This is a genomic window from Nocardioides sp. (assembly GCF_964229035.1).
GTDB lineage: Bacteria > Actinomycetota > Actinomycetes > Propionibacteriales > Nocardioidaceae > Nocardioides.
In genome coordinates, this window is record NZ_CAXRAZ010000065.1 from 1 (window position 1) to 54,125 (window position 54,125).

The 54,125-nt window shown below is 73.2% G+C and carries 60 protein-coding genes and 4 tRNA genes (1 of these 64 running past the window's edge); 39 read left to right on the forward strand and 25 right to left on the reverse strand.

Annotation, left to right across the window (positions count from 1 at the left end; all coding sequences use genetic code 11):
- Positions 1–42 precede the first annotated feature (42 nt).
- The gene (locus tag ACERUN_RS18495) at positions 43–1,341 is read right to left on the reverse strand and encodes an MFS transporter (protein WP_370291583.1); all 1,299 of its coding nucleotides are present in this window, start codon (positions 1,339–1,341) and stop codon (positions 43–45) included.
- A 51-nt stretch (positions 1,342–1,392) separates the two neighbouring features.
- On the reverse strand, positions 1,393–1,851 hold the full coding sequence (locus ACERUN_RS18500) for a MarR family winged helix-turn-helix transcriptional regulator (RefSeq protein WP_370291584.1): 459 nt from the start codon (positions 1,849–1,851) through the stop codon (positions 1,393–1,395).
- Positions 1,852–1,916: 65 nt separating this feature from the next.
- Here ACERUN_RS18500 and ACERUN_RS18505 point away from each other — a divergent pair, with 65 nt between their 5' ends.
- From ACERUN_RS18505 to ACERUN_RS18515, 3 genes are all read left to right on the forward strand, one after another.
- On the forward strand, positions 1,917–2,483 hold the full coding sequence (locus tag ACERUN_RS18505) for a DUF1697 domain-containing protein (RefSeq protein ID WP_370291585.1): 567 nt from the start codon (positions 1,917–1,919) through the stop codon (positions 2,481–2,483).
- Between the two features lie 74 nt (positions 2,484–2,557).
- A complete protein-coding gene (clpS, locus tag ACERUN_RS18510) occupies positions 2,558–2,848 on the forward strand; it encodes an ATP-dependent Clp protease adapter ClpS (protein ID WP_370291687.1) in 291 nt (96 codons plus the stop codon).
- A gap of 50 nt (positions 2,849–2,898) precedes the next feature.
- On the forward strand, positions 2,899–3,486 hold the full coding sequence (locus ACERUN_RS18515) for a DUF2017 domain-containing protein (protein WP_370291586.1): 588 nt from the start codon (positions 2,899–2,901) through the stop codon (positions 3,484–3,486).
- A 21-nt stretch (positions 3,487–3,507) separates the two neighbouring features.
- Here ACERUN_RS18515 and ACERUN_RS18520 read toward each other — a convergent pair whose 3' ends face one another.
- From ACERUN_RS18520 to ACERUN_RS18535, 4 genes are read right to left on the reverse strand one after another with little or no spacing between them, the layout of a single operon-like run.
- The gene (locus ACERUN_RS18520; RefSeq protein WP_370291587.1) at positions 3,508–3,936 is read right to left on the reverse strand and encodes a universal stress protein; all 429 of its coding nucleotides are present in this window, start codon (positions 3,934–3,936) and stop codon (positions 3,508–3,510) included.
- Complete coding sequence (locus tag ACERUN_RS18525) at positions 3,933–5,540, reverse strand: tripartite tricarboxylate transporter permease (RefSeq protein ID WP_370291588.1); 1,608 nt, start codon at positions 5,538–5,540, stop codon at positions 3,933–3,935. The genes ACERUN_RS18520 and ACERUN_RS18525 overlap by 4 nt, the downstream gene beginning before the upstream one ends.
- On the reverse strand, positions 5,540–6,073 hold the full coding sequence (locus ACERUN_RS18530; RefSeq protein ID WP_370291589.1) for a tripartite tricarboxylate transporter TctB family protein: 534 nt from the start codon (positions 6,071–6,073) through the stop codon (positions 5,540–5,542). The genes ACERUN_RS18525 and ACERUN_RS18530 overlap by 1 nt, the downstream gene beginning before the upstream one ends.
- A complete protein-coding gene (locus ACERUN_RS18535) occupies positions 6,070–7,074 on the reverse strand; it encodes a Bug family tripartite tricarboxylate transporter substrate binding protein (RefSeq protein ID WP_370291590.1) in 1,005 nt (334 codons plus the stop codon). The genes ACERUN_RS18530 and ACERUN_RS18535 overlap by 4 nt, the downstream gene beginning before the upstream one ends.
- A gap of 117 nt (positions 7,075–7,191) precedes the next feature.
- Here ACERUN_RS18535 and ACERUN_RS18540 point away from each other — a divergent pair, with 117 nt between their 5' ends.
- The 5 genes from ACERUN_RS18540 (at position 7,192) to ACERUN_RS18560 (ending at position 11,473) form a co-directional block, all read left to right on the forward strand.
- Positions 7,192–8,898, forward strand: coding sequence for an ATP-binding protein (locus ACERUN_RS18540; protein ID WP_370291591.1), 1,707 nt, complete (start codon positions 7,192–7,194; stop codon positions 8,896–8,898).
- Positions 8,895–9,620 carry a response regulator gene (locus ACERUN_RS18545; protein WP_370291592.1) on the forward strand — a complete coding sequence of 242 codons (726 nt, stop codon included), beginning with the start codon at positions 8,895–8,897 and terminating at the stop codon, positions 9,618–9,620. The genes ACERUN_RS18540 and ACERUN_RS18545 overlap by 4 nt, the downstream gene beginning before the upstream one ends.
- A 97-nt stretch (positions 9,621–9,717) precedes the next feature.
- Positions 9,718–10,185: a Mov34/MPN/PAD-1 family protein gene (locus tag ACERUN_RS18550; RefSeq protein WP_370291593.1), complete on the forward strand. Its 468-nt coding sequence runs from the start codon at positions 9,718–9,720 to the stop codon at positions 10,183–10,185.
- A 1-nt stretch (position 10,186) separates the two neighbouring features.
- Positions 10,187–10,465, forward strand: coding sequence for a MoaD/ThiS family protein (locus tag ACERUN_RS18555; protein ID WP_370291594.1), 279 nt, complete (start codon positions 10,187–10,189; stop codon positions 10,463–10,465).
- A 39-nt stretch (positions 10,466–10,504) separates the two neighbouring features.
- Positions 10,505–11,473 carry a PLP-dependent cysteine synthase family protein gene (locus ACERUN_RS18560; protein WP_370291596.1) on the forward strand — a complete coding sequence of 323 codons (969 nt, stop codon included), beginning with the start codon at positions 10,505–10,507 and terminating at the stop codon, positions 11,471–11,473.
- Positions 11,474–11,498: 25 nt separating this feature from the next.
- On the opposite strand, the gene ACERUN_RS18565 is transcribed toward ACERUN_RS18560, so the two are convergent.
- Complete coding sequence (locus ACERUN_RS18565; RefSeq protein ID WP_370291597.1) at positions 11,499–12,608, reverse strand: alkaline phosphatase family protein; 1,110 nt, start codon at positions 12,606–12,608, stop codon at positions 11,499–11,501.
- Positions 12,609–12,835: 227 nt separating this feature from the next.
- On the opposite strand from ACERUN_RS18565, the gene ACERUN_RS18570 reads away from it, so the two are divergent.
- Positions 12,836–13,651, forward strand: coding sequence for an MBL fold metallo-hydrolase (locus ACERUN_RS18570; RefSeq protein ID WP_370291598.1), 816 nt, complete (start codon positions 12,836–12,838; stop codon positions 13,649–13,651).
- A 45-nt stretch (positions 13,652–13,696) separates the two neighbouring features.
- On the opposite strand, the gene ACERUN_RS18575 is transcribed toward ACERUN_RS18570, so the two are convergent.
- Entirely contained in the window at positions 13,697–14,359 is a 663-nt protein-coding gene (locus ACERUN_RS18575) for a response regulator (RefSeq protein ID WP_370291599.1), read from the reverse strand.
- Positions 14,356–15,576, reverse strand: coding sequence for a sensor histidine kinase (locus ACERUN_RS18580; RefSeq protein ID WP_370291600.1), 1,221 nt, complete (start codon positions 15,574–15,576; stop codon positions 14,356–14,358). The genes ACERUN_RS18575 and ACERUN_RS18580 overlap by 4 nt, the downstream gene beginning before the upstream one ends.
- Before the next feature lie 130 nt (positions 15,577–15,706).
- Between ACERUN_RS18580 and ACERUN_RS18585 the strand changes: the two genes are divergently transcribed.
- From ACERUN_RS18585 to rdgB, 5 genes are all read left to right on the forward strand, one after another.
- A complete protein-coding gene (locus tag ACERUN_RS18585) occupies positions 15,707–16,651 on the forward strand; it encodes an ABC transporter ATP-binding protein (RefSeq protein WP_370291601.1) in 945 nt (314 codons plus the stop codon).
- Positions 16,648–17,448, forward strand: coding sequence for an ABC transporter permease (locus tag ACERUN_RS18590; protein WP_370291602.1), 801 nt, complete (start codon positions 16,648–16,650; stop codon positions 17,446–17,448). Before ACERUN_RS18585 ends, ACERUN_RS18590 begins: the two co-directional genes overlap by 4 nt.
- 106 nt (positions 17,449–17,554) lie before the next feature.
- Positions 17,555–18,301, forward strand: coding sequence for an SGNH/GDSL hydrolase family protein (locus ACERUN_RS18595; protein WP_370291603.1), 747 nt, complete (start codon positions 17,555–17,557; stop codon positions 18,299–18,301).
- A gap of 11 nt (positions 18,302–18,312) precedes the next feature.
- Positions 18,313–19,026: a ribonuclease PH gene (rph, locus tag ACERUN_RS18600; protein ID WP_370291604.1), complete on the forward strand. Its 714-nt coding sequence runs from the start codon at positions 18,313–18,315 to the stop codon at positions 19,024–19,026.
- A complete protein-coding gene (gene rdgB, locus ACERUN_RS18605; protein ID WP_370291605.1) occupies positions 19,019–19,642 on the forward strand; it encodes an RdgB/HAM1 family non-canonical purine NTP pyrophosphatase in 624 nt (207 codons plus the stop codon). The genes rph and rdgB overlap by 8 nt, the downstream gene beginning before the upstream one ends.
- A 33-nt stretch (positions 19,643–19,675) precedes the next feature.
- Here rdgB and ACERUN_RS18610 read toward each other — a convergent pair.
- The 3 genes from ACERUN_RS18610 to bcp all read right to left on the reverse strand — a co-directional run bounded on the left by ACERUN_RS18610 (position 19,676) and on the right by bcp (position 21,211).
- Positions 19,676–19,757, reverse strand: a tRNA-Leu gene (locus tag ACERUN_RS18610).
- A 70-nt stretch (positions 19,758–19,827) separates the two neighbouring features.
- Positions 19,828–20,424: a hypothetical protein gene (locus ACERUN_RS18615; RefSeq protein WP_372740704.1), complete on the reverse strand. Its 597-nt coding sequence runs from the start codon at positions 20,422–20,424 to the stop codon at positions 19,828–19,830.
- 301 nt (positions 20,425–20,725) lie between these two features.
- Positions 20,726–21,211: a thioredoxin-dependent thiol peroxidase gene (gene bcp, locus ACERUN_RS18620; protein WP_370291607.1), complete on the reverse strand. Its 486-nt coding sequence runs from the start codon at positions 21,209–21,211 to the stop codon at positions 20,726–20,728.
- A 131-nt stretch (positions 21,212–21,342) separates the two neighbouring features.
- Here bcp and ACERUN_RS18625 point away from each other — a divergent pair, with 131 nt between their 5' ends.
- From ACERUN_RS18625 to ACERUN_RS18665, 9 genes are all read left to right on the forward strand, one after another.
- Entirely contained in the window at positions 21,343–22,053 is a 711-nt protein-coding gene (locus ACERUN_RS18625) for an energy-coupling factor ABC transporter permease (RefSeq protein WP_370291608.1), read from the forward strand.
- Complete coding sequence (locus ACERUN_RS18630; protein ID WP_370291609.1) at positions 22,050–22,430, forward strand: PDGLE domain-containing protein; 381 nt, start codon at positions 22,050–22,052, stop codon at positions 22,428–22,430. The genes ACERUN_RS18625 and ACERUN_RS18630 overlap by 4 nt, the downstream gene beginning before the upstream one ends.
- 13 nt (positions 22,431–22,443) lie before the next feature.
- On the forward strand, positions 22,444–23,169 hold the full coding sequence (cbiQ, locus tag ACERUN_RS18635; RefSeq protein ID WP_370291610.1) for a cobalt ECF transporter T component CbiQ: 726 nt from the start codon (positions 22,444–22,446) through the stop codon (positions 23,167–23,169).
- Positions 23,166–23,936 carry an energy-coupling factor ABC transporter ATP-binding protein gene (locus tag ACERUN_RS18640; RefSeq protein WP_370291611.1) on the forward strand — a complete coding sequence of 257 codons (771 nt, stop codon included), beginning with the start codon at positions 23,166–23,168 and terminating at the stop codon, positions 23,934–23,936. The genes cbiQ and ACERUN_RS18640 overlap by 4 nt, the downstream gene beginning before the upstream one ends.
- Positions 23,933–24,184, forward strand: a complete 252-nt coding sequence (locus ACERUN_RS18645) for a DUF3618 domain-containing protein (protein ID WP_370291612.1) — start codon at positions 23,933–23,935, stop codon at positions 24,182–24,184. Before ACERUN_RS18640 ends, ACERUN_RS18645 begins: the two co-directional genes overlap by 4 nt.
- A 50-nt stretch (positions 24,185–24,234) precedes the next feature.
- Positions 24,235–24,534, forward strand: coding sequence for a co-chaperone GroES (locus ACERUN_RS18650; protein ID WP_370291688.1), 300 nt, complete (start codon positions 24,235–24,237; stop codon positions 24,532–24,534).
- 116 nt (positions 24,535–24,650) lie between these two features.
- Positions 24,651–25,637, forward strand: a complete 987-nt coding sequence (locus ACERUN_RS18655) for a WYL domain-containing protein (protein ID WP_370291613.1) — start codon at positions 24,651–24,653, stop codon at positions 25,635–25,637.
- Positions 25,634–26,647, forward strand: coding sequence for a WYL domain-containing protein (locus ACERUN_RS18660; RefSeq protein WP_370291614.1), 1,014 nt, complete (start codon positions 25,634–25,636; stop codon positions 26,645–26,647). Before ACERUN_RS18655 ends, ACERUN_RS18660 begins: the two co-directional genes overlap by 4 nt.
- A 112-nt stretch (positions 26,648–26,759) precedes the next feature.
- Positions 26,760–26,921, forward strand: coding sequence for a hypothetical protein (locus tag ACERUN_RS18665; RefSeq protein WP_370291615.1), 162 nt, complete (start codon positions 26,760–26,762; stop codon positions 26,919–26,921).
- Between the two features lie 17 nt (positions 26,922–26,938).
- Here the strand turns inward: ACERUN_RS18665 and ACERUN_RS18670 are convergent, their stop codons facing one another.
- Entirely contained in the window at positions 26,939–27,640 is a 702-nt protein-coding gene (locus tag ACERUN_RS18670; protein WP_370291616.1) for a GAF and ANTAR domain-containing protein, read from the reverse strand.
- 159 nt (positions 27,641–27,799) lie between these two features.
- Between ACERUN_RS18670 and ACERUN_RS18675 the strand changes: the two genes are divergently transcribed.
- The gene (locus ACERUN_RS18675) at positions 27,800–28,156 is read left to right on the forward strand and encodes a hypothetical protein (RefSeq protein WP_370291689.1); all 357 of its coding nucleotides are present in this window, start codon (positions 27,800–27,802) and stop codon (positions 28,154–28,156) included.
- A gap of 74 nt (positions 28,157–28,230) precedes the next feature.
- Here ACERUN_RS18675 and ACERUN_RS18680 read toward each other — a convergent pair.
- From ACERUN_RS18680 to ACERUN_RS18690, 3 genes are all read right to left on the reverse strand, one after another.
- Positions 28,231–28,303 (reverse strand) — tRNA-Lys (locus ACERUN_RS18680).
- A 61-nt stretch (positions 28,304–28,364) separates the two neighbouring features.
- Complete coding sequence (locus ACERUN_RS18685) at positions 28,365–29,921, reverse strand: phytoene desaturase family protein (protein WP_370291617.1); 1,557 nt, start codon at positions 29,919–29,921, stop codon at positions 28,365–28,367.
- 55 nt (positions 29,922–29,976) lie between these two features.
- Positions 29,977–30,825, reverse strand: a complete 849-nt coding sequence (locus ACERUN_RS18690) for a universal stress protein (protein ID WP_370291618.1) — start codon at positions 30,823–30,825, stop codon at positions 29,977–29,979.
- A gap of 173 nt (positions 30,826–30,998) precedes the next feature.
- Between ACERUN_RS18690 and ACERUN_RS18695 the strand changes: the two genes are divergently transcribed.
- Positions 30,999–31,952 (forward strand): pirin family protein, encoded by a 954-nt coding sequence (locus ACERUN_RS18695; protein ID WP_370291619.1) that lies wholly within the window; start codon positions 30,999–31,001, stop codon positions 31,950–31,952.
- Positions 31,953–32,024: 72 nt separating this feature from the next.
- Here ACERUN_RS18695 and ACERUN_RS18700 read toward each other — a convergent pair.
- A tRNA-His gene (locus tag ACERUN_RS18700) sits at positions 32,025–32,100 on the reverse strand.
- 84 nt (positions 32,101–32,184) lie between these two features.
- A complete protein-coding gene (gene orn, locus ACERUN_RS18705; RefSeq protein WP_370291620.1) occupies positions 32,185–32,799 on the reverse strand; it encodes an oligoribonuclease in 615 nt (204 codons plus the stop codon).
- Positions 32,800–32,937: 138 nt separating this feature from the next.
- Here orn and ACERUN_RS18710 point away from each other — a divergent pair, with 138 nt between their 5' ends.
- The 5 genes from ACERUN_RS18710 to ACERUN_RS18730 all read left to right on the forward strand — a co-directional run bounded on the left by ACERUN_RS18710 (position 32,938) and on the right by ACERUN_RS18730 (position 37,042).
- A complete protein-coding gene (locus tag ACERUN_RS18710) occupies positions 32,938–33,480 on the forward strand; it encodes a MauE/DoxX family redox-associated membrane protein (RefSeq protein ID WP_370291621.1) in 543 nt (180 codons plus the stop codon).
- The gene (locus ACERUN_RS18715) at positions 33,480–34,214 is read left to right on the forward strand and encodes a thioredoxin domain-containing protein (RefSeq protein WP_370291622.1); all 735 of its coding nucleotides are present in this window, start codon (positions 33,480–33,482) and stop codon (positions 34,212–34,214) included. The genes ACERUN_RS18710 and ACERUN_RS18715 overlap by 1 nt, the downstream gene beginning before the upstream one ends.
- Positions 34,215–34,255: 41 nt before the next feature.
- A complete protein-coding gene (locus ACERUN_RS18720; protein WP_370291623.1) occupies positions 34,256–35,317 on the forward strand; it encodes an adenosine deaminase in 1,062 nt (353 codons plus the stop codon).
- Positions 35,318–35,328: 11 nt separating this feature from the next.
- Complete coding sequence (locus ACERUN_RS18725) at positions 35,329–36,495, forward strand: acyl-CoA dehydrogenase family protein (RefSeq protein WP_370291624.1); 1,167 nt, start codon at positions 35,329–35,331, stop codon at positions 36,493–36,495.
- 64 nt (positions 36,496–36,559) lie between these two features.
- Entirely contained in the window at positions 36,560–37,042 is a 483-nt protein-coding gene (locus ACERUN_RS18730; protein ID WP_370291625.1) for a hypothetical protein, read from the forward strand.
- Between the two features lie 23 nt (positions 37,043–37,065).
- Here ACERUN_RS18730 and ACERUN_RS18735 read toward each other — a convergent pair whose 3' ends face one another.
- The 4 genes from ACERUN_RS18735 to ACERUN_RS18750 form a co-directional block, all read right to left on the reverse strand.
- Entirely contained in the window at positions 37,066–37,761 is a 696-nt protein-coding gene (locus tag ACERUN_RS18735) for a hypothetical protein (RefSeq protein WP_370291626.1), read from the reverse strand.
- Between the two features lie 56 nt (positions 37,762–37,817).
- The gene (locus tag ACERUN_RS18740; protein ID WP_370291627.1) at positions 37,818–38,519 is read right to left on the reverse strand and encodes an alpha/beta hydrolase; all 702 of its coding nucleotides are present in this window, start codon (positions 38,517–38,519) and stop codon (positions 37,818–37,820) included.
- Between the two features lie 26 nt (positions 38,520–38,545).
- Positions 38,546–38,622, reverse strand: a tRNA-Arg gene (locus tag ACERUN_RS18745).
- A 34-nt stretch (positions 38,623–38,656) separates the two neighbouring features.
- Positions 38,657–40,018, reverse strand: a complete 1,362-nt coding sequence (locus tag ACERUN_RS18750) for an NAD-dependent malic enzyme (protein ID WP_370291690.1) — start codon at positions 40,016–40,018, stop codon at positions 38,657–38,659.
- Between the two features lie 172 nt (positions 40,019–40,190).
- Between ACERUN_RS18750 and ACERUN_RS18755 the strand changes: the two genes are divergently transcribed.
- Genes ACERUN_RS18755 through ACERUN_RS18765 form a run of 3 tightly spaced genes read left to right on the forward strand, consistent with a single transcriptional unit; the run spans position 40,191 to position 43,052 of the window.
- The gene (locus ACERUN_RS18755) at positions 40,191–41,279 is read left to right on the forward strand and encodes a TIGR03857 family LLM class F420-dependent oxidoreductase (RefSeq protein ID WP_370291628.1); all 1,089 of its coding nucleotides are present in this window, start codon (positions 40,191–40,193) and stop codon (positions 41,277–41,279) included.
- Positions 41,276–42,340, forward strand: coding sequence for a phosphotransferase family protein (locus ACERUN_RS18760; RefSeq protein WP_370291629.1), 1,065 nt, complete (start codon positions 41,276–41,278; stop codon positions 42,338–42,340). The genes ACERUN_RS18755 and ACERUN_RS18760 overlap by 4 nt, the downstream gene beginning before the upstream one ends.
- A gap of 49 nt (positions 42,341–42,389) precedes the next feature.
- Positions 42,390–43,052 (forward strand): lysophospholipid acyltransferase family protein, encoded by a 663-nt coding sequence (locus ACERUN_RS18765; RefSeq protein ID WP_370291630.1) that lies wholly within the window; start codon positions 42,390–42,392, stop codon positions 43,050–43,052.
- A 158-nt stretch (positions 43,053–43,210) separates the two neighbouring features.
- On the opposite strand, the gene ACERUN_RS18770 is transcribed toward ACERUN_RS18765, so the two are convergent.
- Complete coding sequence (locus ACERUN_RS18770) at positions 43,211–44,629, reverse strand: aminopeptidase P family protein (RefSeq protein WP_370291631.1); 1,419 nt, start codon at positions 44,627–44,629, stop codon at positions 43,211–43,213.
- Positions 44,630–44,688: 59 nt separating this feature from the next.
- Here ACERUN_RS18770 and ACERUN_RS18775 point away from each other — a divergent pair, with 59 nt between their 5' ends.
- The 5 genes from ACERUN_RS18775 to ettA all read left to right on the forward strand — a co-directional run bounded on the left by ACERUN_RS18775 (position 44,689) and on the right by ettA (position 51,553).
- The gene (locus ACERUN_RS18775; RefSeq protein WP_370291632.1) at positions 44,689–45,810 is read left to right on the forward strand and encodes a PrsW family intramembrane metalloprotease; all 1,122 of its coding nucleotides are present in this window, start codon (positions 44,689–44,691) and stop codon (positions 45,808–45,810) included.
- A complete protein-coding gene (locus ACERUN_RS18780) occupies positions 45,807–47,591 on the forward strand; it encodes a dynamin family protein (protein WP_370291633.1) in 1,785 nt (594 codons plus the stop codon). The genes ACERUN_RS18775 and ACERUN_RS18780 overlap by 4 nt, the downstream gene beginning before the upstream one ends.
- Positions 47,592–47,650: 59 nt before the next feature.
- Complete coding sequence (locus tag ACERUN_RS18785) at positions 47,651–49,213, forward strand: GTPase (RefSeq protein WP_370291634.1); 1,563 nt, start codon at positions 47,651–47,653, stop codon at positions 49,211–49,213.
- 182 nt (positions 49,214–49,395) lie between these two features.
- Positions 49,396–49,860, forward strand: a complete 465-nt coding sequence (locus tag ACERUN_RS18790; protein ID WP_370291636.1) for a single-stranded DNA-binding protein — start codon at positions 49,396–49,398, stop codon at positions 49,858–49,860.
- 10 nt (positions 49,861–49,870) lie between these two features.
- Complete coding sequence (gene ettA / locus ACERUN_RS18795; RefSeq protein ID WP_370291638.1) at positions 49,871–51,553, forward strand: energy-dependent translational throttle protein EttA; 1,683 nt, start codon at positions 49,871–49,873, stop codon at positions 51,551–51,553.
- Between the two features lie 280 nt (positions 51,554–51,833).
- Here the strand turns inward: ettA and ACERUN_RS18800 are convergent, their stop codons facing one another.
- Complete coding sequence (locus tag ACERUN_RS18800) at positions 51,834–52,328, reverse strand: MarR family winged helix-turn-helix transcriptional regulator (RefSeq protein WP_370291639.1); 495 nt, start codon at positions 52,326–52,328, stop codon at positions 51,834–51,836.
- Between the two features lie 227 nt (positions 52,329–52,555).
- Entirely contained in the window at positions 52,556–53,770 is a 1,215-nt protein-coding gene (locus tag ACERUN_RS18805) for an acetyl-CoA C-acetyltransferase (protein ID WP_370291640.1), read from the reverse strand.
- A gap of 197 nt (positions 53,771–53,967) precedes the next feature.
- Here ACERUN_RS18805 and ACERUN_RS18810 point away from each other — a divergent pair, with 197 nt between their 5' ends.
- On the forward strand, positions 53,968–54,125 hold the 5' portion of the coding sequence (locus tag ACERUN_RS18810; RefSeq protein ID WP_370291641.1) for an acyl-CoA thioesterase. The gene runs 751 nt beyond the window's last position; 158 of the gene's 909 nt are visible here — the first part of the coding sequence; its start codon is at positions 53,968–53,970; its stop codon lies off the right edge, out of view.

Here is a 54,125-nt window from a genome sequence, read left to right on the forward strand (position 1 = left end):
TTCACCGGCCGGCCGGTGAAACTGCCCCGGCCCGCCGCCAGCTCAGCCGGCGTCGCCGACGAGCTCGGCCGCGGCCTCGGCGGGGGAGTGGGCGGCGGGGGCGGCGTGGAGGGTGCGGGTGAGCAGTCCCGCGCCGGCGAGCAGGATGACCACGCCGACGGCCACGGCGGTGCCGCCGAACCAGAAGGGGGCGCCGGCGCCCTCGTGCTCGGCGAGCTTGAGGGCGACGTAGGGGCCGACAGCTCCGCCGGTGAAGCGCACGAAGGAGTAGGCGGCCGAGGCGACCGGGCGCTCGACGGGAGCGGCACCCATCACGGCCTCGGTGACGAGGGTGTTGATCACGCCCAGGAAGGCCCCGGCGACGACGATGCCCACCACGACGACCGCTGCGACGTCGGAGAGCACGGCCATCGTGATCAGGTCGACGGCGAAGAGGGTCAGAGCTCCGAGCAGGGCGGGCACGGTGCCGATGTGGCGCTGGAGCCAGGGGGCGCCGACCACCGAGGTGAAGGCGAGCAGGAGGCCCCAGCCGAAGAAGATCCAGCCGATCTGCATGATGCCGGCGTCCGGCAGGGCGAAGGGGCCGGCGGCGAGCAGGGTGAAGAAGCCCAGGTTGTAGGCCACCGCCACGGCGGCGACGAGTGCGAGCGCGGGGTGGCGCAGGGCCCGGAAGGGGTCGGCCAGCGAGGTGCGACGCGCGGCCGGGGGAGTGGCGGGCAGGAAGATCGCGGTGGCCACGAGGGCGATGGTCATCAGCACCGAGACGCCGAAGAACGGGCCGCGCCACGACTGCTCGCCCAGCAGACCGCCGACGAGCGGGCCGGAGGCGATGCCGAGGCCGAGGGCGGCCTCGAACAGGATGATCGCCTGCGCCAGGGAGCCGGCGGACGCGCTCACGATCGTCGACAGCGCGGTGGCGATGAAGAGCGCGTTGCCCAGACCCCAGCCGGCGCGGAAGCCGATGACGGCGCCCACGGAGCCGGAGAGCCCGGCGAGGGCGGCGAAGACGATGATGATCGCCAGGCCGATGAGCAGCGTGCGCTTGGCGCCGATGCGCGTGGAGATCACGCCGGTCACGAGCATCGAGACACCCATCACCGCCATGTAGCTGGTGAAGAGCAGCGACACCTGGCTCGGGGTGGCCTCGAGCTGGCTCGCGATCTCCTTGAGGATGGGATCCACCAGTCCGATGCCCATGAACGCGATCACGCAGGCGAAGGCCACCGCCCACACCGCGCGCGGCTGACGCAGGAGCGACCCGCCTCCGGAGGGCCCGTCGGGCGCTCCTGAGGAGCCGCCGGTCGAGGCGGTGGTGGAGGGGGCGGAGTGGACGGTGGTCACGAGATTCCTTCCGGGAGTGACGGGTGGGCGGTGCAGGAGGGGGCCTGCCCGCTAGGGCAGGTCGCTCGGGTCGACGACGGCCCGCAGCACGGCGACGGCCCGCGCGAGGTCGTCGGTGTCGAGCTCGGGGTGGCGCGCGAGGCGCTCGGTGACGAGGTCGGCGTTGAGGCTGCGCACGCGCGCCAGCTCGGCGAGCCCGGCCTCGGTGAGGACGACGAGCGTGCTGCGCGCGTCGTCCGGGTGGGGCTGCTTGGCCACGAAGCCCTGCTCGGCGAGGTCCTTGACCTGACCGGTCATGGTCGGCTGCGAGCAGCGATCGGCCTGCGCCAGCGCCCCGATGCCCAGCGGCCCGGTCTCGTCGAGGATCGACAGCACGCGGATGCCGGCCGAGCGCGAGTGGGTGCGTCGGGCGAGGCGCACGAGCCGGGCCGCCTGCACCGTCAGCGCCTCGGCGAGCTCTCGGCGTCGGTGGTCGCCCGCGACGGGGGCCAGGGCATCGGGTGTGGGCACCCGCCACACATTACATAGGTAACCTATGTAAATCGAGTGTCCGTGGCGCACGCCACACTGACCCCGTGCCCACCTACGTCGCCTTCCTTCGCGCGATCAACCTCGGCGCCACCCGGAAGTTCCCCAAGGCCTCGATCGTCGCCGCCACCGAGTCCGCCGGCGCCACGGACGTCGCCACGCACATCAACACCGGCAACGTCCGCCTCACCACGCGCCTGCGCTCGCGCGAGCGCGTCGAGCAGGTGCTCGAGGAGGCCTACGCCGAGCACGCGGGATTCGACGTGCCGGTGATCGCCTTCACCGCCGCCGAGTTCGCCGCCCTCGCCGATCGCGCCGCGGCCCTGAGTGCCGAGCGCGCGCACCTCGAGCGGCACTACGTCCACCTGCTCAAGTCCGAGCCGGACGCCGCTCGCCTCGCGACCCTGCCGCCACCGACGGGTGCCGGCCGCCTGCCCGACGGCAGCGGCGAGTTCGACGTCGTCGTCCACGGCAGGGCGGCGCACGTGCTCGTCGGTCCCGGCCACACGGCCGGGAACGCCGATCCCGCCAGGATCGAGCGCACCCTCGGCGTCGTGGCCACCAACCGCAACGTCAACGTCGTCACCACGATCGCCGGCCTGTGGTGCCGGTGAGGGTGCCCGTGATGGTGGTGACGAGGGCGGTCCCCGCGCTGTGCCACCATTGAGACGTGACGACCGCGAGCCCTGTGACCGCTGATCCGGGGGTCGAGCAGGATCTCGGCACCGACGAGATCACGCTGGCCGACAGCCCCTGGGTCACCATCGTGTGGAACGACCCGGTGAACCTGATGTCCTACGTCACCTTCGTCTTCCAGCAGCACTTCGGCTACGGCAAGAAGAAGGCCGAGAAGCTGATGATGGAGGTGCACGAGGACGGCCGCTCGGTCGTCAGCACCGGCACCCGCGAGGAGATGGAGCGCGACGTGCAGGCGATGCACGAGTACGGCCTGTGGGCCACGCTCTCCAAGTCCGACTAGTCGCACCGCGCAGGATCGCCGAACCAGCCGACCCCGAGCCGAGAGCAGCCATGACCACCGGATTCGTGCGGCACCGCCGCAGCAAGCGCGCCATCGCGACCCTCACCGTCTTCGAGGCCGACCTCCTGCGCTCCCTCGCGGGCCAGCTCGTCGAGCTGCTGCACAACGAGTCGGCGGTCGCGGCCGTCGACGCCGACCCGCTGGAGGCCCTGCTCGACTTCTCCGGCCCCACCACCGCTCCCAGCGACCCCGTGCTCGCGCGGCTGTTTCCCGACGCCTACCGCGAGGACGACGAGTCGGCCGGCGAGTTCCGCCGCTACACCGAGAGCGCGCTGCGCGACTCCAAGTCGCAGGCCGCGGCGAGCATCATCGACGTCCTCGAGGACGCCGGCCTGCCCGACGACCCGACCGACGACGACATCACGATCGACGTCGAGCTCGAACCCCAGACCGCCCTGGTCTGGCTGCGCTCGCTCACCGACCTGCGTCTCGCGCTGGGCACGCGCCTGGAGATCGAGGACGGCCAGGAGGACTTCTGGGACTCCCTGCCCGAGGACGACCCGCGAGCGGCCACCTACAGCGTCTACGAGTGGCTCGGGTTCCTGCAGGAGACCCTCGTGCGCTCGCTGGAGCGCTGACCCCTCGAGCCCCTCGAGCGCTCAGCTCGGGCGCACCGCCAGCACGGGGCAGTGGGCGTCCAGAATGACTCGCTGCGCCACGCTCCCCAGCAGGGCCTTGCCCACCGGGCTGCGAGGGCGCACCCCGACGACCACGAGGTCGGCCCGCGCCTCCTGCGCGGCCCGCACCACGGCGTCGGCGACGTCGAGCACGACCTCGCGCTGCACCTCGACGTCGATCCCGCGGGCGCGCAGCTCGTCGAGTAGCCCCACGATCTCGTCGTCCGCGGCGAAGCGGGTGTCGACCAGGGCCTCGCCCTTGGTCGCATTGACGACCAGCAGTCGGGCGGCCCGCGCGCTCGCCAGCTCGGCCGCGGCGGCGACGGCTGCGCGGCCGAACTCGTCGGCGCTGTAGGCGGCCACGACGCAGGTGGGGTCCACGATCCCCCCGGTCGGGTGGGGTGCGGTCATCGCAGGCTCTCCTCGGGCTCGGTCGCCTCGTCGATGCTCCGGTCGGAGCCGTGCTCGACGCGGTCGATCGAAGCGGTGCGAGCCGTCCCGTGGATTCCGTCGGGACCTGTCGCGCCGTCGGGCACCACCGCGGCCGGCGACGGGCGTCCGCCGGCCCCGCGCACGGTGCTGAGGACGAGCATCAGCGCGATGACGGCGTAGACGACCACCGCGACCGGTTCGCTCCACAGTGTGCTGACGTCGCCCTGCGAGATCGACAGGGCCTCGGTGAGCTTGCTCTCCATGGTCGGCCCGAGGATCACGCCGACGATGAGCGGGAGCACCGGCAGCCCGAAGCGCCGCATCGCGAAACCGAGGACGCCGAGGAGCAGGAGCAGCGCGAGGTCGAAGGCCTGGAAGTTGACCGTGTAGGCGCCCAGGGTGGCGAAGAAGAGGATGCCTGCGTAGAGCTGCGGGCGCGGGATCTGGAGCAGCTTCGCCCACAGCGGCGCCATCGGCAGGTTGATCACGAGCAGCAGCGCGTTCGCGATCACCAGGCTCGCGAGGAGGCCCCAGACGAGGCCGGGCTCGCTGTCGAGCAGCTGCGGGCCGGGCTGGATGCCGTAGCTCTGGATGGCGACCAGCATGATCGTGGCCGTCGCCGTGGTCGGCAGCCCCAGGGTCAGCAGCGGCAGCAGCGTGCCCGCCGCGGACGCGTTGTTCGCGGCCTCCGGGCCGGCGACACCCTCGATCGCGCCCTTGCCGAACTCCTCCGGGTGCTTGCTGAGTCTGCGCTCCGCGGCGTACGAGAGGAAGGTCGGCACCTCCGCCCCTCCGGCGGGCAGGGCGCCGAACGGGAAGCCCAGCGCGGTGCCGCGCAGCCAGGGCTTCCACGAGCGCTTCCAGTCCGAACGGCTCATCCACGGCTGGCCGACGGGGATGATCTCGAGCGGCTTGCGGCGCAGGTGGGCGGCCACCCACAGGGCCTCGCCGATCGCGAAGATGCCCACGGCCACGACGACGACGTCGATGCCGTCGGCCAGCAGCGGCTGACCGAAGGTCATCCGGGCCTGACCGGTCGACGTGCCCACGAGGGCGATGCCGAGGCCGAGGAACAGGGAGATGAAGCCGCGCAGTCGCGAGGTGCCCAGCACCATCGTGACGGCGAAGAAGGCCAGCACCATCACCGCGAAGTAGGACGGCGCACCCAACTGCACGACGACGTCGGCCACCGACGGCACCAGCACCCACAGCAGCACCGTGCCGATGGTGCCGGCCACGAACGAGCCCACCGCGGCGGTGGCCAGTGCCTGCGAGGCGCGCCCGGCCTTGGCCATCTTGTTGCCCTCGATGGCGGTGATCACCGAGGAGGACTCGCCCGGGGTGTTGAGCAGGATCGAGGTGGTCGAGCCTCCGTACATGCCGCCGTAGTAGATACCGGCGAACATGATGATCGCGCTGTCGACGCCCACGGTGTAGGTGATGGGCAGGAGCAGCGCCAGTGCCATGGCGGGCCCGATGCCCGGCATCACGCCCACGGCGGTGCCCAGCAGCACGCCCAGCAGCGCGAAGAGCAGGTTCTCGGGGGTCAGGGCGGTCTCGAAGCCCTGCAGCAGGAGGTCCATCAGAGCACTCCGTCCAGCACGCCGGCGGGCAGCGGGACGCCGAGCACCGAGTAGAAGAGGTAGAAGCTGCCCACCGACAGCGCGACGCCGACGGCGAGGTTGCGCAGCCAGGTGCGGCTGCCGAGCGCCCCGCAGGCGCCGGTGAACAGGAGGGCCCCGGTGATGGCCCAGCCGAGCCGATCGATGAGAGCGAGGTTGGCGATGAGCACGAGCGCCAGCAGCCCCACCGTGCGCACGTCGGTGCTGCCCGAGAGGTCGATGTCCTCGCCGTCCTCGGCCTCCGCGCGATCGCCGCGAGCGGTGGCGGCGCCGAGCCCGAGGCCGAGCAGCAGCAGCACACCTCCGACGGCATACGACAGCGCCCAGGGCTGCACAGGCTGGTCGGCGAAGGCGTCGCCGAGGGTGGTGCCGTCGTAGACGACGTAGCCGCCGCTCAGTACGAGGAAGGCGGCCAGGCCGTACTGCGCCCGGTCGACGATTCGCGGTGAGGTATCCGCCGAGACGCGCTCGGTGAGGTCGGTTGAGGTGCTCATCCCAGTCCCAGCTCCTTCAGGGTGTCGGACACGCGGGCGTCCTGCTCGAGGAGGAAGTCCTCGAACTCCTTGCCGGTCGCGAAGTTGTCGCTCCATCCGTTGAGCGCGAGCGCCTCGCGCCACTCGGGGGTGTCGTGCATGCGGGTGAAGATGTCGACGAGGTAGTCGCGTTGCTCGTCGCTGATGTCGGGCGGGGCGAGCACCCCGCGCCAGTTGGTGAACACGAGGTCGACGCCCGCCTCGGTGAGGGTGGGTGCGTCGATGCCCGGCAGCCGCTCCTCGCCCGAGACGGCCAGGACCCGCAGTGATCCTGCGGCGATCTGCTGCTCGAACTCGCCGAGGCCGGACATGCCGACGTCGATCTTCGCGCCGAGCAGCGCCGCGGTGAGCGGGCCGCCGCCGTCGTAGGGGATGTAAGAAACGTCGCGGGGCTTCACGCCGACGGTGTCGGCCAGCTGCATCGGGAACAGGTGGTCGGGGCCGCCGGGACTCGAGCCGCCGCCGACGGTGACCGACCTCGGATCCTCGCGCCAGGCGGCGACGAGGTCGTCGACCGTGCGGAAGGGGGAGTCGGCCGGCACGAGGATGCCCTCCTGCTCCTCCACGAGCCGCGCGATCGGAGTCATCTTGCGCGGGGTCGCCTTCGAGCCGTTGCTGTAGACGGCGCCCACCACGCCCAGCCCCATCACCATGACCAGGTCGTCGGCGCCCTTCTCGTTGAGCAGTCGCTGCATCGCGACGGTGCCGCTGGCCCCGAGCACGTTGCGGATCTCGAAGCGGCCGGTGAGGCCGTCGTCCTGGAGGATCTTGGCGGCCGCGCGACCGGTGAGGTCGTAACCGCCGCCCGGGGAGTTCGGGATGAACAGGCGCAGTCGACGCGCCTCGCCGTCACCACTGTCGCGCGTGACGCCGCAGCCGGCGGTGGCCACGGCCAGGGTCAGTGCCATCACCAGGGCGATCAGCGGGGCGATGGGCCGTGCGGCTGCGCGGCGGGTGATCATGGAGCCTCCAGGTGCTTCGAAGGTGAGCGCCCTCACAGGCGTCTGCATGTCAGCATGGAGTGGAGTGTGGCGGTCGTCACGCTTGCGGACGTAGCGGAGGTTGTGGTCGTTGTGGTCGTGAGACGCGTGGGGCTCGGTCTTCCCCTGCGCGCGGGCGAGCTCACCCTCGCGGCGCAGGTGCTGCTGCTGCAGCTGGGCGTGATCGCGGTGCTGCTCACGGCGGTCGGAGTGCTCGCGGTCCGCCAGGCCACCGACGAGTTCGCCGAGCAGCGCGGCGCCCAGATGCGGTCGGTCGCGGAGTACATCGCCGTCCAGGACGGACTGCGCGCCGCCCTGAGTCGCGTGGTCGACGGCGAGGACCCGGCCGGACCGCTGCCGTCGGCCCTCGCCCCCTTCGCCGACCGGGGCGTGTCTCTCGGTGGCGCCACCGACGTCGCGGTCATCGCCGCCGACGGCGACCATCGCGTCCTCGGAGCCACCGACCCGAGCCGGGTCGGTCGCCCTGCCGACCTGGGCTCCAGCGACGCCGTGCTGGGGCGAGGATGGACCGGCGACGTACGAGTGGACGGACAACGACGTGTCGCCGCCCACGCCCCGGTCATCGCCGCCGACGGCAGGACCCTCGCGATCGTCTCCTCCGAGGAGGCCTACCCCTCGGCGTTCGACCGGCTGAGCGAGGCAGGGCCGGCGCTCGTGCCCTATGTCGGTGTCGCGGCCGTCCTGGGCCTGCTCGGCGCCTGGCTGGTGGCCCGCCTGGTCCGTTCCTCGACCCGCGGCCTGGGAGCCCGCGATCTGGCCCACCTCGCCGACCAGCGCGAGGCGCTGCTGCACGCCATTCGCGAGGGGGTGGTCGGCGTCGACACCGATGGTCGGGTGACGGTGATGAACGACGCCGCACGCGAAGCCCTCGGCGTCCACGGTCATCCCGAGGGTCGACTGGTGGCCGACCTCGGTCTCGACCCCGCCGTGGTCGTGCTGCTCACCGATCCCGAGGCCGAGGTGGTCGACGCGTTGGCCGCAGTGGGGCCGCGTGTGCTCGTGCTCAACCGGCGAGCGGCCTCCGCGCAGGGGCGCGGCATCGGCACCGTGACGACGCTGCGCGACCGCACCGAGCTGCTCGCCCTGCAGGGACAGCTGAGCTCGAATCTCTCGATCACCGACACGCTGCGGGCCCAGACCCACGAGTTCGACAATCGCCTCCACACCATCTCCGGCCTCCTGCAACTGGGGGAGGTGCAGGAAGCGGTGGCACTCGTCGGCACCCTGGCCCGCCACCGCGCGGCCAGCGCCGAGCACGTGACCTCACGGCTCCACGACGCCCCTGTCGCCGCGCTCGTGCTGGCCAAGCACGCCCTGGCCGACGAGCGCGGCGTCCAGCTCGAGCTCGACCCCGGTTCGCACCTTCCGGCGCTGCCGCGCGACCTCTCGGCCGACCTCACGACGGTCGTCGGCAACCTGGTCGACAACGCGATCGAGGCCTGCTCCGGCGGCCTCGAGCCGCTTGTCGAGGTCTGGCTGCGCTCCGACGAGGACGCGGTGCACCTGCGGGTGCGCGACAACGGCCCCGGCGTCGAGGCGGACCGTCGCGACGAGGTGTTCGCGCGCGGCGTCACCACGAAGCCCGTGGCAACGGGCGCCGTCGGCGGTCGGGGCGTCGGCCTGGCGCTGGTGCGGTCGCTGTGTCGCCAGCGCGGAGGTGAGGTCGTCCTCGACGGGGCCGGCCCGGGCGCCCGCCCGCACGGCGACACCGCCCGCGGTGGCGGCGCGGAGTTCCGGGTCCGGCTGCCGCTGCCGACGGGCGTCGTCCACGATGGTGCGTCATGAGCGCGCCGCTGCGGGTCCTGGTCGTGGACGACGACTTCATGGTGGCGCGCATCCACAGCCGCTTCGTCGAGCGGACGCCGGGGTTCGAGGTGGCCGGCACCGCCCGCACCGGCGCCGAGGCGCTCGAGCTCGCCGAGTCCCTCGCCCCCGACCTGCTGCTGCTCGACGTGCACCTGCCCGACCGATCAGGCCTGGAGGTGCTCGAGCAGTTGCGGGGCGAGGGGTCGCGCGTGGCGGTGGTGATGGTCACCGCCGAGCGCGGGGCGGGTGCGGTGAGCTCGGCGCTGCACGGGGGAGCGCTGCAGTACCTCGTGAAGCCGTTCGAGTACGACGACCTCGCCGAGCGGCTGCGTCAGGTCGCCGCGACGTTGTCGAGCCTGCGCGCCGACGGGGACCGCGAGACCGACCAGGACACCATCGACCGCGCCTTCGGAGCCGCTCGCGGACCGCAGCGCCCCACCGCGACCGGAGGCGGCGCGGGTACACCGCTGCCGAAGGGGTTGAGTCCCGAGACCGCCGAGCTCGTGCTCGCGGCGATCCGCGCGGCCGAGGAGGTCGGCGCCTCCGACACCGCGCAGGCCGTCGGTCTCTCCCGGGTCACGGCCCGCCGCTACCTGGAGCACTTCGTCGATGCCGGCATCGCCGAGGTGCGCCTGCAGTACGGCGGCACCGGTCGCCCGCAGCGGCGCTACCGGGCACGTCGCGCCGACCTCCCCGGCTGAGCCGCACCACGCTCGCCGCCGCGCGACGCTCGCCGCGCCGGCGTCCGCAGCCCGGGCCCGGCTGGGTCGTCCACCGGTCGTTCACTAGGCTGGGGCGGTGCTGAAGATCGCCCGAGAGCTCCACGACGCCATCGTCGAGCACGCCAAGCGGGACCACCCCGTGGAGGCGTGCGGCATGGTCGCGGGGCCGATCGGCAGCGACACCCCCCAGCGTTTCATCGAGATGGTCAACGCCGCCGGCAGCCCGACCTTCTACGAGTACGACTCCACCGACCTGCTGCACCTCTACCGCGAGCTCGACGACCGCGACGAGGAGCCGGTGGTGATCTACCACTCCCACACCGCCACTGAGGCCTACCCGAGCGTCACCGACATCAAGCTCGCCGGCGAGCCAGGTGCGCACTACGTGCTCGTCAGCACGCGTGAGCACGGGAATAACCCCGGCTCGGTGGAGTTCAGGTCCTACAGAATCATCGACGGTGTCGTCACCGAGGAGGAGGTCGAGATCCTCGACCCCACCGGCGGCGCCACGACCGCCGCATCCCCGAACGAGGAGAACCGCTGACATGGCCATCGAGGTCCGCATCCCGACCATCCTGCGCACCTACACCGGTGGGGAGAAGGCCGTGAGCGCCGACGGCGCCAGCCTCAGCGAGCTCATCGACTCCCTCGAGGCCGGCCACCCCGGCATCAAGGACCGCCTCGTCGAGAACGGCGACCTGCGCCGCTTCGTCAACATCTACATCAACGACGAGGACGTCCGCTTCATCGGCAGCCTCGAGGCCGAGCTCTCCGACGGCGACCAGGTCGTCATCCTGCCGGCCGTCGCCGGCGGCGCCCGCTGAGTCGCTGAGCTCCGGCTCCGCGCTCGCGCCCCGACCACCATGGTCCGCTACGACAGCCTCCTCGCCTCGGTCGGCCACACCCCGCTGGTGGGCCTGCCGCGCCTCTCGGCACCCTTCAACAAGCCGGGAGCACCCGAGGTGCGCCTGTGGGCCAAGCTCGAGGACCGCAACCCCACCGGCTCCATCAAGGACCGCCCCGCGCTGCGGATGGTCGAGGAGGCCGAGAAGGAGGGGCTGCTGCGCCCCGGCTGCACGATCCTCGAGCCCACCTCGGGCAACACCGGCATCTCGATCGCGATGGCGGCCAAGCTCAAGGGCTACCGCTGCGTCTTCGTGATGCCCGAGAACACCTCCGAGGAGCGTCGTCAGCTGCTGCGGATGTGGGGCGCCGAGATCGTGTCGTCCCCGGCCGCCGGCGGTTCGAACGAGGCCGTGCGCGTGGCCAAGCAGATCGCCGCCGAGCACCCCGACTGGGTGATGCTCTACCAGTACGGCAACGACGCCAACGCGCTCGCGCACGAGGAGGGCACCGGCCCCGAGCTGCTCGAGGACCTCCCGTCGATCACCCACTTCGTCGCCGGCCTCGGCACCACGGGCACCCTCATGGGGGTCAGCCGGTTCTTCCGCCGGGCCAAGCCGGAGGTGCGCATCGTCGCCGCCGAGCCGCGCTACGGCGAGCTGGTCTACGGCCTGCGCAACCTCGACGAGGGCTTCGTGCCCGAGCTCTACGACGCCGACCTCATCGACAGCCGCTTCTCGGTGGGCCCCCGCGACGCCGTGCGCCGCGTGCGCGAGCTGCTCGAGCTCGAGGGCATCTTCGCGGGCTTCTCCACCGGCGCCATCGTGCACGCCGCCGTCGGCCAGGCCGCGAAGGCCGTGAAGGCGGGCGAGGCGGCCGACATCGCGTTCATCGTGTGCGACGGCGGGTGGAAGTACCTCTCCACCGGTGCCTACGAGGGCACGATCGACGAGGCCGAGGACCGCCTCGAGGGCCAGCTCTGGGCGTGACCGCCCTCCGCCGCGTCGCTCCGGGTCAGCGCCAGCGCAGGTCCTGACGGCTGTTCCAGAGGCTCCCCGGCACCGGTCCGAGCCCCAGCAGGCGCAGGCTCACGTTCGCGACCTCGCCGTTGCGCACCGGCTGGCGCGCGGCCGAGAAGCCCGGTTGCGTGCGCCCGGGCTCGCGACGCGTCGGGTTGAGCCGGTACAGCGGCACCGCGCGCACGCCGGCGCCGTAGATCGCGAAGGGCACGGTGTAGTTCTGCCAGCGCCGGGCGTCACTGTGGCCCTTGGTGCCGGGCAGGCCGCCGTGGTCGGCGGTGAACACGACGGTCGTGGTGCGCTGCAGCGCGGGGCGCGCGGCGATGGTGCGCAGCACGGACCCCACGAGGGCGTCGGCGCGGCGCACGGCGCTGAGGTAGCGGCTGCTCATCCAGCCTGACGCGTGACCGGTCTGGTCGGCGATGCCGAGGTGGAGGAAGTAGAAGTCGCGCTGGGTGGCGGCGAGGTCGGCGGTCATCGCCCTCGTCACGGCGGTGTCGTCCTCCTTGCGGATGTAGAGCCGGTCGACGCTCGCGGGCCAGGACTTCTTCCACAGCGAGAACTTCGTCTTGGTCGAGAACACCGCGCTGCTGCCCCCGCCCGCCTTCACCACCTCGAACACCGAGGAGATGGCACGTCCGGCCGCCTGCTGCACGGTGGGACGCGGGATGGAGTCGTCGTTCCAGGTGACGCCGTGGCCGCCCCGGGAGGCGCTGATGCGTCGTCCGGTGACCATGGAGGTGTGGTTGGGCAGGGTGACGGTCATCTCGACCTGCGTGCGGGCGTTCGTGGTGCCCGCCCCCTTGCGCAGCAGCCGGTGGATGTTCGGCGTCAGCCGCGGGCCGAGCTTGCTCAGCGCGAGCGGCGTGAGGCCGTCGACCGAGATCGCCACGACGTGGCGCCCGTTGACCCGCGCGCGGGTCGCTGGGGCGGGGGAGGAGGGCGCCGTAGCCGTCGTGGACGACGTGCGCCGGGCGTCGTCCACGGCCGGGTCGTCGCCCGGCCGGACGACGGCGGTCAGGGCGAGCGCGGCGACGAGGGTGAGGAGGAGCAGGCCGCCGAGCGACCACCTCCCGAGCCGCCCTCCACGGCGTGAGGTGTCCACGGACGCCACCCTACGTCGCCCTCGCGGACGACGGCGGCACGTGATCCGGTGTGACCCGACTCGCGCCCGCGGGGTCCTGCGGCGGGGTCGGCGTGGTGCGAGAACGTGATCTCGATCCCGGAATGCGGTGCGACCTCCGGGCGAGGTCGTAATGTTGGGCGGGTGCAGCGCCTGGACCGACCCGACGCCGATGTCGCGGCTCCCCTGAACCTCACCGGGGGGCCGGCGTGAACGACGCATCCGACGCGGGCCGCAGCTATCCGGGCGACACCCTGGAGGAGCGTCGCGTGCGCCTCACGGTGGTGGGCTGCTCGGGCTCCTACCCGGGTCCGGACTCGCCGGCCAGCTGCTACCTCGTGCAGGCCCGCGACGGGCTGCGCACCTGGAGCATCGTGCTCGACATGGGCAACGGCGCGCTCGGCGCGCTGCAGCGCTACGTCGACCCGCTCAAGGTCGACGCGGTGCTGCTCAGCCACCTGCACGCCGACCACTGCGTCGACATGACCAGCTACTACGTGCTGCGCAAGTACCACCCCTCCGGCACCCAGCCCCGGATCCCCGTCTGGGGTCCCAAGGGCACCGCCAAGCGCCTCGCCAACGCCTACGACCTCCCCCGCAAGCCCGGCATGCGCGAGGAGTTCATGTTCAAGGTCTACCGCGACCCGTTCACGGTGGGTCCCTTCACGATCGAGCCCTACGAGGTCGACCACCCGGTGCCCGCCTACGGACTGCGCATCAGCGCGTTCGACCGCGTGCTCGCCTACAGCGGCGACACCGGCCCCACCGAGTCCCTCGAGAGCATCGCCGCGGGCGCCGACCTGCTCCTGTGCGAGGCCTCGTTCCGCTCGTGCGACGACAACCCGCCGAGCCTGCACCTGACCGGCGCGGAGGCCGGCGAGCTCGCCACCCGCACGGGCGCCAAGCAGCTCGTCGTCACCCACGTGCCGCCGTGGCACGAGGCCAAGGAGATCTTCGACGAGGCGCGTGCGGCCTACGACGGCCCCGCCGAGCTCGCCCACCAGGGCGCCGTCTACGACCTCTGAGTCCTGCGCGAGCACAGCCCGTCCGCCCCGGCCGCCGTCGGCGCGTCACTCCGGGTCGGGCAGCGCCCCGGCGTCGCGCACGCAGAGCGCGATCTGCACCCGGTTGGTCACCTCGAGCTTCTCGAACAGCCGCGACACGTGGCCCTTCACCGTCGGGATCGACAGGTGCAGGCCACGCGCGATCTCCGCGTTCGACAGTCCGCGGCCCACGGCCGCGGCCACCTCGAGCTCGCGCTCGGTGAGCGTGTCGAGGCGGCGACGCGCGGAGACGACGCGGGGGTCGGCGTCCGCGCGGACCCGCTCGATGAGCGTGCGGGTGACCGACGGCGACAGCATCGGCTCACCGTCGGCCACGCGCCGGATGGCGGCGACGATCTCGGGCGGGGGAGTGTCCTTGAGCAGGAACCCGTCGGCGCCGGCGGCCAGCGCGCCCACGACGTGGTCGTCGGCGTCGAAGGTCGTCAGCACGATCACGCGCGGCGGCGCGGGCTCCTGGTGCAGCAGCCGGGTGGCGGCCAGTCCGTCGAGCACGGGCATCCGGATGTCCATGAGGACGACGTCGGGCCGCAGCTCGCGCACCAGGCCGACGCCCGCGCGGCCGTCGCCGGCCTCGCCCACCACGGCGAGGTCGGGCTGGCCGCCCAGCATCAGGCTCAGGGCGGAGCGCACGAGCGGGTCGTCGTCCACCACGACGACGCGGACGCTCACGGCGCGACCGCCGCGGCGTGCGCGAGGTCAGGATCGCCGGCGGCGGACTCCCACGGCAACCAGGCCCGCAGCACGAAGGTGCCCGGGCCGCCCGAGGCGGGCACCCGCTCGACGCGATGCGTCAGTCGGCCCCCGCGCAGCTCGGCGCGCTCCGCGAGGCCGATGAGCCCGAGACCGGCGCCGGGAGTGCCGGACCCGAAGCCCAGGCGATTGCGGATCTCCACAACCACCCCTCGATCAGGCGAGCCGGTAATCCGGAGCTGCACGGTCGCCGCCGGCGCGTGCTTGGCGGCGTTGGTGATGCCCTCCTGCACGATGCGGTAGACGGTGCGGCCCACGGCCTCCGGCAGGGCGTCGTCCTCGGGCAGGGGGGCGAGCAGCTCGATCGAGCTGCCGGTGGCGCGGGCGGAGTCGAGGAGGGCCGGGAGGTCCGACAGGGTGGGTTGGGGGGTCACCGCCGCGCCCTGCTCGGCGCGCAGCACGCCGAGCACCTCGCGGAGGTCCTCGAGCGCCTCGTGGGCCTTGGCCCGGATCACCCCGGCGCTGGCGCGGACCTCGTCGGCGGTGAGGTCCTCGCGATAGCTCAGCGCCCCGGCGTAGAGGCTGATCTGGGAGATCCGGTGGGCGAGCACGTCGTGCATCTCGCGGGCGATGCGGGCGCGCTCGGTCGAACGCGCCTGGGCGGCGCGCAGGTCGCGCTCGGCCTCGGCGGTCTCGGCGCGCTGGCGCAGGGTGTGCACCAGCTCGCGCCGCGAGCCGATGAACATGCCCCAGGCCACCATCGCCGAGACGATCAGCAGCGTGAGTGCCGTGGTGAGCCACCACGGGTCGCCCTGGGTCGGCTGCAGCCGCTCGTAGGCCCACGTGGCGGCGAGGTGGAGAGGGGCGACGATGCCGATCTGCCACCAGCGTCGGTGGGTGGCCAGCGACACCGTGGCGAGTGCCACGAATCCGGTGGAGAGCGAGCTGAGCGGGTTCAGCGCCAGCAGGACGACGGCGGTGGCGAGCGGGTGGCGTCGGCGCAGGTGCACCACCGCGAGCGCCAGCACGCCCACCGCGATGTCCGCCGCGAAGAGCAGCGGCGCGCTCTCGAGCTGTCGCGGTGCGAGCGTGAGCCACACGACGACGCCGAACGAGCCGGCGAGCAGGTCGCGCCACAGGTGGCCGTACCAGCGCAGACGCGGCTGGTAGGGCGCCGGTGTGCGACGAGACTCCATGCCGCGAGCCTAGGGCGCTCGCCTCGCCCCTCCCACCGCCGGCGGGCGGCCGGCACCCCCTACTTAGGTCGGGGGCGTGTCTCGACCGCAGGCCGGTGCGCGGAGCCGACCCGTCGGGCAGGGTGGAGCCATGATCACAGTGGACCGACTCACCAAGAGCTACGGCGACTACACCGCCGTGGACGACGTCAGTTTCGTCTGCCAGCCAGGGCGGGTCACGGGCTTCCTCGGGCCCAACGGCGCCGGCAAGACCACCACGATGCGCGTCATGGTCGGCCTGACCCTCCCCACGAGCGGCCAGGTCACCATCGGCGGCGTCCGCTACCACGACATCCCGAACCCCGGCCGCCACGTCGGCGTCCTGCTCGACGCCTCGGCCCAGCACGCCGGTCGCACCGGCCGCGAGATCCTCACCATCGGCGCCAAGACGATGGGCCTGCCGATGAGCCGGGTCGACGAGATGCTGAAGCTGGTCGGGCTCGACGACACCGAGGCCAAGCGGCGCCTGCGCAACTACTCGCTCGGCATGAAGCAGCGCCTCGGCATCGCGCACGCCCTCCTCGGCGACCCGTCCGTGCTGATCCTCGACGAACCCGCCAACGGTCTGGACCCGGCCGGCATCCGCTGGATGCGCGGCCTCCTCAAGAGCTACGCCGACCGCGGCGGCACGGTGCTGCTCTCGAGCCACCTGCTGCACGAGGTCGAGCAGATCGCCGACGAGATGATCCTCATCGGTCGCGGCCGCATCGTCGCCCGCGGCGACCGCGCCACGCTGCTGGCGCAGGCCTCCGGCGGCCCGTCGGCGCTCGTCGTGTCGCTCGACAACGCCGCGCTATCTCAGGGCCTGAGCGCCAGGGGCTTCACGGTCGAGCCCGCCGGTGCCGGCCTGCGGGTCGGCGCCACCCCCGAGGACGTCGGCCGCGCCGCGCTCGAGGCCGGCATCGTCCTCACCGACCTCCGCGCCGGCGGCGCCGGCCTGGAGGACCTCTTCCTCGAGCTCACCTCGGGCGCCGCGCGGGAAGCCGTGCCCGGTGTCCGCACATCCGCCCCCCTCAACGGAGGTCTGCCCGCATGAGCAACGCATCCCCGATGACGACCATCGACGTCAGCGCCACGCCTCCCGTTCCCCTCGCCCGACTGGCCCAGGTCGAGCTGCGCAAGGCCATGGACACCCGCGCCGGCTTCTGGGTCAACGCCGGTGTGCTCGGGCTGGTGAGCGTCGTCCTGCTCATCTATGTGCTCGTGGCCCCCGATGGCTCGAAGAACTTCGGCGACATGCTCACGGTGTCGGGTGCCGTGCTCGGCTACTTCCTGCCGATCATCATCATCATGCTCGTCACCAGCGAGCAGTCGCAGCGCAACGGGTTGGTCACCTTCACGCTGGAGCCGCGGCGCTCGCGCGTCGTCATCGCGAAGTTCGTGGCCGGGCTCGGTCTGACCGTGGGCGTGCTCGCGGTCGCGGTGGTGCTCTCGGTGCTCTTCACCGGGATCGCCGCGGTGCTGGGCGATGCGCCCGAGTGGTCGGTCGAGGGCACCCTGCTGTTCAACAGCTTCCTGCTCGCCAACGTGATCGGGGTGCTCACCGGCTTCGCAATCGCCATGCTGGTGATGAACACCCCGGCCGGCATCGTCATCTACTTCGCCTACACGCTCGTGCTGCCGATCGCCGTCGGCATCCTGGGCGCGCTCAGCGAGGGCTTCGACAAGATCGCACCCTGGATCGAGTTCAACACCGCGCAGCAGCCGCTGTTCACCGGCGACTACCAGCCCTCCGGCGAGGAGTGGGCGCAGTTCGCCACGGCCGGCGTGATCTGGTTGGTCGTGCCGCTGGTGCTCGGCACGCTCCGGCTGCTGCGGATCGAGTTCAAGTGATCGACTGAGCCCTCGAGAGAGGCGGGAACGAAGCCTTCACCGAGGGTTGACTGACACGACACCGTGGCGGGGTCTGCGCGTAGCGGGCCCCGCCATCGTCGTCCGCGTGGGCTACCTGCGCTTCGCAGCACTGGGTGACAGCACGACGGTCGGCATCGGCGATCCCCTCCCGGACGGCGGGTGGCGCGGGTGGGCGCGGCTGCTCACCGAGGGCCTGCGCGCCCACCACGAGGTGTCGCTGTGTCACCTCGCGGTGTCGGGCTCGACGGTCGCCGACGTGCGCGCCCGGCAGCTGGACGCCGCGCTCGCGCACCGCCCCGACCTCGCCTCCGTGGTGGTCGGGGTCAACGACACGCTGCGTAGCACCTGGTGCCCGCAGCAGGTGCGCGCCGACCTGATGCACATCGCGGGCGAGCTGCGGGCCGTCGGTGCGACGCTGATGACGGTGAGCTACCACGACCACGCCGAGGTGGTGGGCCTGCCCCGGGTCGTCGTTCGCCCGCTCTCGCAGCGCATCGCGGTGCTCAACGAGATCTACGACGAGGTGCGCGCGGTGCACGGTGGGTTGCACGTCGACCTGAGGCTGCGACCCGAGGTGCACGACCGCGGCAGCTGGTCGATCGATCGCTTCCACCCCTCCGAGCGGGGGCACCGCGCCCTGGCTCGGGCGTGGGCCGAGCAGGTGCGCGCGGCCGGGATCGACGTGGACCTGCCCGACCTCGAGCCGTGCGGCGGGCGAGCGCCCAGTTGGCGCCACGACGCCGCCTGGATCGTCGGCGAGGGCGCCCCCTGGCTCGGACGACGGGCCCGCGACCTCGGCCCGTGGGCGCTGCGTCGCGCGGCCGCCCGCTAGGGTCCGATCCCATGAGCACCCCCCGTGAGGACGGCCGCGCCGACGACGAGCTGCGCCCGGTCCGCCTGACCCGCCACTGGCTCGACCACCCCGCCGGCGCCGTGCTGGTGGAGTTCGGCCGCACCCGCGTGCTGTGCGCCGCCTCGGCCTCCGAGGGTGTGCCGCGCTGGCGCAAGGGCTCCGGCCTGGGCTGGGTGACGGCCGAGTACGCGATGCTGCCGGCCTCGACCAATACCCGCTCGGACCGGGAGTCGGTGAAGGGCCGCATCGGCGGTCGCACGCACGAGATCAGCCGCCTGGTCGGGCGCTCGCTGCGCGCGATCATCGACGACAAGGCGCTTGGCGAGAACACCATCCAGATCGACTGCGACGTGCTGCAGGCCGACGGTGGCACCCGCACGGCCGCCATCACCGGCGCCTACGTGGCGCTCGCCGACGCGTGCGCCAAGCTCGGCGTCCCGAACGCGCTGACGGGTTCGGTCGCTGCGGTCAGCGTCGGCATCATCGACGGCGTCCCGCGCCTGGACCTGCCCTACGTCGAGGACGTGCGCGCCGAGACCGACATGAACGTCGTGATGACCGGCGACGGCCGCTTCGTCGAGGTGCAGGGCACCGCCGAGGGCGCTCCCTTCGACCGCGCTGAGCTCGACGCGCTGCTCGACCTCGCGGTCAAGGGCTGCGCCGACCTCACGCGCCTGCAGCAGGAGGCCCTCGCCGGTGAGTGAGGCCCGTCGGCTCCTCGTGGCCTCCCGCAACGCCAAGAAGGTCGAGGAGATGCGCCGCATCCTCACCGAGCAGCTCGCCGGGGGCGCGGCGATCGAGGTGGTCGGTCTGGACGACGTGCCGCCCTACGACGAGCCCGTGGAGGACGAGCCGACCTTCGAGGGCAACGCCCTGCTCAAGGCCCGGGCCGGTGTGGCGGCCAGCGGGCTGCCCACCATCGCCGACGACTCCGGACTGTGCGTCGACGCCCTCAACGGCATGCCCGGCGTGCTGTCGGCGCGCTGGGCCGGCCCGCCCAAGAGCGACGCGCGCAACAACGAGCTGCTGCTCGCCCAGCTGAACGACGTGCCCGACGAACGGCGGGGCGGCCACTTCGTGTGCGCGGTCGCCGTGGCGCACCCCGACGGCCGCGAGATCGTGGTCGAGGGTCGGATGCCGGGTCGGGTGATCCGCGAGGTGCGCGGCGACGGCGGGTTCGGCTACGACGTCCTCTTCGTGGCCGACGAGCGCCCCGGCCTCACCACGGCCGAGCTCAGCCGCGAGGAGAAGGATGCGATCTCGCACCGCGGGCGCGCACTGCGCGAGATCGCCCCGCTCGTGGTCGATCTGCTCGCCTGAGCGCGCCCGGTCGGCCGCGGAGGTCCTGCAGCGTGCCGGAGGCGGGACTCGAACCCGCACACCCGAAGGCACAGGAACCTAAATCCTGCGTGTCTGCCAGTTCCACCACTCCGGCTCGGCTGCGGCGCCGAGTCTAGGGGGCGTCGGGCGGCGGGGTGCGGAGGGTGGGCGGAGCTCGTGCCGCCTCAGGAGGCCGACCAGCGCCAGGTGGTGAGGATGCGACCGAAGGCGGTGAGCGCGTCGGCGTCGCCCTCCTGCACGGTGGCGGTGATGGAGTAGGCCACGTCGTCGGCGACGACGAGATGGGACTGCTGCACGAGCCTCACCCCGCCGGCCACGGTGCGGGTGACGCGCACGCTCAGGGCGGGTTGCCCGTCGATGTCGGCGGTCGGCTCGCCCGTGATGCGCGCGGTCCGATCGCCTCCGAGGAGCACCGATCGCCATCGGTCGGCGAGGACGTCGAGATCGGTGACGCCCTGTGCGGACTGGGTCTCGACGAGCAGGCTCGCCCGCGCGTCGGCAGCGGTGGCGCCCCAGGCCCCGACCCGGTCGATGCTGACGTAGGAGGGGTTCTCGCGCTTGAAGCTCGCCGTGGCGTCGTTCCACCCTGCGGGCAGCTGGACGACGTAGCCCCGACCCTCCAGGCGGGGGCCGCCGATGTCGGCGGCCGGCGCCGACCCGCTGCCCCCGGTCGTGGACGACGCCTGGGCCTCCTCCCGCTGCTTCTCAGCGAGAAGGCCGTAGGTCGTGCTGGCCGCGCCCCCGACGAGGAGCACGCCCACCGCGATGAGCGCGGGCAGGACGCCGCGCCGCCGAGGCCGTCGGACCGCGCGCCGAGCACCTCTCGGTGGCGTGGGACGAGGGGCGGGAGCGGGTGAGGCCGGCGGGCCCGGGGGAGTGGTGGACGCCGTCATCGTCGTCCAGCGTAGAGGGTGGCGAGCCGGGCGGCCCAGCGATCGGTGAGGCCTTGGTGAGGGTGGAGGACCGAACGGTGCGAAGGTCCCGGACACCGTGGCCCGCACGGGCGGGCCCGAGCGGACCACCGGGCGCCGTCGTCGGGGTCGGAGGTGTCCGGCGGGGTGCTCAGGCCGCGAGTCCGAGGTCCTTGCGCAGCTTCGCGACGTGGCCGGTGGCCTTGACGTTGTACTGCGCGAGCTCGACGCGACCGTCGGTGTCGATGACGAAGGTGGAGCGGATGACGCCCTCGACGACCTTGCCGTAGAGCTTCTTCTCGCCGAACGCCCCGTAGGCGCGGTGGACCTCGAGCTCGGGGTCGGAGAGCAGGGTGATCGTGAGGCCGTCGCGCTCGCGGAACTTCGCCAGCTTGGCGGGGGCGTCCTTCGAGACGCCGACCACCGTGTAGCCCGCGGCCTGCAGGGAGTCGAGGGAGTCGGTGAAGTCGCACGCCTGCTTGGTGCAGCCCGGCGTCATCGCGGCCGGGTAGAAGTACAGGATCACCTTGCGGCCCTGCGCGGTGAGGTCGGCGAGGCTGACCTCCTCGCCGGTGTCGGAGGTGAGGGTGACGGCGGGGGCGGTGTCGCCGGGGGAGAGGCGGGACTGCTCGCTCATGACTCGCTCCTGAGGCCGTGATGCTGTTGCAACCGGCATGCAATAAGGTGGTGGACGTCGATCGTCCTTCAACCTACGACACGCCCCGTGACGCGCCCCTCGTCGTCCGAGGCCGTGAGGAGCCCCCTGCGATGCACGTGCCCGATGGATACCTCGACGCTCCGACGTCGATCGCCACCGCGGTCGTCGCGGCTGCGGGGGTGGGCGTCGCGCTGCGTCGCTCGCGCGCCGAGCTCGACGACCGCACCGCGCCGATGGCCGGCCTCGTCGCGGCCTTCGTCTTCGCCGGGCAGATGATCAACTTCCCGGTGGGCGCGGGCACCAGCGGGCACCTGCTGGGCGGTGCGCTGGCCGCCGTCCTCGTCGGCCCGTGGACGGCTGCCCTGTGCATCAGCGTCGTCCTGCTGGTGCAGGCCCTCTTCATGGCCGACGGCGGCCTCACCGCGCTCGGCACCAACATCACCCTCATGGCCCTCGTCGGCGTCTTCGTGGGCTACGGCCTGTTCCGCCTCGCCCGCCTGGTGCTCCCGAAGCGACCGGCCAGCGTGCCCGTGGCGGCCGCCTTCGGCGCCCTGCTCTCGGTGCCCGCGGCCGCTTTCGTCTTCTCCCTGCTCTTCGAGGTAGGCGGCAACGCCGACATCGCCTTCTCCACGGTGCTGAGCGCGATGGTGGGTTGGCACGTGGTGATCGGCATCGGCGAGGCCGCCGTCACCGGGCTCGTCGTGAGCGCCGTGATGGCTTCGCGCCCCGACCTCGTGCGCGGCGCGCGCGACGTCGCCGGCCAGCGCTCCGCACTCGTCACCGGCCCGGCCACGGCCCTCGATGCGGAGCTGCCCCGATGACGCGCCTCGGCCAGCGCCGCTTCCTCGCCGTCGGCCTGCTCGTCGTGCTGCTGATCGCCGGCGTCGGCAGCTACTACGCCAGCAGCCACCCCGACGGCCTCGAGTACGTCGCCGGCAAGACCGGCTTCGCCGACACCGCCTCCGACGACCCCGTCGACACCGACAGCCCCTTCGCCGACTACTCCACCCGCGGGGTGGACGACGAGCGGCTGAGCGGCGGCATCGCGGGCGTGGTCGGCGTCCTGATCACCCTCGGCCTCGGCAGCGGGCTGTTCCTGCTGCTGCGGCGCCGCGGCGGGTCCGCCGGAGCACGGGACGACGAGGGCGCCGCGGCGTCCTCGTCGGCTCCCGCGGACCCGTCCGCGCGCCGCGGCTGAGGCGCGGGCCGTCGTGGGTGCCGGGCACGGCCACCGGCTGCACTTCCACGGCCACTCGCCGGTGCACCGCGCCCCGGCGCACCTGAAGATCCTGGCGCTGCTGGCGTTCGTGCTCCTCGTGGTGGCCACGCCGCGCGAGTGGTTCTGGGCCTTCGGCGCCCACCTCGTGCTGCTGCTCGCGGTGATCGCGCTGGCGCGGGTGCCGCTGCGCTACCTGCTGCCGCGCCTGGTGATCGAGGTGCCCTTCCTGGTCTTCGCCGCGCTCGTGCCGTTCGTCGCGCACGGCCCGCAGGTCGCGCTGCCGCTGCCGTTCGGCTGGGAGGTCCTGGTCTCCGAGCCGGGGCTGCTGGCCGCCTGGGGCTTCGCGGTCAAGGGCACCCTCGGCGTGCTCGCCTCGCTCACCCTCGCCGCCACCACCGAGCCCACCGAGGTGCTCCGCGGCCTGCAGCGCCTGCGCCTGCCCGAGCTGCTCGTGCAGATCATGGGCTTCATGGTGCGCTACCTCGACGTCGTGAGCGCCGACCTCACCCGCATGCTCACCGCCATGCGCTCGCGCGGCGTCGACCCCCGCTCGCCGCGGCACTGGCCGGCGCTGGCCCGTACCCTGGGTGCGCTGTTCGTCCGCTCCTACGAGCGCGGCGAGCGCGTGCACCTCGCCATGCTGTCGAGGGGTTACGACGGCCGGCTGCCCACCACCGACCACCGCCACACCGATCACCGTGAGGGAGTGACGCGATGACGCCCGTGCTCGACGTCCGCGAGCTCGCCTTCGCCTACCCCGACGGCCACCAGGCGCTGTTCGGGGTCGACCTGCACGTGCACCGCGGCGAGCGGGTCGCGCTGCTCGGGCCCAACGGGGCGGGCAAGACCACGCTGGTGCTCCACCTCAACGGCATCCTGGGTGCGGCCACCGGCGACGGCGCGGGCACGGTGGCCGTGAGCGGACTCGCCGTGGAGAAGAAGAACCTCGCCGAGATCCGCCGCCGCGTCGGCATCGTGTTCCAGGACCCCGACGACCAGCTCTTCATGGGCTCGGTGCGCGCCGACGTCGCCTTCGGCCCGGCCAACCTCGGCCTGCGCGGTGCCGAGCTCGACCGTCGGGTCATGGGGACGCTCGAGCAGGTCGGCATGGCCGACTTCGCCGACCGGCCGCCCCACCACCTCTCCTTCGGCCAGCGCCGCCGGGTCGCCGTGGCCACGGTGCTGGCGATGGAACCCGAGATCCTCGTGCTCGACGAGCCGAGCTCGAACCTCGACCCCGCCTCGCGCCGCGAGCTCGCCGACATCCTGCGCGGACTCGACGTCACCGTGCTCATGGTGACCCACGACCTGCCCTACGCCCTCGAGCTGTGCCCGCGCTCCGTCGTCCTCAGTGGGGGCAGGGTGGTGGCCGACGGGCGCACCTACGACGTCCTCACCGACGACGCCCTCATGCGCGCCCACCGGTTGGAGCTTCCGTGGGGCTTCGACCCGCGCGCGATCGCGATTGATAGCCTGCCCCGGTGACCAACCCCTCTGAGATCGAGCGCGAGATCGAGGAGGCGCGCGAGCGCCTCGCCGGCACCATCGACCAGCTGCTCTACCGCTCGCATCCCAAGACCATCGTCGGGCGCGAGGTCGCCCAGGTGAAGGCGTACTACGTCGACGAGAAGACCGGCGAGCCGCGCACCGACAACATCCTCAAGACGGTGGGCATCGTGGCGGGCGTCGTGGTCACGCTCGTGGTGATCCGCAAGATCACCAGCACCGACTGACCCGACCGACCTCGCGGAGCCTCAGCGTGTCCGACAAGACACCCATCAAGATGCTGCACGACCGGATCCTGTGCGAGACCGACAGCGAGGCCGGTGAGCGCCGCTCATCCGGCGGCATCGTCATCCCCGCCACGGCCGCCATGGGCGCACGCCGCCTGGCCTGGTCGCGCGTGGTGGCCGTGGGCCCGCACTGCCGCGCCGTCGTCACCGGCGACCGCGTGCTCTACGACCCCGAGGAGAAGGCCGAGGTCGAGGTCTCCGGTGAGGTCTACGTCGTCATGCGCGAGCGCGACGTCCACGCCGTGGCCGCGGAGCGGCTCGGCGACGAGGCTGCGGGCCTTTACCTCTGAGACCGCTCCGAGACTCCTCACGGCCCGGAGTGTCGGCTGTGAGGACGACGTCCGCCGATCGCCGCGCTGACTAGGCTGACGCCGCGGCGCCGGGACGCCGCGCGAGGAGGGGGACCATGACCGGGCGCGACCAGCGGGGGCCGATGGAGCGCGTCGTCCGCGTGGCGGCCGCGCTCCAGCACGCCGGCACCCACGGCGTCGACGGCGTGACGCTCGCCCGGATCGCCGGGTTCACCGGGGCCGACCCCGGCACCCAGCTCAGCCGCGAGCTGCGCCACCTCGAGAGCCAGGGCTGGCGCATCGAGAACGTCGGCGAGCGCGGGGGCGCGGCCCGCTACGTGATGACCACCGTCGACAACCGGCTGCGGGTGCGGCTCACGATGCCGCAGCAGGCCGCGCTGCGCCGCGCCGTGCTCCTCGCCGACCGTGCCGACCTCGTCCAGCGCCTCGGGCTCCCGGACGACGCGCGCCCCGCCGACATCGAGGCCCCCGCCTCCAGTGCCGCGGCCCTCGTGGACCCCGCACGCCTCGGCCGGGTGGTCGACGCGGTGCGCGAGCAGCGCCTGCTGCGCTTCGGCTACAAGGGCACGCCGCGCGTGGTGCACCCCGAGAGCGTGCGCAACCAGAACGGCACGTGGTACCTGCGCGGGCTCGAGGACGGCGCGGTGACCCCCCTGGTCAAGGCCTTCGTCGTGTCGCGGATGAGCGACCCCGTCGGCGATCGCCCGGGGTCGGCGCAGCGGGTGCAGGTGGCCCGCCATCCCGGCCTGCACCCGATGACCTGGCAGGTCGACGAGCCGATCGACGTCGAGCTCGAGACCGAGGCGGCCTTCGTGCCCGACGTCGAGCGCTGGCTCGGCCCGTGGGCCTCGCGCGAGGCGGCACCGGCGTCCACCGCGCCCACTGGTGAGGCTGGCGGGAGTGGCGAGGGTGGCGAGCGCGTCCGGCTGCGCTACCGCGTCACGCACCGCGCCGCTCTCCGTGCGCGCCTCAACGAGCTCGGACGTCGCGTGCGCATCGTCGGCCCGCCCGAGATCCGCGCCGAGATCCTCGCCTCGCTCGCCGCGGCCGCCGGCATCGACCCGGCCGAGGGGGAGTCGTGAGCACCCCGCGCTACGTCACGCGCATCGCCCGACTGCCGGCGGTGTTCGAGCGGTTGGCCCGCGAGCCCGAGGGCGTGCCGCTCGCCCGCCTGGCCGCCGACCTGGGCGTGCCCGTCGCCGAGCTGCGCGAGGACCTCCTGGCCTTCTACGCCGCCGACGCCGCCGAGGTCGACTGGCTCATGGGTCTGGCTCGGCCCGAGGTGCTCGAGTTCCTCGGACCCGACGGCTCCGAGGAGGATCCCAACTCCGCCGAGATCGTGCGCATCGTGGCCGAGCGCCCCGACCTCGGCGTCGAGTACGTCGACGCCGGCGAGCTTGGCCTGGTCTACACCGCGGCGCTCGCGCTCCTCGAGGTCGAGCCCCACAACACCGATCTCGCCGAGGCGGTCGACGGGCTCGCCGAGACCATGTTCGGCGAGAGCGTGTTCGGCGAGAGCGGGCCCGGTGCGGCCGCGCACGGCGAGGCGGCCGGCGGGGGCGCCGAGATGCTCGCTCGCATGCGGGAGGCCGTCGAGCAGCGTCGGGCCGTGCGCATCGTCTACTCCCGCTCCTGGGCCCACGGCGTCACCGAGCGCGTCGTTCACCCCTATCGGCTCGTGCAGACGCGCCGCGGGTGGGAGGTCGACGCCGGGCCGCCCGACGACCTCGGCAGGCTGCGCACCTACCTGGTGTCGAACCTGCGGGAGGCCGAGGTCGTCGACGGCGAGGTCGTCGCCTGGCCTGACGACCTCGAGCGGCTGCTCGCCGAGCAGCGGGCCACCACGCGGGTGCGACTGCTGCTGCCGCAGTCGGCACGGTGGGCGCCCGACTTCTACGCCGAGCACGTCGCCTTCGTCGAGGACGACGAGGAGTCGGTGGTCGTCGACGTCGACCTGCTGCCGCCGGTGGAGCGACGCGTCGGGATGCTGCTGCTCGCGGCCGGGCCCGAGGCGATGGTGCTGGAGCCGGCCGAGCTGCACGCCGCGGACGTCGTCCTCGCGGCCGAGCTGTTCTGGCACCACTCGAGCTGATCGCACCTCGCTCGGGAGCTGGCCTTGGTGGGCGTGCCTAGCCTGGCGAGGTGCGGCTCAAGACGCGGGCCGCTCCTGGCCCCGCCCCCGGGCCCTGCAGGTCGGAGATCCTGTGAACCCCCAGAGCCTCGTCCTCGTCGACCTCGAGGACGGCGCCGTGCCCGGCCTCGTGCTGCGGTCCGGCCGTGACGGCGACCGCCTGCTCGTCACCTACGAGCACGCCGGTCGCGTCGTCACCTCGTGGATCGACGTCGCGGCCGTGCGCCCGAGCTGAGGGCGGGCCCACGCCGCTCAGACCGGGTCGGGCTCGCGGTAGCCCTCACTGCTGGTGGCCACCAGCTCCTGCGCGATCTCGCGCAGCTTGATGTTGCTGGTGCTCGAGGTGCGCACCAGGAACTGGAACGCGCGGTCCTCCGGGATGCGGTAGCGCTCCATGAGGATGCCCACGGCGGTGCCGATCACCTGCCGCGAGGCCACGGACTCGCGCAGCTGGTGCTCGAAGCGTGCGCGACCGAGGGCGATCGAGGCGTGGGCGGCGAAGAGCTCGGCGAGCTGCACGGCGTCGGCGTCGACGCCGGGGGAGAGGGAGTAGAAGTTGAGGCCGCCGAGCGTGGTGTCGTCGTCCCCGAGCTGCAGGCCCATCTGTGCGCGAAGGCCGAGCTCGGCCACCTCGGCGACGTAGGTGGGCCAGCGCTCCTCGGTGCGGACGTCGTCCATCACCGTGACGCCGCCGTTGGTGATCGCGTCGTAGCACGGGCCGGCGTGCAGGGAGTACTGCAGCTCGTCGACCTGCCACACCAGCTTCCCGGTGCCGGCGCGGGTCTCGATCCGCCCGTCGCGGTGGGTCAGCGAGATGCCCACGTGGTCGAAGCCGGGCACGGTGTCACGAGCGGCGTGGACGATGGCGTCGAGGGTGTCCTCGAGCGATCGCGGACCGTTGATGTCCATCGCGGCCGCGGCCAGGGCCGCTGCGACGTCGTGGTTGTCGGCCACTTCGCTGCTCCTCACGTGCGTCGGATCGCCTGCGGCAGTACCCCGTCGGGGTAGGACGACACGGGTCCGCGCCGGTCCGCGCGCTGCCTCCGGCGGCGCGGCTACGCTGACGAGGTGACCCGCCTCCAGAACGCGGTGCGCCTCCTGCTCGGTGTCTTCATGACGGCAGCGGGCACGCTGCACCTGACAACGGCGCGGGAGGAGTTCCAGGCCCAGGTGCCGTCGTGGATCCCGATCGACGAGGACGTCGTCGTGGTGGGCTCGGGCGTGGCCGAGATCGGTCTCGGTGCCGCCCTGCTCCTGCTGCCGAAGCGCCGCCGCGGCGTGGGGCTGCTGCTGGCCGCCTTCTACGTGGCGATCTTCCCGGGCAACATCGCCCAGTACGTCGAGGGTGTCGACGCCTTCGGGCTCGACACCGACCGAGCACGGCTCATCCGACTGTTCTTCCAGCCGGTGCTGGTGCTGGCGGCGCTCTTCGCGGGTGGGATCATCCCGCGCCGCGCCGGGCGCGACTGACGATCGCGCGTGGCACTTCCCCGCAGGACGACGAAGGCCCCGCCGGAACTGGTCCGGCGGGGCCTTCGCTGCGGTACGCCATCAGGGACTCGAACCCCGAACCCGCTGATTAAGAGTCAGCTGCTCTGCCAATTGAGCTAATGGCGCTTGCGGTAACGCGAGAGGAAACGTTACCAGCGGCCCCGGGTCACACGAAATCGAGGGGGCGTCACCGCGCAGCCAGCACGGCGTGCGCCGCGTTGTGGCCGCCGAGGCCCGAGACGGCGCCGCCGCGGCGCGCCCCCGAGCCGCACAGCAGCACGCGGTCGTGGCCCGTCTGCACGCCCCAGCGCTCCGCCGGGGTGTCGAGGCGCGCGTGCGCCGAGGCCCACGGCCACTCGAGCGGACCGTGGAAGAGGTGGCCGCCGGGCATGGCGAGGTCGGCCTCGACGTCCTGGGGGATCTTGGCCTCCAGACAGGGTCGCCCCTCGCCGTCGCGCAGCAGGAGCGGCTCGATCGGCTCGTCGAGCACGGCGTCCAGGGAGGCGATGGCGCGGCGAACCGCCTCGTCCTTGAGGCCGGGGTCGCGGTCGAACAGGTCGGCCGGGGTGTGGAGGCCGAAGTAGGTGAGCGTGTGCGTGCCGGCGGGCACGTCGCCGAGGATGCTCGGATCGGTGAGCGAGTGGCAGTAGACCTCGCCGGGCAGGGGATCGGGCAGCTCGCCGCGCCGGGCGGCAGCCCAGGCGACCTCGAGGTCGGAGGCCGCCTCTGCCAGGTGCAGCGTGCCGGCGAAGGCGACGGCGGGGTCGAGGCCCGAGCGCAGCCGCGGGAGCCGCGAGAGCAGCAGGTTGATCTTCAGCTGCGAGCCCACCGGCTTGGTGGTGGGATCCTCCTCGCCACCGAGCAGGATCTGCAGCACCCACGGCGCGACGCCGGCGAGCACGTGGCCCGCGTGGACGACGTGCTCGCACTCGCCGTCGTGCCAGGCGACCTCGACCTCGTCGGGGCCGGGACGGATCGCGCTGACACCGGCGCCGGTGCGGATCTCGGCACCGGCCTCGGTCGCGGCCCTCGCGAGGGCGTCGGTGACGGCGCCCATGCCGCCCACCGGCACCCGCCACTCCCCGGTGCCGTTGCCGATGAGGTGGTAGAGGAAGCAGCGGTTCTGGGCCAGGCTCGCGTCGTGCAGGGAGGCGAAGGTGCCGATGAGCGCGTCGGTGGCCACGACGCCGCGCACCAGGTCGTCGCGGAACCGACGCATGATCGCGCGGCCGAGGGGCTCCTCGACCACGTCGCGCCACAGATCGGCGTCCACCTGCGAGCGCAGGCTCGACTCGAGCGGCAGCTCCTCGGTGAGCGTCGGCGCCACCGCCGCCGCGAGGTCGCCGACACCCGCGTAGAACGCGCGCCAGGCGTCGTACTCGGCATCGGATCCGGTGAGGTCGCGGAAGGAGGCGCGGGTCGCCTCGCCCTCCTCGCGCTCGACGAGCAGGCCGGTCGCTCGCCCGCCACGCTGCACGGGGGAGTAGCTGGCGACGGGCCGGCTCACGAGGTCGAGCCGGAGCCCGAGGTCGGACACGATCCGCTGCGGGAGCAGCGACACGAGGTAGGAGTAGCGCGAGAGGCGGGTCGGCACGCCGTCGAACGCCTGCGCCGACACGGCGGCGCCGCCGACGTGCGCCAGGCGCTCGAGCACGAGCACCGAGCAGCCGGCGCGGGCGAGGTAGGCGGCCGCGGTGAGCGCGTTGTGGCCGCCGCCGACGACGACGACGTCGTAGCGGGTCATGGCCGCACCCTAGCCGCGCCGCAGGTGGTGGCGGCGCAGCGGCCGCGCGCGGGCCTCAGCGACCGATCGGCACCACGGCCACCGTGGTGTGGGCACGCTCGAGCACGGCGGTGGCCACCGAGCCGGTGACCAGTCGCGCCAGCGAGTCGAGCGGGTGGCGCCCGACCACGACGAGGTCCCAGCGTGCCGAGTCGGCGGCGAGGGCGGCGTCCACGAGGCCGTGGCGCGCCCCGAGGGTCACCGACACGTCGGGGTGCTTCTCGCTGAGACCGGCGATGCCCTCGGCGAGCAGCAGGCTGAGCTCCTCGGTGTCCGCGACGCGGAGGCGGTCCGTGCCGCTGAGTGCGGCGGCCGCGTCCCAGGCCCAGTGGACGACGTGCAGCGGCACCCCGAGCAGCTCGGCCTGGGCGAAGGCGTGCTCGAGCACGGGACGCGACTCGGGGGCTCCGTCGGCGGCGACGAGCACGCCCGCGCGGCTCCCCTCTGCGGGGTCGCGCTCGTCGCGGGGGCGCACCACGTGCAGCGGACACTCCGTGATCCGGGCGGTGGTGGCGCTGACCGAGCCGAGCAGGAGGCTGCGCACGGGGCCGCGTCCGCGCGAGCCCAGCACGAGCAGGTGCGCGTGGCGGGAGAGGTCGAGGAAGAGCAGGCGCGGGTCGCCGTCGTCCACGAGGGTGGTGACGCTCAGGCCGGGGTGGGCCGTGATCGCGCGGCCCGCCGCGTCGGCGGTGATCGCCTCCGCGCCATGCTTCTCCCACTCGCGCGCGGCCGCCACGACCAGTGGACGACGCTCCTGCGCCGCCTGCGCTGCCGCGTGGTCGAGGGCCCGCTCGGCGGGAGGGGAGCCGTCGACGCCGACGATGACGGCACCGCGGGGGAGGTCGCTCAGCAGTCCCTGGTCCATGGCGCCAGCCTCGCGTGCGCGGGGGAGGTCGGCCACGGTCGACGTCCTCGTGCCGGAGGGGACCTTCGGCCCTCTGGCCGAGGGGCGGGAACACCGGGTGCGCTAGAGTGGTTGACAAGGCAACCATCGCCGAGCCGCCGCATCGCCGGCGACCCTCACACCCGGAGGTACCGATGCCCGCCATCACCGTCGACGACCTGACCGTGCTGCCCCGCGTGAGCGGCCCCGGGCTGGGCGATCAGCCGCGCCCGGTGTGGCAGGTGACCACCGCTCCGCAGGGCTACGAGGGGGAGGGGTTCCCGGTGCGGCGCGCCTTCGCCGGCGTCGACCTGCGCCACCTCGACCCGTTCATCATGATGGACCAGATGGGCGAGGTGGAGTACGCGCCGGGCGAGCCCAAGGGCACCTCCTGGCACCCGCACCGCGGCTTCGAGACCGTCACCTACATCATCGACGGCACCTTCGATCACCAGGACAGCCACGGTGGCGGCGGCACCATCACCAACGGCGACACGCAGTGGATGACCGCGGGCAGCGGGCTGCTGCACATCGAGGCGCCGCCGGAGTCGCTCGTGGCCTCGGGCGGCCTGTTCCACGGCCTGCAGCTGTGGGTGAACCTGCCGCGCGAGGCCAAGCTGACCACGCCGCGCTACCAGGACCTCCGCTCCGGCGAGGTCGCGCTGCTCGCCAGCGAGGACGCCGGCGCGCTGGTGCGGGTGATCGCCGGTGAGGTCGCCGGGCACGCCGGCCCCGGCATGACCCACACGCCGATGACGATGATCCACGCCACCGTCGAGCCCGGCGCCCGCCTCGACCTGCCGTGGAACGTCGACCACAACGCGCTGGTCTACGTGCTCGCGGGCGCCGGCACGGTCGGCTCGCCCGAGAGCGCGGCCGTGCGCATGGGCCAGACGGCCGTGCTCGGCGCGGGCGACTACATCACCATCACCGCCGACGAGCGTCAGGAGACCCGCGCTCCGAAGCTGGAGGTGGTGGTGCTCGGTGGCCGCCCGATCCGCGAGCCGATCGCCTGGGCGGGGCCGTTCGTGATGAACACCCGCCAGGAGGTCATCGACGCCTACGAGGACTTCCAGAAGGGGCGCTTCGGGCTGCCGGCCGGCGCCTGAGCGCGACGCCCGCAGCACGACGAGAGCCCCCGGCCGATGGCCGGGGGCTCTCGTCGCGCTCTGTTGGAGCAGTGGGGTGAGTGACGGGACTTGAACCCGCGGCCACCTGGACCACAACCAGGTGCTCTACCAGCTGAGCTACACCCACCATCGCTCGGCCGACTGCGGTCGAGCGGGCACGAGTGTAGACGTATCGGCGGGTGAACGTTGAATCGGTATCGACGAAGCGGCCTCAGGCGCCGAGGCCGGTGATCGACCCGCCGTGCTTGGCGGCGGCGGCCCTCGCGGCGTCGGAGTCGGGGCCGGGGGCGGCGGCGAACACGGTCTCGCGGTAGTAGCGCAGCTCCTCGATGCTCTCCTGGATGTCGGCGAGCGCACGGTGGTTGCCGCGCTTGGTGGGTGCGTTGAAGTAGGCCTTCGGGTACCAGCGCTTGGCGAGCTCCTTGATCGAGGAGACGTCGACGATGCGGTAGTGCAGGAAGCCGTCGAGCTCGGCCATGTCGCGGGCCAGGAAGCCGCGGTCGGTGGCCACCGAGTTGCCCGCTAGCGGGGGGCGGGAGTCGGGAGTGCAGTGCTCGCGCAGGTAAGCCATCACCTGCTCCTCGGCCTCGGCGAGGGTGACGCCCCCGGAGAGCTCGTCGAGCAGACCGGAGTTGGCGTGCATGTTGCGGACGAACTCGATCATCTGCTTCAGCGCCTCGGCGGGCGGCTTGATGATCACGTCGACGCCCTCGCCGAGCACGTTCAGGTCGAAGTCGGTGACCAGGGCCGCCACCTCGACGAGTGCGTCGTTCTGCAGGCTCAGCCCGGTCATCTCGCAGTCGATCCAGACCAGTCTCTCGTTCACGACGCGCCACCTTACGCCCACGCGCGGGTGGCCCGAGCCCCGCGTGCACAGCGACGGAGGTCCCGCCGTCCGCGGGGCCTGTGGCCCGTGCCGCGCCGCTCTCAGGTGCCGCTCAGCGCGGGCCTCTAGCCTGCAGGGGTGAGCACGACCGCCCCCGCCGCCGCGCGCGCCGTCGGCGTGCGCCGCGACGATGCCCCCTGGTTCGGGCTGGCGGCCCGCATCGTGGTGGGCGCCGTGTGGCTGGTGGCCGGCGCGCTCAAGCTGACCCACCCCGACGCCAGCATCGCCGCCGTGCGGGCCTACCAGCTGCTGCCCGGCGGACTCGCTGAGGCCGTGGGCACGGTGCTGCCGGCGATCGAGATCGGTGTCGGACTGCTGCTGGTGGTCGGGCTGTTCACCCGCGCCGCCGCCGTGGTCTCCGGGCTGCTGCTCGTGGCCTTCCTCATCGGCATCGCCTCGGTGTGGGCGCGCGGCATCGCGATCGACTGCGGCTGCTTCGGCGGCGGTGGAGCCGACGCCGGCGCCGCGTCGTCCTACCCGTGGGAGATGGCGCGCGACGCCGCCCTGCTCGCCGGCTCGGTCGCCCTCATCGCCCTGCGCCGCACGCGGCTGGCCCTCCAGGCCTTGCTGCTGCCCGCCCCGCTCATCCACCCCACCCCCGTCGAAGGAGCCGGAAGCTGATGTCCTCCACCAAGAACGAGAAGGCCGACCGGCGGCAGAAGGCCGCCGAGCTGCGCGCGGCCCAGGCCAAGCGCGAGGCACGCCGCCGGCTCTTCACGATCATCGGCGTGGTCGCGGCCGTCGTCCTCATCATCGGTGGCGCGGTGGTGGTGAGCCTGGCGAGCAAGAAGGACGTCGTGGCCGCCCCCGCGGGCTCGAGCGAGTACGGCGTCGCGATCGGCGACAAGAGCGCGCCCCACCAGGTGATCGTCTACGAGGACTTCCTCTGCCCCTTCTGCCGCGAGTTCGAGGCGGCCACCCGTGACGACTTCGCGCAGCTCGCCTCCGACGGCAAGGTCTACGTCGAGTACCGCCCGTTCGACCTGCTGAGCCAGATCGGCGACTACCCGATCCGCGCCGCCAGCGCCTTCGCCGTGGTCAAGGACGCCTCCGGCCCCGAGGTCGCCAAGAAGTTCCACGACCTGCTCTTCGAGAACCAGCCCTCCGAGCAGGACCCGGGCTCGGTGAGCAACGACGACCTCGTCAAGCTCGCCGTCGAGGCCGGTGCCGACGAGGCGGAGGTCGGCGACGACATCCGCAACGTCGCCCGCAAGGACTGGGTGAGTGAGGCGACCGCCGAGGCGCAGAAGGCGGGTGTCACCGGCACGCCCACCGTGCTGCTCGACGGCAAGGTCTACGACAACGGCCGCACCATCGACGACATCGCGAAGAACATCCTCGCCGAGCTGCAGTGACCGGGCCGCGGTGAGCGCGCGGGCGGTGGTAGACCTGAGGGGTGTCGAACTCCTCGTCCACCACCGACCTGACCGCCTTCATCGCCGGACTGCCGAAGGCCGAGCTGCACGTGCACCACGTCGGCTCGGCCTCGCCGTCGATCGTGGCCGAGCTCGCAGCGCGGCACCCGGGCGTCGTCCCCGCCGACCCCGAGCAGCTGCGCGACTTCTTCGCCTTCCGCGACTTCGCGCACTTCGTCGAGGTCTACCTCGCCGTCGTCGACCTCGTGCGCACCCCCGAGGACGTGCGCTACCTGACCTACGAGGTGGGCCGTGAGCTCGCCCTCGGCCAGCAGGTGGGCTACGCCGAGCTCACCTGCACGCCCTACACCTCCGTGCTGCCCGACGACCCCGACCGCGGCATGGCCATCGAGGCCTACACCGAGGCCATCGAGGACGCTCGCATCGCGCTCGAGCGCGACCTCGGCCTCGTGCTGCGCTGGATCTACGACATCCCGGGGGAGTCGGGCGTCCCCGCCGCCGACGCCACCCTCGAGTACGCGCTGAAGCACGCCCCCGAGGGGCTCGTCGGCTTCGGCCTCGGCGGTCCGGAGATCGGCGTCCCGCGCGACTGGTTCATCCCGCACTTCGCGCAGGCGCGCGCCGCCGGCCTGCGCTCGGTGCCGCACGCCGGCGAGACCACCGGCCCCGCCACCGTGTGGACGTCGCTGCGGGAGCTCGGCGCCGAGCGCATCGGGCACGGCACGTCGTCCGCTCAGGACCCCGAGCTGCTGGCCCACCTGGCCGAGACGGGCATCCCGCTCGAGGTGTGCCCGTCGTCCAACGTGGCCACGCGTGCGGTGCCCTCGCTCGCCGAGCACCCGCTGCCCACCTTCGTCGAGGCCGGGGTGACGGTGACGATCAACTCCGACGACCCCTCGATGTTCAACACCTCGCTCAACCAGGAGTACGCGGTGGCCGCCGACCTGCTCGGTCTCGACGCCGGCGGGGTGGCCGAGCTCGCCCGGGCCGCGGCGCGGGCCTCCTTCGCCCCGGACGACGTGCGCGCGCGGCTGCTGGCCGAGATCGACGCCCACGCCCAGACCCACGCCCCCCAGGCCTGAGGACGACGGCCGTGGCCCTCTCGCCGACCGAGCTCTTCGCCATCGACTCCCTGCTCAGCGAGGAGGAGCGCACGATCCGCGAGACCGTGCGCTCCTTCGTCGACATCCGGGTGCGCCCGCACATCGCCGACTGGTTCGAGGCCGGCACGCTGCCGGCGCGCGAGCTCGCCCCCGAGCTCGGACGGCTGGGCCTGCTCGGCATGCACCTGGAGGGCTACGGCTGCGCGGGCACGAGCGCCACGGCCTACGGGCTCGCCTGCCTCGAGCTGGAGGCCGTCGACTCCGGCCTGCGCTCGCTGGTATCGGTGCAGGGGTCGCTCGCGATGTTCGCGATCCACCGGTGGGGCAGCGAGGAGCAGCGCCGGGAGTGGTTGCCGCGCATGGCCGCGGGGGAGGCGATCGGCTGCTTCGGACTCACCGAGGCCGACGCCGGCTCCGATCCGGCCGCGATGCGCACCCGCGCCCGCCGCGACGGCGACGACTGGGTGCTCGACGGGTCGAAGATGTGGATCACGAACGGCCCGGTCGCCGACGTGGCCGTGGTGTGGGCCCGGACCGATGAGGGCGTGCGGGGATTCGTCGTCCCCACCGACACGCCGGGCTTCACCGCGGTGGAGGTGCCCCGCAAGCTCTCGTTGCGCGCCTCCCTCACCGGCGAGCTCTCCTTCGACTCGCTGCGACTGCCGGCCGACGCCGTGCTGCCCGAGGTGACCGGGCTGCGCGGGCCGCTGTCGTGCCTCAACGAAGCGCGCTTCGGGATCATCTTCGGCGCCCTCGGCGCCGCTCGGGACTGTCTCGACGCCACCCTCGCCTACGCCGCCGACCGGTCGATCTTCGAGCGTCCGCTCAGCTCCTTCCAGCTCACCCAGGCCAAGGTCGCCGACATGGCGCTCGAGCTCGGCAAGGGCCTGCTCCTCGCCGTCCACCTCGGCCGCCTCAAGGACGACGGGCGCCTCACCCCCGAGCAGGTCAGCCTCGGCAAGCTCAACAGCGTGCGCGAGGCGATCGCCATCGCGCGCGAGTGCCGCACCCTGCTCGGCGCCGCCGGCATCACCCTCGACTACCCGGTGCTGCGCCACGCGCTCAACCTCGAGTCGGTGCTCACCTACGAGGGCACCTCCGAGGTGCACCAGCTCGTCATCGGCAAGGCGCTCACGGGCGAGCAGGCGTTCCGCTGAGGCGGGCGCGGATCTGCCAGACTCGGGGCACCCCCTCTCGGGACCTCCACCCCCAGGAGTGCCCATGCCCCTCTTCGCCAGCGACCGTGTCCGTGCCCTGCGACGACGGGTCCGGGGCGCCGGACGCGCCGGCGCCCTCGCGAGTGTGCTGGCGCTCGCGCTGATCGCGCCACTGAGCCCTCCCGCCGGTGCTCAGCGGGACAGGCTCGCGCCCCTGCCGTCGGTGGCGGGACGCCTCGCGATCAGCCTGCCCGCCACCAGTTGGAAGCCGCAGGACCAGCCGCCGCTGACACTGCGGCTACGCCTGTCGCGGACGACGCGCGTCAGCATCCTCGTGCGCCTCGACGGCCGCCGGGTCGCACGGCGTGAGGGCCGCGTGGTCGGGATGCTGACGACGAGCATGGGCACACTCCTGCCACGTAGCGGCGTCGGCAGGCACCGTGTGAGCGTCACCGTGGGCGGGAGCGAGTTGGCCGGGTCGATGACCGCCACCCTGACCTACCGGGTCGCGCGAGCGGCGCCGACACCGAGCCCGTTGCCCGGGTGACGGGCTCGGTGTCGGCCCGCGTGTCAGCGTGAGCGGCGCGCGGCGGCGTAGGACCGCCCGCGAACCCGCTCGACCCAGTTGTACTGCTCCAGCCCCGGCAGCGGGTTGAGCACCGGGTCGAACGACACGTCGGCGCCGTCGCGCAACTCGTCGGTGAGTGTCAGGTCGGCAAACGGGTGCCAGTGTCCGCCCACCATCGCCCAGCTGAGCGTGAAGCGCGTGGCGTCGTCGCGTCGCGGGCGAGCGCCGACGACGAGAGGTCCGGCGGGGCTGCGGTAGGGCAGGAGGCTCGTCATCGGCGCATCGCTGCCGAGTGCCGGCAGCAGCAGGTGGCGCGAGACCGGGTTCCATCCGGTGCTCGCGAGCAGTAAGTCGGCGTAGCGGGTCTGCCCGCGGCGCAGTCGCAGCGCGAGTCCGGCGACGTCCGGGAGTGGACCCGGCAGCCCCACCGCGCGGGAGAGGCGCACGAGCACTTGGTCGGTGCCGGCCTGGTCCAGCCACGGCACGCCGATCGGGTCCGAGGAGCGGTGCCGGGTGAGCTCGGCTGCGAAGGTCGTTCCCCGCGGATGCAGCGGCTTGTCCGCAGGTCGCAACGCGCCGAGCGCCCGCGTCAGCCCGGCCAAGCCGCGGCCAGCGAGGTCGGCGGCCTCGGCCACGGTGCCGGCAAGAGCGGCGGCCGGCTCGGCGGCGACGACCACGGGGGAGTGGGAGAGCGTCATGACGCCGGGTACCCGGCGTCATGACGCCCCAGTCGGGCGCGGCCGTGCCAGCCGGCTCAGGCGCGGCGGGCCGCCTCGGCGCGGTCTACCATCCGCACGCTCTGGATCGTCGCGAAGCGGTGCCACGAGCGCAGCGCGGTCGTCATGCCGTGCCCTGCCGCACGGTTGAGGGGTCCGAGGTTCCAGCCGATCCGTCGCACGTGCACCGACGCGGCCTCGGCCTCGGCGCGCAGGGCGAAGGCGCGCACCGTGGCGAGCGGCACCTCGGGATCGTGCGGCGAGGCCGCGAGCGCCACGTGCCGACCGGCCAGCGGTGCCGGTGACTCCTCCACCGGCAGCCACGGCTCCAGTCCGACCAGTCCGACGACGCCGGGCTCGTCAGCCGCGCGCAGCCCTGATCGCCCGCCCATCGAGTGGCCGAGCAGCACGATCGACCGTCCCGGGTGCACCGCGCGGATGCGGGCGATCGCCTCGCGCGCATCGGTGACCGACGGCGGCTCGTCGTCCACGAGGCCGGGTGGGCGCGCGCCCCAGTCGACGTAGCGGTTGCGCAGCACCCAGGACGACACCCCGTGCCGCGCCAGGGCGCCGCGCACCCAGCGGTGCAGCGACACCATGCGCACGTACGCGGCGTACTTTCCTGCCACGGCCATGTCGACCTCGCCCTCGCCGCCGCCGTGGAGCAGGAGGACGACGCCGCGCGGGGTCGGCACGTCGTGGCGCACGAGGCGGTCGTCGAGGGACTCCGGCTCGGTCATCGCCTCTCCTCCCAGCATCGGGCACGTGGCACCCCCGGCAGGACTCGAACCTGCAACCCGCGGGGTAGAAACCCGCTGCGCTATCCAGTTGCGCCACGGGGGCCAGGGGGCAGAGGTTACCGCCTCGGCGGGGCCCCTCAGGCCCCCGAGGCCGCCTCCGGCTTCGCGGCGATCGCGGCCGCCACCGCCTGGTGCACCTCGGGGTGGAAGACCGAGGGCATGATGAAGCTCGCGTTCAGCTCCTCGTCGCGGACGACGAGAGCGATCGCCTCGGCGGCGCGCAGCATCATCTCCACGCTGACGCCCGAGGCACGGGCGTCGAGCAGGCCGCGGAAGACGCCGGGGAAGGCCAGCACGTTGTTGATCTGGTTCGGGAAGTCCGAGCGGCCCGAGGCCACGACGGCGGCGTGGCGGGCGGCGGCGGCCGGGTCGATCTCGGGGTCGGGGTTGGCGAGGGCGAAGACGACGGCGTCGTCGGCCATCGTCGGGATCCACTCCTCCTTGAGCGCACCGGGGGCGCTGACGCCGATGAACACGTCGGCGCCGGCGAGCACGTCGGGCAGCAGCCCCGCGCGGCGGTACGGGTTGGTGAGGCCGGCGAGCTCGGCGTGGGCGGGGGAGAGGGCGTCGTCCCCGGCCACGAGGGCGCCGGCGCGGTCGCACACCACGACGTCCTCGACACCGGCGGCGAGGAGCAGCTTCACGATGGCGGTGCCGGCGGCGCCCGCGCCCGAGACGACCACGCGGGCCGACTCGAGCTTCTTGCCCACCACGCGCAGGGCGTTGGTGAGGGCGGCGAGCACGACGATGGCGGTGCCGTGTTGGTCGTCGTGGAAGACGGGGATGTCGAGGCGCTCGCGCAGGCGGGCCTCGATCTCGAAGCAGCGCGGGGCGGCGATGTCCTCGAGGTTGATGCCGCCGAAGCCGGGGGCGATCAGCTCGACGGCCCGCACGATCTCGTCGGTGTCCTGGGTGTCGAGGCAGATCGGCCAGGCGTCGATCTCCCCGAAACGCTTGAAGAGGGCGGCCTTGCCCTCCATCACCGGAAGCGCGGCACCGGGCCCGATGTTGCCGAGGCCGAGCACGGCCGAGCCGTCGGTCACCACGGCGACGCTGTTGCCCTTCACGGTCAGGCGGCGCACGTCCTCGGGGTGCGCGGCGAGCGCGAGCGAGACCCGACCGACGCCCGGCGTGTAGGCGAGCGAGAGGTCGTCGCGGGTCTTCAGCGGCACCTTGGAGGCCACCTCGATCTTGCCACCGAGGTGCAGCAGGAAGGTGCGGTCGGAGACCTTGTGCACCTCCACGCCCTCCACGGCCGCCACAGCCGTCTGCAGCTCGGCCGCGTGCTCGGCGTCGGCGGCCGAGCAGGTGACGTCCACGGTGAGCCGGGCGTTGCTCGACTCCGCCACGTCGATCGCGGTGACCATGCCGCCGGCGGCGGCGATGGCGGTGGCGACCTCGCCCACCACCCCGTGGTCGACGGTGGTGTGCAGACGCATGGTCAGGGAGTAGGACGACGCGGTGGCGGTCCTGCGGGCGCGGGGCAGGTGATCGGTGGACACCTGGCCAGTCTCTGCTGCCCCGCGGGTTACTCGGAAGTCGCAAGGGCACCGCCCGGGCGAACTGGAACAGGTTCTAGACGCGGGTGCGGCGCGGTGCGATGCTCGCCGCGTGAGGACGCCGATGCCCGAGATCGCCTGCTACGGCCTGGCGGGTCACGCGCCCTCGCCGCGCGAGCTGCTCGACGAGGCGCGGCTGGCCGAGCGCATCGGCATCGGCAGCGTCTTCCTCTCCGAGCGCTTCAACGCCAAGGACGCCGGCGTGCTCGCCTCCGCCGCGGCCTCGGCGACCGAGCGCATCGGCATCGCCACCGCCGCCACCAACCACAACACCCGCCACCCGCTCGTCACCGCCACGATGGCCGTCACTCTGCACCGGCTCAGCGGCGGGCGCTACGCCTTCGGGCTGGGCCGCGGCATCGACCTGCTCTTCGACGTCATGGGGCTGCCGCGCGTCACCGGCGCCCAGCTCGAGGACGCCATCGGCATCTACCGCCGGCTCTGGCGCGGCGAGGCCTTCGGGCACAGCGGCCCGGCGGGGGAGTACCCGCTGCTCTCCCAGGACTCCTCCTTCGACGAGCGCATCCCCGTGCTCATGATGGCGATGGGCGACCGCTCGCTGCGCCTGGCCGGGCGCGTGGCCGACGGCGTCGTCCTGCACACGTTCTTCACCGACGAGACCCTCGCCCGCGCCGTCGCGCTTGTGCGCGGGGCGGCCGAGCAGGCGGGGCGCGACCCGTCGTCCGTGCGCATCTGGTCGGTGCTCGCCACCGTCGAGGACTCCGTGCCGGAGGAGCTGCGGCTGCGCAAGCTCGTGGGGCGGCTGGCCACCTACCTGCAGGGCTACGGCGATGTGCTGGTCGCCGCGAACAGGTGGGACCCGGCGGCCCTGCAGCGCTTCCGCGAGCACCCTCTCGTGCAGGGCTACCCCGGTGCCTTCGACGCCGTGGGCAGCGTCGAGGAGCTCTGGCGCCTGCAGGCGGAGGCACTGCCCGCCGAGTGGCTGGCGGCCTCGGCGTCCGGCTCGGCCGAGCAGTGCGCGCAGCGCATCCAGCAGCAGCTGGACGCCGGCGCCGACTCGGTGGTGCTGCACGGCGCCACCCCGGCCGAGCTCGAGCCGGTGGTCGAGGCCTGGGCGCAGGTGCGCGACGCCCGCCTCGACCGGCTGCCGGTCAACCCCGGATGGACGGCGGAGCCATGAGCCCCGCCACCTCTGCCGAGGTGCCCCTGGTCAGCGAGATCGAGGAGCTCACGCCCGCCTGGCTCAGCCTCGCCCTCGGGGCGCGGGTGGACGACGCGGTGCCCACGCGCGTCGGCACCGGTCAGATCGGCACCTGCTACCGGCTGCGGCTGACGGGCGACGACGCGCTCCCGCGCACGGTGCTGGCCAAGCTGCCCGCCGTCGATCCCGCTGCGCGCGAGCTCCTCGCCAACCCCTACCGCACGGAGGTGCGCTTCTACCGCGACCTCGCCCCGACGCTCGCGGTGCGCGTGCCCGCCGTCCACCATGCCGCGATGGCGGCCGAGGGCGGTGCCTTCGTGCTGCTGCTCGCCGACCTCGCGCCGCTCGAGCAGGGCGACCAGGTCGCCGGCGCCACACCCGCCCAGGTCGAGGACGCCGTGGTCAACCTGGCCGGCCTCCACGGCCCGCGCTGGTGCGACCCCTCGCTGCTCGAGGTAGACGGGCTCGCCCTCAACGGCCCCGAGCACGCCGCCCTGCTCGCCGAGCTCTTCGAGCCCACCATCGAGCTCTTCCTCGACCAGCTCGGCCACCTGGTGAGCAGCGAGGACGCCGCCACCCTGCGCGCGCTCGGCGCGGCGATCGAGCGCTGGACCCTCGCGCCGGGCCGCGCGCACCGCTTCGCCCCGGTGCACGGCGACTACCGCCTCGACAACCTGCTCTTCCCGCCCGGCGGATCGCGCGGGGTCGTCGCGGTCGACTGGCAGACGCTGAGCCTCGGTCTGCCCGCCCGCGACCTCGCCTACGTGGTCGCCACCAGCCTCGAGCCCGCGGTGCGGCGCGAGGTCGAGCGCGATCTGGTCGCGGCCTACCAGCGCGCGCTCGTCGCGCACGGAGTCGGCGACCACGGCCTGGAGGAGTGCTGGGAGGACTACCGCTTCGCGCAGGTGCAGGGGCCGCTGGTGGCGGTGTTCGGCCAGGCCTACGGAGCCCGCACCGAGCGCGGGGATGCGATGTTCGCGGCGATGGTCGCCCGCTCGTGCGCCGCGCTGCGCGAGCTCGACACGCTCGCGCTGGTGTGACCCCGCGCGTCGTCCGCCGGCTCGAGCGAGCAGGACGATGATGGCCACCGTGAGCACCGATCCGGCCGCCTTCCCTCCCGCCTACCGCGCCGTCCTCGCGATCGGCACTCCGATCATGGAGCGGTGGTCGCGCCTGCAGGTGCGCGGCCTCGAGCACCTGCCGCCCACCGGGCCCGTGCTGCTGGCCGCCGATCACGACAGCTACTGGGACCCCATCGCGGTGGCCGTCGCCGCCCGCCGGGTGCGCCCCGTGCGGGCGCTGTCGAAGTCGACGCTGTGGAAGACCCGGGGTGTCGCGCTGCTGATGGACGGCATGGGCCACATCCCGGTGGAGCGCGGCGCGAGCAACGACGCCGCCATGGACGCCGCCGAGCACGAACTGCGCGCCGGCGCCTGCATCGGCATCTTCCCCGAGGGCACCCGCTCCCTCGGCGGGGTGCTGCGCGCCCGCGCCGGCCTCGGGCGCCTGGCCGCCGCGGTTCCGGAGGCGACGGTGGTGGGGTGTCGCATCAACGGCACCGTGGACGTCGTCCGCCTGCCGCGGCGTCCGCGCGTCACGGTGGAGTTCCTCCGCCCGGCCGGGGGCGGCCTGCAGCCGGGGGAGTCGCCGGTCGACTTCAGCGTGCGGGTGCTCGCCGAGCTGCGCGCCGGCGCCGCCCCCGAGGTGCCCGGACGCCGCCGCACCGCCGCCGCCTTCCGCTCCCGCCTCTGACCCCGCCCCTCCCGCGTCCGTGGTCGCCGTGGCCTGCGGTTCACCAACGATTTTTGTCGCCTCTGAGGGCGAAATGGGACAAAAATCGTTGGTGAACCGCCCCCCGCGGCGACCACTGATGAGCGGGCCGCCCGCGGGGAGTGGGGGAGGGGGTGAGATCAGCCGCGGAGGCGGCCCATCCACTCCTCGATCGCGTCGGGGGTGCGGGGGAGCGCGGACGACAGGTTGCGCACGCCGTCGGCGGTGACCACGACGTCGTCCTCGATGCGGATGCCGATGCCGCGCAGCTCCTCGGGCACGAGGAGGTCGTCGGCCTGGAAGTAGAGGCCGGGCTCGACGGTGAGCACCATGCCCTCGGCCAGTTCGGCATCGCGGTAGGCCTCGGGAGCGGCGTGGCCGCAGTCGTGGACGTCCATGCCGAGCATGTGGCTCACGCCGTGCAGGGTCCAGCGCGCGTAGACGCGCGAGTCGGGGGCGAGGGCCTCCTCGGCGCTCACCGGCAGGAGCCCGAGGTCGTCGAGGCCGTGCGCGAGGACGACCATCGCCGCCTCGTGGCCGGCGAGGAAGCGGGCGCCGGGGCGCAGGGCCGCCAGCGCCGCGTCCTGGGCCTGCAGCACCAGCGTGTAGAGGTCGCGCTGCAGCATGGTGAACCGGCCGCTGACGGGCAGCGTGCGGGTGATGTCGGCGGTGTAGAGGTGCGCGTTCTCCACACCCATGTCGAGCAGGATCAGCTCGCCGGGCACGATCGGGCCGGAGTTCTCGATCCAGTGCAGCGTGGTGGCATGGGAGCCGCCGGCGACGATCGAGTCGTAGCCGAGGTCGTTGCCCATCGTGCGCGCGCGGCGGAAGAAGGTGCCCTCCAGCCAGCGCTCGCCGTGCTCGAGCACGCCGTCCCACTCGCGCACGCAGTCCTCGAAGCCCAGCGTGGTCGCGTCGACGGCCTGCTGCAGCTGCTCGAGCTCCCAGGGCTCCTTGACCAGGCGCATCTCCGAGAGCACCCGGGCCAGCTCGGCGTCACGGCCCGCGTCGCCGTCCACGAGGACGTCGACCGCACCCGACACGCCCCGGTGCACCCGCGTCTTGGCGGAGGTGCGCAGGTCGTCGGCGAGCTGGTCGACGTGGCGCACCGGCAGGCCGAGGGAGGCCTCGAGCTCCTCGGCGGAGGGACGCTTGCCGGCCCACAGGGCGCCGTACTGGCGGTCGCGGAAGAACTCGTCGCTGTCGCGTCCCGAGCGCGGGCGGGCGTACAGCGACGACGAGCCGTCGGGCTCCACGACCAGCACGGCGTCGGAGGTCTGGTTGCCCGAGAGGTGCGTGTGCGCGGTGTCGGGGCGGAAGCGGTAGTCGGTGTCGTAGGCGCGCACCTTGTAGCCGCCGGCGGGGAGCACGAGCCGCTCGCCCGGGAACACTTCCGCAAGTCGGGTGCGCCGGGCGGCGGCCAGGTCGGCCACGGGGTGCCGCTCGACGTGACTGGGACGATCGTCCCAGCCGGTGCGCATGAAGGCCGCGTAGGCCTCCGGCACGGCCGGGTCGTGCTGCTCGGTGCGGAGCTGGTCGTCGGGGGTCTCCTCGCTCACCCGGCTCACTGTACGCGGCGCCCGCCTGACCCCCGGGGCCGACAGATAGGCTCCTGTCCATGTCCGCAGCGCCGCGCAACAATCTCGCGTTCACCATCGTGGTGGCCGCGGCTGTCGGCGTCGGCGCCATCGCCACACTGCTCGTGCTCGCGCTCTCGGGCGCACCGGGGACGACGATCACCGCGGCCGCGCTCGCCGCGGTGCCGGTCGGCCCCGTGCTGGTCGCCTACCTGTGGCTCGACCGGTACGAACCCGAACCCCGCTCGCTGCTGCTCGCCGGCCTGGCGTGGGGTGCGTTCGTGGCCACCACGGTCGCCATCGTCGTCCAGGGGCTCGGCGGCTGGCTCGTCGGCTGGACGGACTCGGCCTCGCTGGCCGTCGTGGCGCCCGTGGTGGAGGAGTTCAGCAAGGGTGCGTTCCTGGTGCTCCTGCTCTGGTGGCGCCGCGCCGAGATCGACGGCGTGCTCGACGGCATCGTCTACGCCGGCATGGTCGGTGTCGGGTTCGCCTTCACCGAGAACATCCTCTACCTCGCCGCGGCCTACAACGGCACCGACGGCATGGGCCCCGGCGGCATCACCGCCATCACCGTCACCTTCGTGCTGCGCTGCGTCTTCAGCCCGTTCGCCCACCCCCTCTTCACCGCGTTCACCGGTATCGGCATCGGCATCGCCGTCGGCTCCCGGTCGCGGTCGGTGCGCCTGCTCGCGCCGCTCGGCGGCTACGTGCTGGCGGTGATCGCCCACGGGCTGTGGAACGGCTCCACCCTCCTCGCCCCCGGTGCCTTCTACGTCGTCTACCTGCTCGTGATGGCGCCCGCGTTCGTCGGTGTGGCCCTGCTGGGCTGGTGGGCGCGCAGCCGTGAGGCCCGCCTGCTCCACGCCGCGCTCACCGATGCCGCGCAGCGCGGACTGCTCCCGGGCTCCGACATCGGTTGGGTCGTCGACCTGCGGGCACGCCGCGCCGCTCGTCGCTTCGCCCGCATCGCAGGCGGCCCCGAGGGGGAGAAGGCCATGCGGGCCTACCAGCAGGCCGTCATCGAGCTCGGCTTCCTGCACCACCGGCTCCTCCGGGGCACGGCCCCGGCAGACTGGCAGGTGCGCGGCCAGCACTTCGTCACCCGCATCCAATCGGTTCGACCCCGGATCGCTTTCCCCGGACAGGTGGTTCCCCAGCGATGACCCGTGACCCCTTCACCGTCGAGGGTGGCGCCCCGAGCAGCAGCGGCCTGCGCGGTGCCGCCCACCGCGACGACCTCTCCAGCCGCATGCTCACCGAGGTCGTGCGCCTCCACGACGCCCTCAAGGCGGCCGGCCTGCCGCTCGACCTGCCCGGCGTCGAGCCGTTGCGCGAGGGTCGCACCCAGGTGATCGGTCAGCTCGAGGACTACGTCATCCCGCGCCTCGCCCAGGTGCAGGCTCCCCTCCTGGTCGTGGTCGGGGGCTCGACCGGCTCGGGCACGTCCACCCTCGTCAACACCCTCGTCGGCGAGCGCGTCACGGCGCCCGGCCTGCTGCGGCCCACCACCCGTTCGCCCGTGCTGGTGCACCACCCCGACGACGCCCGCTGGTTCGGGGCCGACCGGCTGCTGCCCGACCTCGCGCGCGTCGACAGCGCCACCGACGACCAGTCGGCCATCCAGCTGGTGCCGAGCCCCGCCGTGCCCGCCGGCCTGGCGATCCTCGACGCTCCGGACGTCGACTCGGTCGACGAGCGCAACCGCGAGCTCGCGGCCCAGCTGCTCTCGGCGGCCGACCTCTGGCTCTTCGTCACCTCCGCGGCCCGCTACTCGGACCAGGTGCCGTGGGACCACCTCAAGGTCGCGGTCGAGCGCAACACGGCCGTCGCCCTCGTGCTCAGCCGCACCCCCGGCGAGGACATCGCGACGGTCTCGGTGCACCTGGCCCGCATGATGGCGGCCCGTGGACTGAAGGACAGCCCCCTCTTCGCCGTGCCCCAGGGCCCGGTGGACGACGCGGGCAAGCTGCCCGCGGCCTACGGCGAGGAGATCCGCGGCTGGCTGCGCGCGCTCGCGGCCGACAGCGCGGCTCGGCGCGACATCATCGCCCAGTCGGTGGCGGGTGCCGTGCGCACGGTGACCCGCAAGGCGTTCCCGATCGCCGACGCCGCCGCCGTCCAGGTCGACGCCGTCGCCGAGCTGCTCGCCGTGGCCGACCGCGTGTACGACGAGGCGTCGGCAGCGCTGCTCGCCGCGGCCGCCGACGGCACCCTCCTGCGCGGCGACCTGCTCGCCCGCTGGCAGGAGTTCGCCGGCAGCGGCGAGCTCGTGCGCACGCTCGAGGCCAAGGTCGGCTTCGTGCGCGAGCGGCTCGTCAATGCGATCAAGGGCAAGCCCCAGCAGGCCGAGCGGGTGGCGCTGGCCGTCGAGATGGCCCTCGAGGCGCTGGTGGCCGACCACGCCGAGCGTGCGGCCGCCGAGGCCTCGCAGGAGTGGGCGGGCGGGGATCACGGCGCCGCGCTGCTGCGCGCCACCACCGACGACCTCACCCGCGCCGGTCGGGCGCTACGCGCCCGCACCGAGCAGGAGGTGCGGGGCTGGCTCGAGGAGCTCCAGGAGTTCGTGCGGCACGAGTCGGGGGAGGCCCGCCACACCGCGCGCTTCCTCGCGTTCGGGGCGCGCGGGCTGTCGGTGGCGCTCGCCGTGGTGGCCGTCGTAGGCACCCGGCCGAGCGGTCAGGCGGCCGAGTCGCTGCGACTGGGCCGCGAGCTGCTCGAGACCGTGCTGGGCGACGCGGCGACCACCCGGGTGGTCGACCAGGCCCGCGGCACGCTCGAGCGACGACTGGCCGGGTTGATGGCGGGCGAGCGCGCTCGCTACCTTGCCCCGGCGGCGCAGTGGCAGCTCAAGCCCGACGCGCCCGACCAGCTGCGCCAGGCGGCGCGGCGTGTGGACGACGTGCGGTTCGCCGCCGCCAAGAAGGGAACGGGTGGTCACCTGTGACGCAGGGTCTCGAGGATCTGGGGGGCTCGTCCGGCCCGCAGGGTGCGACGACCGCGCCGGTGCCCGCCGATCTCGCCTTGCGAGGCACCGCGCTCGGTGAGCGGGCGAACGGGCTCCGCGCCGCCATCGACGCCGCCCGCGGGCACGCGCCGGACGCCGTGCTCGACGAGCTCGCGGCCGATCTTGACCGCGCCACCGGCCGACTGCGCCTCTCCGCGCGGCACACCGTCGTGGCAATCGCGGGCGCCACCGGGTCGGGCAAGTCGTCCACCTACAACGCGCTCACGGGTCTGGAGCTCTCCTCGGTGGGCGTGCGTCGTCCCACCACCTCGTGGGCCACCGCGCTCGTGTGGGGCAGCGAGGGCGCCGACGATCTCCTCCAGTGGCTGGGCATCCCCCCGCGCCACCAGACGATGCGCGACTCGATGCTCGACAGCCGGCGCGGTGGCGACGACGACCGCGACCTCGACGGCGTGGTGCTGCTCGACCTGCCCGACCACGACTCCACCGAGGTCTCCCACCACCTCGAGGTCGATCGTCTCGTGGCCACCGCGGACCTCATGGTCTGGATCCTCGACCCCCAGAAGTACGCCGACGCCGCGGTGCACGACCGCTACTTCAAGCGGCTCGCCACACACCAGGACGTCATCCTGGTCGCGCTCAACCACATCGACACGGTGCCGGAGGACCGTCGCGAGGCGATGGTCGCCGACGTCCGACGGCTGCTCGCCGAGGACGGCCTGCCCGACGTCACGGTGCTCGCCATCTCGGCCAAGCAGGGCATCGGCCTCGACACCCTGCGCTCGGAGATCCGTCGCCGTGCCGAGGGCAAGGCAGCCGCGGCCGATCGCGTGAGCGCCGACCTCGCCTCCGTCCTCGGCCGGCTCGAGGACGCCGCTGGCACGGTGCCCGCCCGTGAGGTGGCCGCTCAGCGCGTGCGCGACCTCGAGGACGCCGTGGCCGAGGCCGCCGGTGTGCCCGCCGTGGTCGACGCGCTGGAGCGCACCGTGAGCCGTCGGGCCCGCTCCGCGGTCGCCTGGCCGCCGCTCGCCCTGCTGCTCCGCGGCACCGATGTGCCCCACGAGCCGCGCATGGCCGCCGCCGATCGCGCAGGCGTCGACACCGCCGTGCGCGGGCTCGCCGACGAGGTCGGCGAGAGCGTGGGCCCGCCCTGGGCCGTGCGCGTGCGCGCCGCCGCCACCGCCCGCCTGGGCGAGATCGGCGACCACCTCGACCGCGACCTCGCGCAGGTGCCGGTCTCGACCCGGCTGCCCGTGTGGGTCGGGGCGCTGCGGCTGCTGCAGTGGCTGCTGCTGCTCGGAGCCGTCGGCGCCGCCGCCTGGTACGCCCTCACCCTCGTCCAGGACGACGCTCCCGCCCGCCTCCTCGGACTTCCGCTCCCGGCCGCCGCCGCGATCGGGGCGCTCGTGCTCGGCCTCGTGCTGGCGGTCGTGGGCCGCTTCCTCGTGGGCTCGCTGGCCTCGGCGCGCGCCGACGATGTCGACGAGCAGCTGCGCGAGGTCGTCCACGAGGTCCTTGCCCGCGAGGTCGTCGCTCCGGTCGGTGCCGAGGTCACCTCCTACGCCGCCTACCGGCGCGGCGTCGACCGGGCGCGCGGCTGAGCCCAGCCCCGTACCCGAGGTCCCTGGTGTCCCATCCGGGGGCGATCGGCGTCCACAGGCGCTCGTCTCCTGGGGCCTGTCCACAGGCGGCCCGCGGCGACGGCTCGGCGAGCGGCGCACTGCGGTGCACTGGTGCTCCTCGGACGCCGCACGGTGCGGCGTCCTCGTCTCGAGGAGGACCCGTGGCCAACGACACCATCGTCACCATCCAGGGCTGGATCGGCAGCACTCCCACGCTGCGCGAGGTCGCCGGCGTGCCCGTGCTCGGCTTCCGCATCGGCTGCACCCCGCGTCACTTCCACCGCTCCACCGGAGCCTGGGTCGACGGCACCACCCAGTGGTACTCCGTCACCGCCTGGCGCCGGCTGGCGAGCCTGGCCGGTGCCTCGCTCGCGCAGGGCGACCCGGTCGTCGTCCACGGGCGGCTGGAGCACCGCAGCTACGTCTCGAAGGCCGGCGTCGAGACCCTGGCCCTCGAGATCGAGGCGGTGACCATCGGGCACGACCTGAGCAGGGGCACGGCGGTGTTCACCAGGTCCCGCGACAACGCCTCCACGGCGACGGCCGCGCCGGAGGAGGGCGACGCCTCGGAGTCGGGGCCCGCGACCGCCGCCCCCGAGGCGCACAGCGGGGGCGCGGCTGCGTAGCCTTGCCCCCATGGCGGAATACGTCCTCTCCCTGCGCAACGTCCGCAAGGCCCACGGCGACAAGGTCGTGCTCGACAACGTGACCCTGTCGTTCCTGCACGGCGCCAAGATCGGTGTCGTCGGCCCCAACGGCATGGGCAAGTCGTCGCTGCTCAAGCTGATGGCCGGGCTCGACCAGCCCAACAACGGCGACATCGTGCGCGACCCCGACGCCACCGTCGGCATGCTGCAGCAGGAGCCCCCGCTCACCGAGGGCGCCACCGTGCTGGAGAACGTCGAGGAGGCCGTGGCCGACATCAAGGCCAAGATGAAGCGTCTCGAGGACGCCTACATGGAGATGGGCGACCCCGACGCCGACCAGGACGCCCTCATGGCTGAGACCGGCGAGCTGCAGACCGAGCTCGACAACATCAACGCCTGGGACATCGACAGCCGCCTCGAGCAGGCGATGGACGCCCTGCGCTGCCCGCCCTCCGACGTCCTCGTCGACAACCTCTCCGGTGGTGAGCGCCGCCGCGTCGCGCTCTGCAAGCTGCTGCTCCAGCAGCCCGACCTCCTGCTGCTCGACGAGCCGACCAACCACCTCGACGCCGAGTCGGTGCAGTGGCTCGAGGGCCACCTGAAGTCCTACCCGGGCGCCGTCCTGGCCGTCACCCACGACCGGTACTTCCTCGACAACGTCGCCCAGTGGATCGCCGAGGTCGACCGTGGCTCCATCCACGGCTACGAGGGCAACTACTCCACCTACCTGGAGACCAAGAAGGAGCGCCTCAAGGTCGAGGGCGCCAAGGACGCCAAGCGCGCCAAGATGCTCGAGAAGGAACTCGAGTGGGTCCGCTCCAACGCCAAGGCCCGCCAGACCAAGTCGAAGTCGCGTCTGGCCCGGTACGAGGAGCTCGCCGCCGAGGCCGACAAGGCGCGCAAGATCGACGCCGCCGACATCAACATCCCGCCCGGCCCGCGGCTCGGCGACGTCGTCCTCGAGGCCCAGGACCTCACCAAGGGCTTCGAGGGCCGCATCCTGTGGAACGACATCAGCTTCACCCTGCCGCGCGCCGGCATCGTGGGCGTCGTCGGCCCCAACGGCGTCGGCAAGACCACCCTGTTCCGCATGATCACCGGCGGTGAGGAGCCCGACTCCGGCAAGCTCACCGTGGGCCAGACGGTCAAGATCTCCTACGTCGACCAGAGCCGCGGCGGCATCGACCCCAAGAAGAACGTCTGGCAGGTCGTCTCCGACGGACTCGACTTCATCAAGGTCGCCAACTTCGAGATGAACAGCCGCGCCTACGTGGCCTCGTTCGGGTTCAAGGGCCCCGACCAGCAGAAGCTCGCCGGCGTGCTCTCGGGCGGTGAGCGCAACCGTCTCAACCTCGCGCTCACGCTCAAGCAGGGCGGCAACCTGCTGCTGCTCGATGAGCCCACCAACGACCTGGACGTCGAGACCCTCAGCTCCCTCGAGGACGCCCTCCTCGACTTCCCCGGCTGCGCCGTGGTCACCTCCCACGACCGGTGGTTCCTCGACCGCGTCGCCACCCACATCCTCGCCTGGGAGGGCACCGAGGAGGACGGCGGCCAGTGGTTCTGGTTCGAGGGCAACTTCGACTCCTACGAGCAGAACAAGATCGAGCGCCTCGGCGCGGAGGCCGCCCGCCCCCACCGCGTCACCCACCGCCGCCTCACCCGCGACTGAGTCTTATTGCGCGAGCGTGTCGCCGGTCGACCCCGGGCGGGACCCTTCGGGCCCGCGCCCGGGGTCGACGCGCGTTCGGCGCGGGCGACACGCTGCCGCGCGCGCGGTCGCCGCTCGCTCGGTGTCAGGTGGTCGGGCGGCCAGACGTGCGGTGACCGAGCGGGGCGCCAGCCCTAGACCCTGGGATGATCGAGGAGGCGCACCGGCCCCGGGCCCTCCGGTGATCGAGGAGGCGCGCCAGCGCCGTCTCGAGATCCGGTGAGCGCTACCGACGAGCGGGTCAGCGCATCTCGCGCTCGGGGTGGCCGGCGATGAGCTTGTCGGCCACGGCGTTCATCACGCGGCCGAGGGCGGCGAGGTCGGCGGGGTCGACGAGGTCGACCAGGCTGGTGCGCACGGTCTCGACGTGGCTGGGGGCGGCGCGCTCGAGGAGGCGGCGGCCGGCCCGGGTCAGGTGACAGACCACACCTCGCCCGTCCTCCTTCGACTCACGTCGCTCCACGAGGCCGGCGGCCTCCATGCGCTTGACGGTGTGGGTGACCCGGCTGCGGCTGTGGGCGAGCGAGGCGGCCAGGTGGGCCATCCGCAGGCGGTTGCCCTCGGCCTCGGAGAGTCGCACGAGGACCTCGTACTCCGCCGCGGCGATGCCGAACTCCTGGCGCAGGTCCTCGTCGATCCGGTCGAGCAGCAGGGTCGTGCCGAGCAGGTAGGCGCGCCACGCACGTTGCTGGTCGTGGTCGAGCCATCGCGGCTCGGTCGCTTCCCCTGTGCGCATGGGCTCAGTCTAGAAGTGGTGGGGTCTCACGCGCGTCGCGCCGCGCGCGGCGACGCCACGCCTGGGTTCCACCGGTGCCACCGGTGCCGCGGGAAGGCGCGCGGCGGGCGCGATGGTCGCTTGGAGGACGACGAACGACGACGGCGGGCCGTGCCTGCGGGCTCCTGGCCCGCACGGCTACGACCCGCCGCCGACATCGAGGTCGTCCCCGCCCGCGCGGGGACGGCTCAGCTCAGGCGCTCGAGGATGAGCGCCATGCCCTGGCCGCCGCCGACGCACATCGTGATGAGGCCGGTGGACTTGTCGTGCCACTGCAGCGAGTTGATGAGCGTGTTCTGCAGGCGGGCGCCGGTCATGCAGAAGGGGTGGCCCACGGCGATGGCGCCGCCGTTGACGTTGAGCTTCTCCAGCGGGATGCCGAGGTCCTCGGCCGAGGGCAGCACCTGCGCGGCGAAGGCCTCGTTGATCTCGGCGAGGTCGATGTCGTCGATGGTCATGTTCGCGTGCTTGAGGGCGTTGCGGGTGGCCTCGACCGGGCCGAGGCCCATGATCTCGGGGGAGAGGCCCGAGACGCCGGTGGACACGATGCGCGCGAGCGGCGTGAGGCCGAGCTCGGCGGCCTTGGTGTCGCTCATGATCACCACGGCGGCGGCGCCGTCGTTGAGGGGGCAGCAGTTGGCGGCCGTCACCACGCCGTCGGGGCGGAAGACCGGCTTGAGGTCCTTGACGGCGTCGTAGGTGACGCCCGCGCGCGGGCCGTCGTCCGCGCTGACGACCGTGCCGTCGGGCAGGGTCACCGGGGTGATCTCGCGCGCCCAGAAGCCGTCGGCGATCGCCTTCTCGGCGAGGTTCTGCGACCGGACGCCGAAGTGGTCGAGGTCCTCGCGCTTGAGGCCGCGGATCGAGGCGACGTTCTCGGCCGTCTGGCCCATGGCGATGTAGATGTCGGGCAGCAGGCCGTCCTCGCGGGGGTCGTGCCACACCTTGCCGCCCTGGGCGTACTCGTCGGTGCGCGCCAGCGCGTCGGTGAAGAGCGGGTTGCGCGTGTTCGGGATGTGGTCGGAGGTGCCGAACTGGAAGCGCGAGACGGCCTCGACGCCGGCGGAGATGAAGACGTCGCCCTCGCCCGCCTTGATGGCGTGGAAGGCCATGCGGGTGGTCTGCACCGAGGAGGCGCAGTAGCGGGTGGTCGTGGCGCCGGGGATCTCGTAGCCCAGCAGCGTGGTGACCACGCGGGCCATGTTGTTGCCGGCCTCGCCGCCGGGCAGGCCGCAGCCGAGGTAGAGGTCCTCGACGTCGTTGGGGTCGAGCTCGGGCACCTTGGCGAGCGCCTCGCGCACGATGAGGGCGGCGAGGTCGTCGGGCCGGAAGTCCTTGAGCGACCCCTTGTTGGCGCGGCCGATCGGGGTGCGGGCGGCTGAGACGATGACGGCCTCGGGCATGGGTCCTCCTCGGGGACTGGCGGTGACGGCGGCTCCGTCGACCGCGCCAGCCTAGTGCCCGCCCGCGACCTGCCCATCCAGGGACCGAGAACGTGTTCTAGTCGGCGACCGGCTCGAGCACGCGACGGTGGCCGGAGCCACAGCGGAGCCCCTCGGTCGGTGGACCGCCCGCGCGGAACCGCGCGGTGGATGCGACGATGCGCGCCGTGCGCCACCGTTACGAGTGCCCGCTGCGCTGGGCCGACCTCGACCTGCTCGGGCACGTCAACAACGTGAAGTACGTCGACTACCTCCAGGAGGCGCGCGGCGCCCTCCTGTGCAGCTGCGCGGCAGCGGCCGGCGTGAGCGCCCAGGC

What these genes read in the sequence shown, in the direction of transcription:
- ACERUN_RS18750 (WP_370291690.1), bottom strand. Translation starts at nt 40,018, where the DNA reads ATGCGTCTGCACACCACCGTCGACCACGGGGTGGTGGGCGAGGTCGCC.
- ACERUN_RS18690 (WP_370291618.1), bottom strand. Translation starts at nt 30,825, where the DNA reads ATGGACCAGGGACTGCTGAGCGACCTCCCCCGCGGTGCCGTCATCGTC.
- ACERUN_RS18675 (WP_370291689.1), top strand. Translation starts at nt 27,800, where the DNA reads ATGACGGCAGCGGGCACGCTGCACCTGACAACGGCGCGGGAGGAGTTC.
- ACERUN_RS18730 (WP_370291625.1), top strand. Translation starts at nt 36,560, where the DNA reads ATGCCCCTCTTCGCCAGCGACCGTGTCCGTGCCCTGCGACGACGGGTC.
- ACERUN_RS18715 (WP_370291622.1), top strand. Translation starts at nt 33,480, where the DNA reads ATGTCCTCCACCAAGAACGAGAAGGCCGACCGGCGGCAGAAGGCCGCC.
- ACERUN_RS18800 (WP_370291639.1), bottom strand. Translation starts at nt 52,328, where the DNA reads ATGCGCACAGGGGAAGCGACCGAGCCGCGATGGCTCGACCACGACCAG.
- ACERUN_RS18735 (WP_370291626.1), bottom strand. Translation starts at nt 37,761, where the DNA reads ATGACGCTCTCCCACTCCCCCGTGGTCGTCGCCGCCGAGCCGGCCGCC.
- bcp (WP_370291607.1), bottom strand. Translation starts at nt 21,211, where the DNA reads ATGAGCGAGCAGTCCCGCCTCTCCCCCGGCGACACCGCCCCCGCCGTC.
- ACERUN_RS18560 (WP_370291596.1), top strand. Translation starts at nt 10,505, where the DNA reads ATGGTCCGCTACGACAGCCTCCTCGCCTCGGTCGGCCACACCCCGCTG.
- ACERUN_RS18520 (WP_370291587.1), bottom strand. Translation starts at nt 3,936, where the DNA reads ATGACCGCACCCCACCCGACCGGGGGGATCGTGGACCCCACCTGCGTC.
- ACERUN_RS18625 (WP_370291608.1), top strand. Translation starts at nt 21,343, where the DNA reads ATGCACGTGCCCGATGGATACCTCGACGCTCCGACGTCGATCGCCACC.
- ACERUN_RS18590 (WP_370291602.1), top strand. Translation starts at nt 16,648, where the DNA reads ATGAGCAACGCATCCCCGATGACGACCATCGACGTCAGCGCCACGCCT.
- ACERUN_RS18740 (WP_370291627.1), bottom strand. Translation starts at nt 38,519, where the DNA reads ATGACCGAGCCGGAGTCCCTCGACGACCGCCTCGTGCGCCACGACGTG.
- ACERUN_RS18640 (WP_370291611.1), top strand. Translation starts at nt 23,166, where the DNA reads ATGACGCCCGTGCTCGACGTCCGCGAGCTCGCCTTCGCCTACCCCGAC.
- ACERUN_RS18580 (WP_370291600.1), bottom strand. Translation starts at nt 15,576, where the DNA reads ATGGAGTCTCGTCGCACACCGGCGCCCTACCAGCCGCGTCTGCGCTGG.
- ACERUN_RS18515 (WP_370291586.1), top strand. Translation starts at nt 2,899, where the DNA reads ATGACCACCGGATTCGTGCGGCACCGCCGCAGCAAGCGCGCCATCGCG.
- ACERUN_RS18535 (WP_370291590.1), bottom strand. Translation starts at nt 7,074, where the DNA reads ATGATCACCCGCCGCGCAGCCGCACGGCCCATCGCCCCGCTGATCGCC.
- rph (WP_370291604.1), top strand. Translation starts at nt 18,313, where the DNA reads ATGAGCACCCCCCGTGAGGACGGCCGCGCCGACGACGAGCTGCGCCCG.
- ACERUN_RS18585 (WP_370291601.1), top strand. Translation starts at nt 15,707, where the DNA reads ATGATCACAGTGGACCGACTCACCAAGAGCTACGGCGACTACACCGCC.
- ACERUN_RS18775 (WP_370291632.1), top strand. Translation starts at nt 44,689, where the DNA reads ATGTCCGCAGCGCCGCGCAACAATCTCGCGTTCACCATCGTGGTGGCC.
- ACERUN_RS18695 (WP_370291619.1), top strand. Translation starts at nt 30,999, where the DNA reads ATGCCCGCCATCACCGTCGACGACCTGACCGTGCTGCCCCGCGTGAGC.
- ACERUN_RS18805 (WP_370291640.1), bottom strand. Translation starts at nt 53,770, where the DNA reads ATGCCCGAGGCCGTCATCGTCTCAGCCGCCCGCACCCCGATCGGCCGC.
- ACERUN_RS18630 (WP_370291609.1), top strand. Translation starts at nt 22,050, where the DNA reads ATGACGCGCCTCGGCCAGCGCCGCTTCCTCGCCGTCGGCCTGCTCGTC.
- ACERUN_RS18530 (WP_370291589.1), bottom strand. Translation starts at nt 6,073, where the DNA reads ATGAGCACCTCAACCGACCTCACCGAGCGCGTCTCGGCGGATACCTCA.
- ACERUN_RS18780 (WP_370291633.1), top strand. Translation starts at nt 45,807, where the DNA reads ATGACCCGTGACCCCTTCACCGTCGAGGGTGGCGCCCCGAGCAGCAGC.
- ettA (WP_370291638.1), top strand. Translation starts at nt 49,871, where the DNA reads ATGGCGGAATACGTCCTCTCCCTGCGCAACGTCCGCAAGGCCCACGGC.
- ACERUN_RS18685 (WP_370291617.1), bottom strand. Translation starts at nt 29,921, where the DNA reads ATGACCCGCTACGACGTCGTCGTCGTCGGCGGCGGCCACAACGCGCTC.
- ACERUN_RS18655 (WP_370291613.1), top strand. Translation starts at nt 24,651, where the DNA reads ATGACCGGGCGCGACCAGCGGGGGCCGATGGAGCGCGTCGTCCGCGTG.
- ACERUN_RS18525 (WP_370291588.1), bottom strand. Translation starts at nt 5,540, where the DNA reads ATGGACCTCCTGCTGCAGGGCTTCGAGACCGCCCTGACCCCCGAGAAC.
- ACERUN_RS18545 (WP_370291592.1), top strand. Translation starts at nt 8,895, where the DNA reads ATGAGCGCGCCGCTGCGGGTCCTGGTCGTGGACGACGACTTCATGGTG.
- ACERUN_RS18555 (WP_370291594.1), top strand. Translation starts at nt 10,187, where the DNA reads ATGGCCATCGAGGTCCGCATCCCGACCATCCTGCGCACCTACACCGGT.
- ACERUN_RS18760 (WP_370291629.1), top strand. Translation starts at nt 41,276, where the DNA reads ATGAGCCCCGCCACCTCTGCCGAGGTGCCCCTGGTCAGCGAGATCGAG.
- ACERUN_RS18650 (WP_370291688.1), top strand. Translation starts at nt 24,235, where the DNA reads ATGCTGCACGACCGGATCCTGTGCGAGACCGACAGCGAGGCCGGTGAG.